Below are 47,931 nucleotides of genomic sequence, written 5' to 3' on the forward strand. Positions count from 1 at the left end.
TATCAGGTCGTTCAAACACTCATGCTTGGCGGTGGTGAAAGTAGCCGTGAACGTCATACATCAAGAGGCAAGTTACTGCCAAGAGATCGCATTGAGACACTGCTTGACCCTAACACTGCTTTTCTCGAAATCGGACAACTGGCTGCCTATCAAGTTTATGATGATTATGTGCCTTGCGCCGGCGTTATTGCAGGGATTGGTCAGGTCTCTGGCATAAGCTGTATGATTGTAGCAAATGACGCTACCGTAAAAGGCGGTACGTATTATCCGTTAACAGTAAAAAAGCATCTTCGTGCGCAAACCATTGCCGCTGAAAACCACCTACCCTGTATCTATCTAGTAGATTCGGGTGGTGCTAACTTACCCCGCCAAGATGAGGTATTTCCTGATAAAGAGCATTTTGGGCGCATCTTTTTTAATCAAGCTAATATGTCTGCTCAAAACATTCCACAAATTGCCGTGGTCATGGGTTCATGTACTGCCGGTGGCGCATACGTGCCAGCCATGGCAGACGAGTCAATTATTGTCAAAGAGCAAGGCACTATCTTTTTAGGTGGCCCTCCCCTAGTGCAGGCCGCTACCGGTGAAATTGTCACGGCCGAAGAGCTAGGCGGTGGCGATGTGCATTGCCGAACGTCTGGCGTAGTCGATCATCTTGCCAAAGATGATGCTCACGCGCTGCAAATCGCGAAAGACGCGATCGCACGCCTAAACCGCCCGTCTGTCCAAGCCGTAGTTCGCAAAGCCAGCAAAGCGCCGCTTTACGATGAAGATGAAATATATGGCATCATTCCAAAAGATACCAAACAGCCATACGATGTGCGCGAAGTCATTGCCAGAGTAGTAGACGGCAGTGAGTTTGACGAGTTCAAAAAACTCTATGGCGAAACATTAGTCTGTGGATTTGCCCATATCGACGGCTATCCGGTGGGGATTTTAGCTAACAATGGCATCCTTTTTTCAGAGTCTGCACAAAAAGGCGCGCACTTCATAGAGTTATGCTGTCAGCGTAAAATTCCCCTCGTCTTCTTACAAAACATTACTGGCTTTATGGTAGGCAAGCAATATGAGGCTGGTGGTATTGCAAAACATGGCGCAAAAATGGTCACCGCGGTGGCCTGTGCGAAAGTGCCGAAGATCACTTTATTAATTGGTGGCAGCTTTGGTGCCGGCAACTATGGTATGTGTGGACGTGCTTACGACCCACGTTTTTTGTTTATGTGGCCTAACGCCAGAATCTCAGTAATGGGCGGCGAACAAGCCGCAGGTGTGCTCGCACAGGTCAAGAAATCGCAGACTGAGCGTGCGGGCGAGACATTCACTGAAGCACAAGCCCAGGCGATTAAACAACCTGTGATTGATACCTACGAAAAGCAGGGTCATCCATATTTTGCTTCAGCACGCTTATGGGATGACGGAGTCATCGATCCGGCAGATACGCGTAAAGTATTAGCCTTAGCACTCGCAGCGTCCTTAAATAAACCCATCGAAGACACGCAGTTTGGCGTGTTTAGAATGTAATCAGGGTATCATTATGCAAAACATAGAATTAGAAATTGACGTAAAAGGCGTGGCCCGTGTGACATTAAATAGGCCTGATATTCATAACGCCTTTGATGAGCATGTGATCCAATCGCTCATTGATGTATTCGAACAAGTCGACAGCGATAACCGCGTTCGCGTGATGATCTTACAAGCTCGAGGCAAATCATTCAGCGCCGGGGCAGATTTAAACTGGATGCAAAAAATGGCCAGCTATGCCTATGAAGAAAATAAGCGCGACGCTGACCAGTTAGCAAAAATGCTGAATAAACTTTATACCCTTAGCAAGCCTACCATAGCTAGAGTGCAAGGCGCTGCTTTTGGCGGTGCAGTAGGTTTAGTAGCATGTTGTGATATTGCGGTTGGCTCCAAATTAAGCAAGTTCTGCTTAAGCGAAGTTAAACTCGGGTTAATTCCCGCCACAATATCGCCTTATGTGATTGGCGCAGTGGGTTTACGTGAAGCAAAGCGTCTGTTTATGACAGCAGAAGTGATCTCCTCTCAGCGAGCTAGACGCTTAGGCTTGATTAACGAAGCGGTTAGCGAGGAAGACCTAGACATTACCATTGATGAAATTATAAATAACATACTCAAAAATGGCCCCTTAGCCGTAAGCCAATCTAAAGCCTTGGCTACCGTTGTAGCGGGACGGCCTATCGACACCGACTTAATTGATTTTACAAGTGACGTCATTGCCAAAATACGCGTATCTAAAGAGGGGCAAGAAGGCCTAAGCGCTTTTTTAGATAAACGCAAAGCCAATTGGATAGCGCAAGATGATAAATAAAATTCTTATCGCCAATAGAGGCGAAATTGCATGCAGAGTGATGCGCACTGCGAAACGCTTAGGTATCTCTACAGTGGCTGTATATTCTGAGGTTGACGCCAACGCACAACATGTATTGATGGCTGATGAAGCGGTTTTAATTGGTCCTGCTGCCGCTAGTGAAAGCTATTTAAAAGCAGAGCTTATTTTAGACGTCGCACTCAATTTAAATGTTGATGCAATCCATCCTGGATATGGGTTTTTATCTGAGAATGCGGGGTTCTCTGAGGCATGTGCTAAAAACGATATCGTGTTTATCGGGCCAGGACCTGATGCCATTCGTGCAATGGGTTCAAAATCAGCCGCCAAATCTATCATGGAAAAAGCCGATGTACCTCTGGTACCCGGCTATCATGGCGACAATCAAGATGCCGATTTTTTGCATCAAGAAGCTAAGAAAATGGGCTATCCAGTATTGCTTAAAGCGGCTGCAGGTGGTGGCGGCAAGGGCATGCGCCAAGTGTGGAAGGACAGCGATTTTCATAGCGCTTTAGAAGCGGCCAAACGTGAATCACAGTCTAGCTTTGGCGATCAGCACATGCTTATCGAGAAATATTTAACTGAACCGCGGCATGTTGAAATACAGGTCTTTTGTGATAATCATGGGAATGGTGTGTATTTGTTTGAACGCGACTGCAGTGTGCAAAGGCGCCATCAAAAAATCATTGAAGAAGCACCTGCCCCGAATATGTCTGCTGACATTCGTCAGCAAATGGGCGATGCCGCATTAAAGGCAGCCAAAGCGATTGGTTATTCAGGCGCGGGAACCGTAGAGTTTTTACTCGATAGTGATGGTAGTTTTTACTTCATGGAAATGAATACCCGCCTGCAGGTTGAACATCCTGTTACTGAAATGATCACCGGTGAAGACTTAGTCGAATGGCAAATTCATGTTGCTAACGACCTTCCCCTTCCCAAAACTCAAGCGCAATTGACACTTACCGGCCATGCTTTTGAGGCGCGGATCTATGCAGAAGATCCCGATAACGACTTTCTGCCACAAACCGGTTTACTGCGTTACTTAAAACCGCCTGTTGGCCCAGACATTCGCGTAGACACCGGCGTTGAGCAAGGCGACGAGGTTTCTATTTATTACGATCCAATGATTGCGAAATTGATTGTGCACGGCAAAGACCGTCAACAAGCGCTAGCAAAGTTGACATCAGCTTTGCATGATTATCATATAGTGGGAGTCAACACCAATATCGATTATTTGCTGCGCGTGGCACAAAGCGATGCATTCATACTCGCAGATTTGACCACCGACTTTGTAGAGCGTCACAGTGATGCCTTAGAAAGCGATAAAGAAACACTCGAACCCCATCTGCAGGCATTAACAGCTTTTGTCATTTTACAAGCGCAAGCCCAGCGTGGCATCGGCGCATTTTCAGACTTTTCAGGATTCAGGCTGAATCATCGTGAACAAAAAAGTATTCACTTCACAGCTGCTGAGCATACTTATGACATTGCCGCAACTCGAGTGGACCAAAACACTTGGTCTATGCACGTCGAGGATGATGCACTGCTGGTCACCGGACTAATCAATGCAAAAATAGACGCTTACGGGCTTACTCAAATTCATACAAGTATTCAGGTAGGCATTTTGCAGATGCAAATCACCGCAGTACTATTGGGTAATCAATTGAGTATTTACACCGCTCACAAGCAGATAAAAGTGATTCTTCCAGTAGCCGAATTTGATGACGAAGACCACGGCAGCTCCGCAGGCGGAATTGTTGCCCCTATGAACGGCACATTAGTCAATATGCTTACCAAGCCCGGCGATATCGTTAGTAAAGGTGACACCATCGCAATTGTTGAGGCAATGAAAATGGAACATGCACTAAAAGCACCATTTAACGCTAAAGTAGTTGAGTGTTATTTTGCTGCAGGTGACCGTGTAGATGGCGGTGCGATATTGCTAGATCTAGAAAAGCTAGAGGAATAAAGGAGCACTTGTTTATGAGCCTAGTTTTAGATGTGCCAAATTCAGTCAGCATCGTTGAGGTTGGCCCAAGAGATGGTCTACAAAATGAAAAAACACCGCTAACGGTTGAAGATAAAGTCACTTTAGTCAATGCACTCTCAGATACCGGCCTTCAGCGAATAGAGGCCGGCAGTTTTGTGTCGCCAAAGTGGGTACCGCAGATGGCTAACTCAAGTCAGGTACTTGCAAGCATCAGGCGTAAAGACGGCGTAATATACAGTGCCCTTACTCCCAACCTGCGTGGCTTTGAAGACGCTGTTGCCGCAGGAGCCAACGAAGTAGCCGTGTTTGGGGCGGCTTCTGAATCGTTTTCGCAGAAGAACATTAACTGCAGCATTGAGCAAAGCATCGAGCGTTTTACACCGGTAATAGAGGCCGCAAAACTGGCTGGGATGCCGGTGCGAGGCTACGTATCGTGCGTGTTAGGTTGCCCATATGAAGGTGCGATTTCGCCACAGGCGGTTTTAGAGGTGAGCAAAACATTGCTCTCGCTTGGCTGTTACGAAGTGTCTCTGGGCGATACGATTGGTGTTGGCACTCCCAAAAAAACCTCTCAATTATTGTCACTTTTACTCAGTCAGTTACCAATGAATAATCTAGCATTACACATGCACGATACCTATGGGCAGGCTTTGGCTAATGTGTTGATTGGCCTGCAGCACGGCATCTCAAACTTTGACGCATCGGTAGCAGGTTTAGGTGGATGTCCCTATGCAAAAGGTGCTTCAGGTAACTTAGCGACTGAAGATTTACTGTATATGTTGTCAAACATGGACATCGAAACGGGTGTTGACCTGAGTAAGCTTATCAAGGTTGGGCATAACATTAGCGTTAAGCTAGACCGTCAAAATGGCGCTAAGGCCGGTATTGCCTTATCTAGTTAATACCAATACGCCTTTACAATAGCAAAGCAAGAGCCAGCTTATGCAAAGTTTAATCGCTTTATTTTTCTGCAGTTAAAAACAAACTGCCTATTAGGCCTAAACATAAGGCAGCTGACATAAGCAGTAAACTAAGCTCGCTCGAATACGCATTTATAAGCGCGTATAACCCGCCCAAGGCAATAATGCTCAAACCAACAAGTGTGTTAGATGTCGCAATGAATTCAGTACGATGCTGCTGCTCAGCGATATCAACACTATATATTTTACGGCCGGTTCTTACGCCCTGATGGCCAACACTTAATACAAAAAATAAAACAATAATAAACCAAGCGTTATTGCTAATATCAGGATAGCTAGTTGGCAACAGCAATAATGCGCATGCAGCGCAAATCGCTACGATGCTGCCTGCTCGCATGCAGTTTAATGCGCTTACATCTGATACCCATCCCCAAATATAGGAAGACACAAAATTTGCGAAGCTTTGCGCAATAATCAAATAAGCTAAGATGTTCAGCATATCGCCTTGATAGCTCAACACAAATATAGGCGCAAGCAACGCGGTATGAGCAAACAAGGACCTTACCGCTACAAATTTTGCGAGCGGCATATCAAAATACAGCCCCTTGGAAACTGGGCTCTGTTGGGTATCTACATAGGTTTTTAATGGCCGCATTAACCACATACACATAAGCTTAGTGGTCAGCGCAATTGCCGCGACGATTATGAGTTTATCGCTAGGCACGTGTTGTGAGCCAAACAGCGCAACGAGTGCCACCGCAATACTAATTGCGCTTGAAACAGTAGATGCACTGCCCAGAAGCTTGCCACGACTGCCTTTTTCTATATGCTGCCCTTGAATATCTTTAGTAGTTAAGGAGGAAAGTGCTCGAGAAAAGCTCATTAACAGTAAGGCTAATAAGACTCCATATCCGGCTATTGCGCCTTCAAAGCTTAAACCGATTATCATCATCACAACACCGGCAATAAATTGGACCAGCATGCTTATCTGCCAAGCAATATCTCTTCGTGCAGTACGGCGAAGTAAGTACGCAAACAGCATTTGCGGTAGCAACGAACCCGACTCTCTTATCGGCACTAGTAATTGCGCCATCCATGCAGGCGCACCTGCACTAGAAAGTAACGTAGGCAGCGTAGTCTTTGCCGACAGCAAGGTATCGCTAAGCTTGTTTCCTACCAATATGAGCCCTAATCGGGAGCTTTTTTTCATTTGGACACTGTCAAAATGCTTCTATTAAAGTACATTGATTCGCGTTAGGATCTCCGAAATTAGAATGATGTAGCGTTAGCCTTATTTGTAACGCACACAGCGCAAAAAGGATCGATATGATCGAATTTACCGATTATATGGCAGACCCCACCATTGAAAAGGGCGTAATCAGTATTGGTTTAATTATCGCTGTAGGGCTTATTAAATCCGTACTTCGCTCAGTGATACTCAAACGTAGTAGAAAGAAAAAATCTGGGTATCGTTCTAAAGTAAATACCATGCGTAATACCCTAAACATCAGTTTAGTGTTTATCTTAATCGTACTGTGGGCAAGTGAGATTCAATCGTTCGCGTTTTCGATTGCAGCGTTTATGTTCGCCATTGTGTTTGCTACCAAAGAGTATTTGCAATGCTACTTAGGTTATTTTTATTACGTGAGCGCGCGCCCATTTCGAATAGGCGACTGGATTCAAATTAACGAAGGGGTTGGTGAAGTGATTGCCGCTGACTGGACTAAAATCACTTTGCTTGAGGTCGACCAGCATACCAACAGCTATACCGGCAAACATTTATTCATTCCTAATCACCAAATTTTACTTAAACCCGTGCGCAATCTTAACTTTTTAAGACGATATACCCTCAGTAGCTTTACCATTACCTGTGAGCCGACTATCGATGTATTCCCTATTGTAGAAACGCTTAAAGCCGACGCCTTGGATTATTGCAGGGAATTTATCGACGTAGCCGAACGCTACAAAGGAGTAATCGAAAAACGTTTAGACGTTGAGTTTATTCCTGTAGAGCCACACTTTTCTGTTAATACCAATCAGTTCGCTAAAATTTGTATCTCAGTGGATTTATTTTGTCCCATCGAACAAAGTATTTCACTGAGACAAAAAATTACTCAGCAGTTTTTTAAGCTTTGGCACCAAGAAGTCAGTCATACACCATCATTAGAACGCCGCAGAGTCGAAAGTGTAAGCAACGAGTAGTTTCAGCGCGCTCATTGCATTACTTGCTTATGCCAAACTTTCCCGATAAATCGAATTATCATGTTACTTTTTTAATCATTTAAGGGTAATCTTATTACTTACGCTATTTGAAACATGTCATATTAAATAGACAAAGGAAATATTATGTCTCGTATCAGTAATCGTTATATCAGTAATTTAACCCGCGATACCTATGCACTAGTGCTTGCAGGCGGCAGAGGCTCGCGTTTATTCGAGTTAACAGAATGGAGAGCGAAGCCGGCTTTATATTTTGGCGGCAAATTCCGAATTATTGATTTTCCTTTATCTAACTGCGTCAATTCAGGTATCCGTAACGTCGGCGTCTTAACTCAATATAAATCACACTCATTGATCAGACATTTGGTTCGCGGTTGGGGGCACTTTAAGAAAGAATTAGGCGAGTCGATTGAGGTGCTACCCGCATCACAGCGCTTTTCAGAAGATTGGTATCAGGGTACTGCCGATGCGGTATATCAAAACATCGATATCATTCGCGATGAATTACCTAAATATGTCATGATTTTATCGGGCGACCATATCTATCAAATGGATTACGGCCCAATGCTCGCGCAACATGTTGAATCTGGCGCACAGATGACGGTGAGCTGCATATCCGTGCCGATTGAACAAGCTCGCAACGCGTTTGGCGTTATTTCGGTCGACGATCAAAATAAAGTCTGTGATTTTATCGAAAAACCCGAAAATCCAACGCCTTTGGCAAATGAACCTTCACACTGCTTAGCCTCTATGGGTAACTATGTGTTTGATACTGAGTTTTTATTTGAACAACTTGAGAAAGATGGTGCTAACCCCGACTCAGATCATGATTTTGGCAAGGATATTATTCCGAGTATTATCGATAATTACAAAGTGTTTGCTTTCGATTTTCGAAAAAGTGCTAAAAATGATTCTTATTGGCGTGACGTGGGAACCCTTGATAGCTATTGGGAGGCCAACATGGAATTGGTTGCACCCATCCCCGAGCTAAACCTATACGACAAAAACTGGCCAATTTGGACCTACCAAGAACAACTGCCGCCGGCTAAATTTGTTTGGGAACAAGAAGACCGACGCGGAGAGGCTTTGAATTCAGTCGTATCTGGCGGCTGTATTATCTCGGGGGCTACCTTACGCCGCTCAATTTGCTTCTCAAACGTGCGTGTAAAATCCTATAGTGTGATGGAAGAAACCGTTGCTTTGCCTGGGGTTGAAGTAGGTCAAAAATGTCATATCCGTAAGGCTATCCTTGATCGCGGTTGCCACATTCCAGACAACATGGAAATCGGTATAGACCATGATAAAGACCGCGCACGCGGGTTTAGAGTTTCTGAAGGCGGCGTAGTATTGGTCACCAGAGAAATGCTCAACGCTCTGGAAGACTCAACAAGCTAGCTTAGAGTTGCCACTTATTGATGGTAGTTGAAATCGCTTCAGCTACCATTTTAGGATGCTCTAGCGGAAACATATGCCCGCCAAGCGGCAGTTCCAAATGTTCCATAGTCGGATTATTTCTTAAGAAAGGCCTTCTTAATCGCGGCACGCACACGTCGGTAAAACGAGACGTAATGAGCGTTGCTGGGCACTTCAACTTTCCATAGTAATCCGAAAGATTGTGCGGGATAGTTAAAAATATATTGGCTTCAATATCACGATCAAATAACAGGTGGCGTTGGTCTCCTCGCAGTGCCGTTACGCTTTTGATGTAGTCTTCAACACAGCGTTTATCCATATCTTTGAATAGCCCTCTCGACGAAAAGTATTTAACCAGGTCTTCATCTTTATGCCAACGCTGCTTTCGCACTTGCGTTATTCTCGCGGGCGTTAGCTTATAAATAAGTCGATTACTTTTTGCAAAACGAAAAATATGTCGAGCGAGCCCAGCAGCAACCGGCGGGTCAAGCATAATTAAGCCATTAAATAAGTCAGGTCGTTTACAGCAGGCAATATACGAAATCACACCACCAAATGAGTGCCCTATTGCAAGCACCTTGCCGCTTCCTTGCTGTTCCACATAATCGATGAGTTCATCGGCCTGATTACCCCAATTATCATTAAGTGGGAATTTAGGATTGTGCGCAAATTTATCCAGCGCGAACAACGATAGCTCCGATTCTAAATACTTAAAAAGTACCTGATAGCTTCCGGCAGGAAAACCGTTGGCATGGGCAAAATGTGCTGTTAGCTTAGTTGTGCTGGAGCACTCAATTAGAGTCGTTGCTTGTTGATCTCTCATTCAGATTGACTCTCATTATTTAAATATTCGGAAGGTGAACAACCATACCAGCGCTTAAATGCGCGGCGAAAATTTGCGGTATCTGAATACCCCAATAGCATTGCGGCCTTGCTCACAGGATAGCCATAGGCCAGCAAATATTCTCTGGCTTTTTTCGCCTGAAATTGTTCTACAATCTCTTTAAAATTGGTGCCTTCTTTAGCCAATTCTCGGTGCAGCGTTCGAGGACTCATGAACAATTTGTCAGCAATCGCTTGCAGTGAGGGAAATTCAGATTCATTTGCGATAATACATTGACGAACGCGGCCTGAAACACTCATGTGTTGACTAAATTTAAGCTTTTCAGCTTCACAAAGCTGCCTAGCCTGCTCAAAGCTCATTGGGTCAACATCTTTGAGAGCAAAATCTGCCCACTTTAAGTCAAACGCCAAGCCGCTAAAGCCGTGATTGTACTCGATACTTGAAGTGGCGAAGAGCTGATATTTTTTATGATATGTGGGTTTATCATAATCAAAAAAAAGTCGATTGATACTAATCTCAGGATGACGCTGCTTTAGGGCTAAAAACAAATTAAACATCGCGAGACTTACCGCTTCAATAACAAAACGATGCATTGCTCCGCTCCAATGCGAGTCATTTGCCAAGACAATAATTTCATTACCTTCTTCAAAGGTGGTTATTTCAATAAACGGCACTCGGGTAATCAGGTATTCCTGAACAAAATCAATAATTTCACGGAGGCTTCGACCATTTAAGATCCCCAAACCAAAGGCACCATGATGAGCGATATGCAGACGCTGACCAACTAGTAGACCAAGGTGTTGTATTTCGGTTTGCGTCAATACATCGTGGATCAAGCCGTCAAATTGCTCTGTGCTGATATTTGAACCCGGCTGCATTAACTTTTGTTTACTTAAATTGTATCTTGCTAACCACTGCTCAAGAGGAACAGCGTGCTCATTAAGCACATTAAACAAGTGTCCAAAATAAAAGCCCGGGAGCTTATTTACCGCCATGAAACGCTCGATGACATTTAAAATAGAGGTGCAGGGTAAGTCAATTAGATAGAATTGGCAACAAATGACCCCTCATTGTCAATTTTAGCTATCACGTAATATTTACGCCAATGGCATTGTGAACTCATCAAAACAAGGAGTTGATGTGATGTTTCATTATTTAAAGTTTTTTCACTATTTTCTAACCATATTAATTGGCTGCGTTTTTATGCTTTTCGGCGGTCATTTTATTTGGCTAGGGTTTTTACTGTTTATAGGTATTTATGTTTTAGGCGATGCTTTTTTAGGTGATGACTTGTCTACTCCAGAGTTAAAAAATACAGTTTTTTTGGATGTGATGCTTTACAGTGCATTGCCCCTATCGGTAGTCATGTTGACCATCGCAATGTGGTTAGTTACCCCCTACGACTGGTCATTTATGGCAAGTATTTCAAAGATCCTTGGCTATGACTTAGTCGCGGCTAAACAGTCCACGACGCTTTGGCAATTGCTGATCAGTGCGGTGTTTTGCGGGCTTTTACTAACAGGCGCCGCCACCGTAGTAGGTCATGAGCTAGTGCACCGCTTGCGCAGTAAAGTTGCGGTATGCACCGGGCGCTGGCTGATGGCCCTGAGTTTTGACGCTAACTTTTCAATTGAGCATGTGTTTCATCATCACGCTAAAGTCGCCACTGAAGAAGATTCAGTGACTGCCCCGCGTGGCAGAAATGTATACTCCCACGTAGCTCGAGCGATCATAGGCACAAACTTGTCTGCTTGGAAAATTGAACGCAAGCGCCTTGCACGCAAGCACCAATCAATCTTTAGTGTTCACAATCAGTTTCTTCGCGGTGTAGTAATGACCCTCGTTTGGCTGGTATTGGCCGCAGCTGTAGCGAGCTGGCAGGGAGCACTTTTGTTTATCGCAATTGGCCTTAGCGCAAAGATCATACTCGAAATCGTTAACTACTTAGAGCACTATGGTTTAGTGCGTGACCCAAAGCAACCGGTTAAACCAAAGCATTCTTGGAATTCAAACCGCAAGGTGAGCTGTTGGTCGATGTTCAATCTGCCCCGTCATAGTCACCATCATGCTCAGGGTGCCGTTCCCTTTGAAAAATTGCAGCCCATGGAGGAAGCACCCTTGATGATCAGTGGTTACCTTTCAACTATTGGTTTGACCTTGATACCACCACTTTGGTTTAAACTAATGGAGCCAAAGCTAGCGCATTGGGATGCTCACTTTGCCAATGAAAACGAGCGGGAAATATTAAGGCGGCAAGCTCAGCAAAGGCCCGACGACTTCATTCGTTCGCTCATATACTAAGCCTGTTACCAATTCATCCAAACATTAACCCAAGCAGAGCTAAGCCTCTGCTTGGGCCTTTTCAGCTATATCCCAGTCTTTTCTGATAGTAGTCGACGCCCAATAAAACGTGATGATCGATAGCACATATGGCACCGTCAGCAGGGTCATTGAGAAACGCAACGCCTCACCAGAGCCCATTGACTCTGTGTACTCGTTGCTGATAATCCCAACAAAGGTCGGGCCGCCACCTAAGGCAATAATGTTTAATACAAAAAAGAACAGCGCGGTCGACATTGCTCTAGCATTCACCGGCGCAAGGGTTTGCGCAATTGCAAAGCATGGCCCTAGATACATACCACTACCAAATAGCAATACGGTCATAAACGCCATCGACATATAAGGACTGCCAACGTGAAGAGACATCACAAAACAAGGCACGCCAACAATCATTGCAATGGTAGGTAACCAAGCATAACCGCGACGATCTATTTTACCCCATCGGTCAGCTATTACGCCGCCTATCCAAACGCCACCAGCATAAGCCGTACCATTGATGATACCAAAGGTAATCAGCAGAGTTTGGATGCCCATATCAGGATGAATACGCACGTAGAAGTCGATGATCCAAGCAGATATAGCGTAGTTGCCAAAAGAACCGAATGAGATACCAAGACACATGCCCCACCAGGTAGGAATGCGCAATAAAGTACTAATAGCGGTAAGCAGCTTCATTTGTGCAGGGCCTGATTTAACCACGGTCCGCGCGGGCTCTTTAATGGTCAGTTTCATTATTATTGCCAGCACAATGCCCGGTATACCTACCGCAATCATAACGATTCGCCAGTTTGTTTCGCCACCTGACGAAAAGAACGCTGCAGCAAAGTAAGCCGCCATGATGCCAAAAGGAATGCCTAATGAATAAATAGCCAGTGCTTTTGCGCGTTCACTGGGTGAAAACAGGTCTGATATCATCGAATGCGATGGCGGGCTGCCGCCGGCCTCACCAATGCCGACACCCACTCGCGCAATAGCCAGTTGGGTAAAGTTAGCGGCATAACCAGATATTGCCGTAAAACCACTCCATACGGTCAAGCTGATAGCGACGATATTTACCCTGCTATAGCGGTCGGCTAACCAGGCAATGGGTATTCCAACAATCGTATATAACAATGCGAAAGCAAAGCCCTTAAGCAAACCTAGCTGAAAATCATCTAAACCTAAATCGGCTTTGATAAATGGAGATAAAATACCAATAATTTGTCGGTCGACGAAATTAAATGCGTAAACTAAAGTGAGAATAAACAGCACATAGTTTCGGTATCCGTTGGAAGGTCGTTCTTCTATTTTTGTTGTTGCGACGCTCTCTGACATTTATCACTCTCCCTTGAGTTGTACCTCACGATATACGAAAACATGAATAATGTTCTAATTTTTGTAAATTATTTGTAAACATTGATCCTACCTATACATCCAAATAAGGTTGAACTACTTGAGTTATAAGCTCGTAAGCATATATTAACAACTACTCCGACCACTAAAAATTAGGCGAAATATGAGTTTTGATTCGTTAATGGCAATCGCTAGTGCCCAAAGACAGCAACCCGATGCACCGATCACTATCCCCAAAGACTGGTCTCAAGGGCGCACAGTGTTCGGTGGTTTGTCTGCTGCAATGCTATATGCCGCAGCTAAACCCTATGTTGATGAGGACCGACTCATACGCTCGATGTCTACTAATTTTGTGGGGCCACTATTGTTTGATATGCCATTCACGATCCATGTGGAGATTGTGCGCGAAGGCAAAAACGTCTCGCAAATATTGACTAGAGCAATTCAAGACGGCAAAAACTGTGTGCTTTCACAACTATGCTTTGCTAAAGCTCGAAGTTCTAAAACCTTTGTTGAAAACAATGACCAACATAATATGGACCTGCCAGAAAAAGCTAAATTCATTCCTAATATCCCCAAAGTAACGCCTAAGTTTTTACGACACTTTGATCTTTCGATTGAATCTGGCGGCTTACCTTTTACTGGTAAAAAAGAAAGTAATTATTACGGCTGGATGCGCTTTAAAAAGCCAACAGAGAGCATGAATGAAGGACATATCATCGCGATGGTTGATGCTTGGCCGCCTACCCTAATTCAACAGCTCAGATGGCCTGCCCCTGCTAGCACTGTCAGTTGGAATATGGAATTCATTTACCCGCATCGTGCATTGACGCCAACCGACTGGTTTGCTTATAAAGAAGATACTCGCCAAGCGGCTGATGGATATGGCCATACTGAAGCGACTATTTGGGATGCGCACGGCAAAGTTATCGCGCTATCTCGACAAACAACTGCGGTCTTTGATTAACAAAAAAGCCGAAATGTATAGTCTCGGCTGCATTGATTGAAGATGTGATATTGAGGTAGGTTGTCGCGATTTTGCTTCTTGACTAAGCGGCTTGACTAACACTTTTACTAAACAGTTTTAAGGTTTCGTCGCATTCTTTTCTTACTGTATCAAATAAGCCGACTAGCTGCTCTGCGTGCAAATCTAGGCATTGATATAAAAAGCTCGGCACATGCTTGTCTATTCGATAATAGTCTGGGTAGGCCATTACTAAAGACAGTTCGTACGCTAACTGCATGATTTGTGATTCCATGGTCACCGACGGACCATCATCATGATGCTGCATGGCTACCGTTGATACAATCGAATCGGGTAACATCCATCGCTGCAGCAATGAAGCTGAAATTTCTGCGTAACTAAAGCCCAATACATCTTGCTGGCTTTGCTTTGGCTTGACCGTTGCGCCAAAACGGTTACAGTCTCGAACGGTGTTTGGGTTAACTCGTAATACCGCCAGCTCACCCACATTGTGCAGTAGACCACTGGTAACGACCCTATGAATATCTCGCTCACCACACAGCTTAGCAATATGTTTTCCCATAAACGCGCAGACTAAGCTTTGTTTCCAATAATCGTCGACGTTGATGTAGCGTGCTTGATCTTTGCCTAAAGCATTTGCCACGCTAAACACTAAGGCATAGTCGTAGACTGCTCTCACACCTATTACCTGAATCGCTTTCTCTACGCTTTCGATTTTGCGAGAAAAGCGATAAATCGAACTGTTCGACAATTTTAGTATTTGAGCCGCGAGGCCTGGGTCAAGCATTACCGTACTCGCGATATCCTGGACATTAGCTTTGCCTGAATCTGACATTCGCTTGATCATCGATGCAGTCTCAGGTATTGCGTATAGTTCGGCAGCTTTTTGAGAGTATTCAATTGCGTTCATAAAAGGCCTGTCTGCTCCGTTATCTACAATACTAAGTTTGTTTGTCATATCTTTTGCTCTTGCTCAAATTGCAATAAGGCATCCTTAAATTCACTTGCGCTTAAGCGATTGCCTGCCTGCGCTTGATGAACTACAGATACCATCCATTTATTTGCCGGTGCAGTCATGTCTAATACTTTCGCCTGACTCACCACTTTTCCATTGATAAAATCAATCTCGGTTTGTTTATTTTGATCGAGGTCCCACCACATAGAGGTCTTGACTTTAGGATCAACCGCAAGCATTTTTTGCGCAACCAACTTAAATAGCCTGTCTGGTAGCTTTAATACTTTTGGTATCCATGTATTCGGCAAATTTGCAATTTTCGGTAGCTTTATTTTCTGTTTGTCGGTGATAGCCAGCAATTCCTCCATCAGTTTTGCGATAAATTTTCGGTATACCGCCGTTTCTAACATTTCTTTTACCGGAATATCTGCCATAGCATTGACAGCATTGCCCAGATTCAACTGCAGTTTTGCCCACTGCAAAGCGCTCATGTGGTAGCTAATATTCACAGGTAAAATGTCTGTATTGAGTTGTCGAGCTAACCATTTAGTGGCGCTATCGAGAGCCGGGATGACTTCTAAGATTAAATCTCCTTGAGAGCCACGATGAAATACACCGTGTTCATCATTTACCACGTTAAAGGGCACCATCGCTCGGATAACGTGATTGTGGACAAAAGCTTTTGCGATACTTTGGTGGGTACTGACGCCATTTTGGCAACAAATAATAATGGTGTTTTTGTCGACCAAAGGCCGCAGATCGTCTATTACGTCATTGAGCACAGTGCATTTAACCGTTAGCCAAATAACATCTGCGATTACTGACTCGCCTATATCTTCAATGGTTAAACATTGCGGCGTTGGAGACACTTTTACGCGATTGCCGGTGTAGTCTGAAATCACAAAATTGGTCTGGATTTGCTGCATAAAGCGTCGTCGACCAACAAGCGTTACGTCTTGCTTAGCCTGAACCAACGCACCCCCGATATAGCACCCTACTAGCCCGGCACCAAAAACAAGGTGATGGGCATGCTTATTTGTACTTACCTGTGATATCTTTGCGGTCAATATGGCCTCCAAAAGGGGTCAAACAAAACAACGGTAAACCTTACACTCTGTTCTATGACACAAGTGAGCGATATGCAAGTGAATGATAAAAATAACCACACAATACTTTTTATCGGATTTGTATGGCCTGAGATCACGTCTACCGCTGCCAGCCAAAATATCATAAGCTACTTAAAGGTATTCGTTGCTGCTGGATTTAACGTTCATTTTGCAAGCGCAGCGCAGTTGTCACCACTATCAACAGATATCAGCGCACTGAATGTCAGTACCCATCAAATTCTATTAAATAGCGACTGCTTTGACGATTTAGTGACTGCACTAGAACCCAATGTTGTTGTATTTGACCGTTTTTTAAGTGAAGAGCAATTTGGATGGCGCGTCATTAAGTCAGCGCCAAAGGCCTTAAGAATACTAGATTGTGAAGATTTACATTTTTTAAGGCATGCAAGGCATCAACTATACAAAAGCACTGGATATCAACCCTTAAACGCTGAATACCTTATTCCTGATGCCACAGCAAAGCCCAAACACAGCGCGATATTCTACAGCGACACTACCAGCAGAGAAATGGCCTGTATTTATCGCTGCGATTTAGTACTGACGCTTTCTGCGTTTGAGAAAGACCTATTAATATCTCGGTTTAATGTACCTGAAACAAATGTCCTGCATCTACCGTATTTGCTTGAAACTGAAGACCCTGTTGTTAGCATTCCAAAGCAAGAGGTCCGCAAAGACTTTATTAGTATCGGAAATTTTCGCCATGCTCCAAATATCGACGCGGTCAATGTCCTAGTGCAACATATTTGGCCTGCTATTTTTAGAGCATTACCTGACACAAACTGCCATATCTATGGTTCATATCTACCACCCAAAATTAAGGCGCTGCATAATCCTAAAAAAGGACTGCATGTACATGGCCACATACCCGATCATTTTGCGGTATTAAAACAGGCAAAAGTACTGCTCGCTCCAATCCAATTTGGGGCAGGTGTAAAAGGCAAAATCGTCGACGCACTCAGATGCGGTTTACCCAGCGTTACTACCCCCATCGGTACTGAAGGCATTGAATTCAGTGACTGGCCTGGTCTACAGGCCACTGATCGCGATGCTTTCATTCAAGGAGCCATAGACAGCTACTTGGCCAGTCCTGACACACTCCTGCAAATGCAACGCAACATGCGACAAATCTTAAAGGAAAACTTTGACACCGAGACCAATCGTCAGCGTTTAATAACTGCTGTTGAGACCGGTATCGCCAATGTTGGGGTAAATCGAGCGGCTAACTTTTTGCAGCAATTAGTGAGTTATCATAGCTTACAAACCCATCAATACATGAGCCAATGGATAGCAGCAAAAAATGCGCGCCAGCAAGATAATTAAAAAATTAATTGTCTATGTTACGTTTTAGCGAATGTTTGCCATCATTTTATGACGGGTCGTAGAGCACTCTCATTTTCATCACGACTGACCTGACGCCATCTTTTCTTCCAGTGCTAAAATAATCAGATAATCCTAGGCTGTTCAAATATTCAAGATAATCGAAGCGTGCTGCGTGTTGTTTGCTTTGAGATTCAAGCAGGTGATTGTGCTTTAACAGCAAGACTGCAAGTATGCCGCGGATAACCTTACTGTCTGAATATGACCTAAGCTCCCCAGAATGCTCTGCTTTATGTAACCAGACGTTTGCTTCACAGCCCTGCACAGCGTTACTAGGGACTCTATTGCTTGGCTCTAGTAATGGAAGCGCTTTACTGAGCAATAATAGCTGTCTGTGCTTTTCAGACCAGTTCTTGGCATGTTTGATGTTTACTTCCCAGTGATAATCCGAAGTGAGCTTATGTTCTTTGTTTGTTTGGCGAGTATGATTTGACAGCGCAACTTGTTCAATGTCAGTTAAATGAGTTTGTCTCAAGGCATTCTGTAAAGCCTCTATAAAGCGATTGATATCATTATAGTCGTTGTAACATCCGATTGAGATCCGCAGACAGGCGTCTATGCCTAGCGCGTTGAAAAGCGGCATGGCGCAATGTTGGCCAAATCTTAATGCGATTCCCTGCGAGTATAGCTGCATCGCAATACTGTGGTTGTCTTTTGTCGCGCAACAAAAACTCAGCAACCCAATACTGCTTTGTTGATTTCCTAGTATGGTGAGCTCTGGAAACTTAGCGAGTTCATTAAGCATGTATTGATATAGTTCATGCTCATGGCTTTGAATGCCCTTAAAGTTACGGTTAAGAAATCGACAGGCTTCTTGCAAACCCAATGCGCCGCTTATATTAGGCGTACCGGCTTCAAATTTTAGCGGGGGTGGCTGAGTTGAATAATCAGTAAAGCTAACATTTGTAACCATTTCGCCACCCAGTTTACTTGGGTCTAAAGCCTCTAGCAGATGACGCTTCCCCCAACAAATACCGATACCCGTGGGGGCATACATTTTATGACCACTGAACACGTAAAAATCGCAGCCTAGGCTTTGCACGTCAACAGGCAAATGGGCAAGCGCTTGCGTGCCGTCGATCACGCTAATCGCCCGCATAGTCGTAGCATGCTCGCAAAGTGTTTGAATCGGATAAATATTGCCCAGCACGTTCGACACATGAGCGCAGGCAAATATGGCAACATCATCTGTAAAAGCATTCAGCCAACTTTGCAATGTGCTTTTCGAAAATACGCCATTTACTTCCAGTGGCAATACTTTAATTACAAGGTTTAGTCGTTTTGCGAGGGCTTGCCAAGGTAGTATGTTCGCGTGATGTTCACTCTCACTTAGTAAGATCGTATTGCCGCGCAGCATATTCGGATGCAGGCCTTGAGCGATCATATTTACACTTTCAGTTGCGCCGCTGGTAAACACTACTTCATCACTACTATTGGCATGGATAAATTGTGCAATTTCACTTCGGGCATCTTCAAATTCTGTAGTTGCCTGAGTCGCTAAGGCATAACCACCACGATGCACACTGGCATTTTTCAAGCGCGAAAAGTCATCTACGCGCTGACTCACCGCATCTAGTTTTTGTGTGGTAGCTGCACTATCGAGATATACAGCGCAGTGCGCTTGCTTAAAAAAGCTAAATTGCGTTCTGTATGACATGTTTATTCAAATGTAAGTTATGAGGCCGTCGACAAGTAGAAAGTATACCCTTTCTGCTCACATCATCACATTAGTTGACAAGCTAAAGCACAAATTTGTGTGAATAATTACCATGAGTAAAACACGATTTGCTACACTACTGACTTTTCTAGTAGCTGTTGACATTATGTTCAAGCAAATAAATATTCCGCGTCTATTTGAATTGAAAACCTTATAGACATGCGGTGTTGGCAAAACAGTTACTCATTTACAAGGATTACAGCTTGACCGAATTACAGATCCTCAGTCTGTGCATTTACCTAGGCATTCTAGGCTTTATTGTTAGCAAAACAGATTTCAAACAGTTGTTAAAAGACCGCCCTTTTCAGCACAAGCTGTTTGGTGCTATCACCTGTGTATTCGTACTTTGGTTATTTAGAGTCAGTATTTATGATGGCTTAGTGATGCACTTCCTTTGGCTCACTGCACTGACCTTGGTGTTGGGCCTGCGCTGGTCAGTTATCGCTGCAAGCGTTGTTTTATTAGGCAGCACCATTATTGGACAAGACACATGGTCTATGTTCGGCGTAAATGGCTTGCTAGGCCTTCTGCTGCCTATTGGCGTTACGTATTTAATATACATGATCTCGTTTCATCGAATCTCTCGCCACATGTTTGTCTATATATTTTTGTGTGCGTTTTTCCCAGGCGCTATTAGTATGGCCTTAAAAATGCTGAGCATGAGCGGCTACTTCTACCTCGATGGTTTTTACGCTTGGAATGTAATTGAATACAATTATGCTCAAATGACGCTACTAATGGTGTTCCCTGAAGCCTTTTTTAACGGCATGACCATAACCTGTTTAATTGTGTACAAGCCTGATCTGGTTTATACCTTTGAAGACAAGTTCTACATTGACGGAAAGTAATGCAAAAATTACAGCTTATAAGCAAGGTCATTAATCAGCGCGGTTTGGCAGTGTGAATTACCTTGCACACATTCAGCTTGCCCACGCTAGTCAAACTAGTCTGCTTGGTAATTTTTTAGGTGACTTTGTTAAAGGAAGTAATCTAAGGCATTTAGATGAGCATATTTATCGTGGCGTATCTTTACACCGTTCAATTGATAGTTTTACCGACAGTCACCCTATCGTTAGAGGCTTGCGTGAGCACTTTCCATCTCATTTACGCCGAATGTCGGGTGTCATGCTCGACGTCTATTTTGATCATCTCTTGTGTTGTCATTGGGGCTTATACTCAAAACAACATCTTCATTCAGTGACCGATGAGTTTTACGCAGAATTAGAGCAGTCTTCGTTGACCATCCCTGGGCGCTATGATGCAGTTAAAGAGGGATTGTTACAGCACCGTTGGCTAGGGGACTATCAGCAATCTACAGCCTGTCTGAGGGCATTTATCAATATCGAAAAACGACTGCGCCATAGGGTGATTTTTGCGCAGCAAGGCTATCAGTTTGTAGTAGAGCATCATGCACACATCGAAGAGGCATTTTTTGGCTTTTATCCACAGCTTTTGACCTTGGTGAAAAGCCAAAACCGGGGCTAGAAGACCGGCACAGTATTTTTAAAGACCGAACAGTAAGCGGCTAAAATCAATCAAAACTCGCTAAATGGGCTTTTAGTCGACAGCTACACGCTAGTTGTCATCAACAAGAATATCAAAAATATCCGCTAATTCAGTTTTACCAGCACGAATTTCATCTTTGCTTAAGCCCGATAGTTCATGTGGGAACACCAACCAATCGGTGCTTTCATGGATAAAATAATCAGGGATCAGCGCCGTTTTATTATTTGTTGGTTTATACCAAGGCGTCGCGATCCTGATATCTTTTGGGGCATTTAAACGCATTAATGCCTGTACCTGTTCAATCAGCGCAGCTACTGAGCGGCCTGAATCAAAAACGTCGTCTACAATCAAAAGTTTATCGTTGGCATTGGCGTTTTCAATGAGATAGTGTAACCCGTGAACCTTAATTTCTTTAGCCTGCTGATTAATACCGTAATATGAAGATGTACGAACCGCAATGTGGTCAGTTGGCGCATTTTTAAATTCAAAAAATTCTTGAACCGCAATGCCAATAGGCGCTCCGCCACGCCAGATACCAACAATGAAATCGGGGCGAAAACCATCTTTATAGGCAAGCGCTGCCACCCTAAATGAGTCACGTAGTAAGTCTGCACTGCTGATATATACTTTATTCACGAGTTTATTGTTACCTATATTAAGTGATTTACTTCACTGACATTTTTAAGCGCATAGCGATTGAATGTATCAAGTTTGACGCCTTTTTTTCTGGCAAGTATATCGTTTATTCACTGCGCAAGCTATTTGCAGGATGGATAGAGGCAGCTTTGAATGCAGGATAGAGCGAGACTATCGCACATAGCAGCATGCTGCACGCTGCTATAAACGCGATTTGCTGCCACTGAATATCTATCGGTAAGCCCTGCCCGTTTTCCCCAAATGCCAAACCGGTGTCAAACCAGCCTAAAATAGTATTCAGTTGCCAAGCACACAGCAATCCTAACAACACGCCACTAATCGCGCCCTTAAGACCGTTAAATATACCGTTAAACAAAAATATTTTCATAATGTCTGCGCGCAGTAGACCCTGTGTTTGCAATATTGCGATATCTGAGCGCTTCTCTGCCACCACCATAACTAGGGCTGAAATCACATTAAACGCCGCCACAGCGATGACCAACATGAGCATTAGTACCATCATGTTTTTTTCCATTTTGACGGCATCAAATAGTGCTCCTTGTCGCTCACGCCAGGTGCGAAATTGAAAGCCATTTTGAGCCAAATAGTCTGCTACGGGCGCAAATGCAAAGGCATCTTTGAGATATAATCGGGTATCTGCAATGTCACTGGTTTTTTGCCGATGCAGTCGCGCCGCATCATCGATATGCATTAAAATTACCTTATCATCCATCTCAGAATTTACACTGAACAGGCCTGCCACTGTGACTAAACGCTGACTGGGAACCCTTCCCAAGGGGGTATATACGCTAGACTCTGTGGATATTACGCGTAACCTTTGGCCGGTTCGGACATTGAGCTGTGCTGCCAAAATTTGACTAATGATGACATTAAAGCTACCCGGTCTTAATGCTAAGTAATCACCCTGTATCATTCGTTCTGCAATGATTGAATAAGACTGCGCCGATGGGGCATCGATACCCTGTAAAATTAAGCCTTTCAATTGGCTGCGAGATTGCACTATAACTTCACGCTCAACATAGGCTACTCGAGCGTGTATTTGTTGACCAATTTCGTCGCTTAGCGCAATTGGAGGTGGCTGCTCAACAATGACGTGGGGCAAAATGCCTAAAATACGATTCTTAAGCTGCCCTTCTAATCCATTCATGACCGAAAGCACTATAATTAAAGCGGCAATACCCAACATAATGCCAACCACTGAAAAGCGATTGATAAATGCAACAAAGCTTCGGTTAGCGGCTGAACGTGAGTAGCGCCATGCAATAAAATGAGAAACAGACATAAATAATGATAAAATCCTTGAATTGCGCTAAGTTTACTATCAATTACGATGCTTTGTGTGAGAAAATTTCGGCGCAAAAGTGAATAATAAATAACAAACTGAGAACGAACTTGAATAACCTAACCGAAAAGCTTGATCAGTTTAATGAATTTTTTCTAATCGCTCATCCGCTTAAAGTCAATTTGCAAGAGGCTACCGAAGCAGATGCCACTCAGTCTCTGGCACAGTTTGAGCAATCGATGCCCTATGCCTTTAGAATTTCATCGCAAATGTCTGAAATAGAGTCAAAAGCCCTACGCCCTTTCAGAAGCATGGGTGAAAAATTTGATGACTTGGTCGAGTATCTGCAGCTTCAAGCGAAGAAAATGGATTTGATGATGTCGTACATTTTGCAGCAGCAGGATGAGGCTGAATATCGTCAAACCGCGACTAAATTTGGTGGCGGTGGCGTGATTATAAAGCTTAAGCACGAGGTTAACTTGGGCGCATATGCCACCATTAAGCTATTTTTAGAAAACGAAGCGGCGGCTATTTACTGCATTGCCCAAGCCGTTCAATGCGAAGCACTTGAAGACGGTTTTAACGTAAGTTATGCCTACACGCGCATTCGTGAAGAAGACCAAGAACTGTTAGTGCGCGCCAGCCTGCATCTGCAAACTGCGCAATTGCGTAAAAACCAAACTGAGTGATAGCTTCGACTTTACGATCTGAAATAACGCCGAGTTAACTTAAATCCTAAACAAAACAATGACTCTTAGTCGCTGGCAGTCAGTGACAGAGCAACTCTTTTGTTAATGCTGTACGAGAGCCTATTGATACATGTCTTTATTTGAACCGCGCTTAGCGATTAAGAAAAACACGTCTAATATTATTGACCATATTCGCTGGTCGCAACTCACTGGCGCCAGCAAAAGCCTAGCGCTTGCAAAGGCTGCGGCTTCTCATGACGGCCCCCTAGTGGTGATCACGCAAGATACGTCTCACGCATTAATGCTCGAAAAAGAAATACGCTTTTTTAGCGGCAAAACTCATGTTGATGTGCATTTGTTCCCTGATTGGGAAACACTGCCTTATGATGCCTTTTCACCGCATCAAGATATTGTTTCAAAACGTTTAGAGACCCTCTACTTACTCAGTAAAAAGCAAGCCGGTGTGTTTTTAATACCGATTAACACCTTTCTGCAGCGTCAAGCGCCTGTGGAATATGTTGGACAGCACCTGCTTTATCTAAACAAAGGGCAAAAGCTCGACCCGGCAGAATTTAGACGCACACTAGAAAAAGCCGGATATTTGCATGTTAGTCAGGTGATGTCACACAGCGAGTTTTGTGTTCGTGGCAGTATTATCGATCTTTATCCTATGGGTAGCGACCACCCCTTTCGCATTGATTTGTTCGATGACGAAATAGATTCTATTCGCGACTTTGATCCCTCTTCACAGCGAAGCTTAGACAGCATTGACGAAATACGTATGCTTCCGGCTAGAGAATTTCCAACCGATAAAGAAGCCATAAGCTTATTTCGCAATCAATATCTCGACATGTTCCCAAATGCCAACAATGCCGACCATGAGTCGGTGTTCTATCAGGTATGTCGAGGCACTATGCCTGGCGGCGTAGAGTATTATCTGCCACTGTTTTTTGAACAAACCGCGACCATATTTGACTATCTCCATGAAGACAGTCTGTTCGTGTTCGATGAAGCCCTACAAAGCGCTTCTGACAAATTTTGGCGAGACTTGCATAACCGTCACGAGCAATACCAATTTAACCTTGCGCGCCCGCTACTTGCTCCCGAAAAACTTTATCAGCCAACCGGTGAGATGCTCAGCGTCCTTAAAACTTGGCCGAGCATGCAGTTTTCGAGTAAAACCGGCAGCCCAAGTAAAGGATTTGCTAACTTTAAGTGTGAGCCAATAGACAATATTGGTATCGACATGACGGCCACTAATCCGTATACGGCAATCCAAGCTGAAGTCAAAAAAGCACAGTCGTCAAAAACGCCCGTGCTGTTTGTGGCTGAATCTACTGGGCACAAAGAGGCGCTGCTCGATATTCTGGCCAAAGCGAAAATTCGGCCCGAAGCACATGCTAAGTTTGCACAAACTGAGTTAAATAAAAGCCCTATTTCGATAGTAATTGGCTCTGTTGAAGACAGTTTTATATGCAAAGATAAAGCCTCACCACTGCTGGTGGTTACCGAAAAGCAACTGCTTGGCCATAAAGTTGCGCGTCGTAAACAGAGCAAGCGCTCTGCGCAGGTAGACGAAAGCGCCATCATCAGAAATTTAGCCGAGCTCTCTGAAGGTTCTCCGGTGGTGCATTTTGAGCACGGTGTAGGCAGGTTCATTGGCTTACAAACCTTAGATGCAGGCGGTATCACCACAGAATATTTGTGCATTGCGTACGCAAAACAAGCAAAATTATACGTTCCGGTTTCTTCCTTACACCTTATTAGCCGATATAGCGGCGGCGATGCTGATCATGCTCCACTGCATAATTTAGGCAACGATACGTGGACTAAAGCGAAGAAAAAGGCCGCCGAGCGCGTTAGAGACGTCGCCGCACAGTTACTGGATATTTACGCGAAACGCGCCGCAAAACCTGGCTTTGCTTACCCAATTGATTGGCAAGAATATCGTACATTTTCTGACAGTTTTCCTTATACTGAGACCGACGATCAGGCACGCGCCATAAACGCTGTGCTGCAAGATATGGGCTCGCCAAACGCCATGGACCGCTTAGTGTGCGGCGATGTGGGCTTTGGTAAAACCGAGGTTGCTATGCGTGCGGCGTATATAGCCGCAGCAAATGGTAAACAGGTGGCAATTTTAGTGCCGACTACTTTACTCGCGCAGCAGCATTATGAGAACTTTAAAAACCGATTTTCACAGTTTCCATTCACTATTGAGGTGATGTCGCGCTTTGTCAGCGCAAAAGAGCAAAAACTCACCGCTGAGCGCATTTCTCTGGGGCAAGCCGATATCATAGTGGGCACCCATAAACTATTGCAAGACGACATACAGTTTAAAGATTTAGGCCTAGTGATTATTGACGAAGAACATCGCTTTGGTGTGCGTCAAAAAGAGAAGTTTAAAGCCCTGCGAGCCGACGTCGATATTTTAACTTTGACCGCTACGCCGATCCCCAGAACACTTAATATGGCGCTTAGCGGCATGCGCGATTTGTCCATTATCGCTACGCCTCCAGCAAAAAGATTGGCGGTAAAAACCTTTGTGCTCAAGCGTCACGACGATATTATTCGCGAGGCAATTATGCGCGAAATTTTACGCGGTGGTCAGGTGTATTTCTTACACAACGAAGTTAAGACCATCGAAAAAACCGCTCGCGAAATTGAAGACATTGTTCCAGAAGCGCGTATTGCCATTGGTCACGGGCAAATGCGCGAGCGCGAGTTAGAAAGCGTGATGAACGACTTTTATCATCAGCGCTATAACGTTTTAGTATGCTCGACGATTATCGAAACAGGTATAGATGTGGCCACTGCAAATACCATCATTATGGATCGCGCCGATCACTTAGGCTTAGCACAGCTGCACCAATTGCGTGGCCGCGTTGGACGCTCCCATCACCAGGCCTATGCTTATTTGCTAACGCCTCATCCCAAACGCATGACCAAGGACTCTGTTAAACGCTTAGAAGCCATTGCGTCACTAGAAGACCTTGGCGCAGGTTTTGCGCTCGCTACGCATGACTTAGAAATAAGAGGCGCCGGTGAATTACTGGGTGATGACCAATCTGGGCAAATTAATGCGATTGGCTTCTCGTTGTATATGGAAATGCTTGAAAAGGCAGTAGAAGCCCTTAAAGAAGGCAGAGAGCCTAGTTTGAGCGATGCATTAGGACGACAAACCGAAATTGAGCTTCGGATCGCGGCGTTGATCCCCGATGATTACATTGGCGATGTGAACGTTCGTCTGTCGCTTTATAAAAAGCTCGCCAGTTGCAAAAACCAAGACGATATAGACGAATATCAAATCGAATTAATTGACCGTTTTGGCTTATTACCTGAGCCCACAAAGAATCTAGTTGCCATCGCGATGATGAAATTGATTGCAAATCAAATAGGGATTAGCAAAATTGAATTCACCGAAATTGGCGGCTCATTTGAATTTACTCAAGACACAAAAATTGATCCCGGTTACTTAATTCAATTGATTCAAACTAAACCGACTCAATATCGCTTTGATGGCCCGCAAAAACTGCGTGTAATCAAAAAAACTTCCGCTAACAAGGAACGTATAGAATTGGTACACTCAATGCTGGAAAGATTGTTAAAGGAATGTCATGGCTGAGTTTTCTACTAGGCACCTGCTAAAGTCATCAATATTGTTTGTGACTGTCGCACTATCGTGTGTGCCTTCAACGTTTGCGCAAGAAAGTGATTCGGACTGGTGGTTCGATATCGAGTTTATCGCTTTTAAGCGGGATTTGCTGCCTGGTCACCCTGAAGATTTCGCACAAACCGACTACGTCTTTTCTGACGACTCGCCCTTTGATCTATTTACGATAGACTTATTCAAACGCACAAATCCAACGTTTCGCTTGGCAAATGCCCTGCCCGACTGCGACCCAAACAAGCGCAGCGTCACCCTAGCAGACTTAACAATAAGCTCATTTGATGTTGAGGGCTTACTACAAGAATTTGAGCGCGACAGGCAAGCGCTAACAGAAACCTTAAGCGGTCAGGATACATCTGTAGATAATGTGCTGTTTGATATCTCACATCTACAGTTTGTTGAACAGCAACAATATTGGCTGACGCAAGAACCTCCGCACTTGCCGGTCCTGACCTGCACTAGCGAACTGGCGTATGATGATTTTGATCAAGTGCCCCAGCAATTCTTCGCAAATTCACCCTATCTCATCGGGCATCACAGTGTCTTGGCAAATGAACAATTGCCTCTCAGTGAGTATGCAAAACGAGTATTTGCTCAACGAGACATCACCCCGATTATTTACACCGCTTGGCGTCAACCTGTAATATTCGGCGAAGACAATGCATCGTTTTATCGTATTTTTGCCGGCAAACGCTTGGACCCTTCAGCCAAGGTAAAGGACGATACACTCGAAAATACCGAAGCCGACGCGGTGCTTAAAACTCCGATTGACGACACCAGCACAGAAGATTTGCCAGAAACAGCACGAATGGCCTTTGTGCTAAAGCAGTTAAACTTAATCGAAAGTGCGCTCAAATCTGAACAAGACGTCACTTGGGAAGTCCCAGATGATGCAGCAGATAAAGAGCAAACAGATACGGCCGAAATTACCGCGCAATGGGAATTAGATGGCCTATTTAAAGTCTACTTAGATTATGTGAATCGCGTACCTTATTTACATGTCGATAGCGAATTTAAACACGCTCGTCTTGACTTAGATGCCAGCGGCACACCCATCCTCAACAGCTACCCCTCAAAGCAGCGTAGACGCATTATTAGTAAGCAAATACACTACTTTGACCACCCTGCCTTTGGCATTACAGTGCGTCTTGAACGCTATCAGCCACCTGTTGATAGTGCGCAAAACGTGGGCAATCAACAAAATTAGTCCTCATTCGAGGCTCAAGGTAAATGATGAAAATATACACAAAACAAGGTGATAGTGGCCAAACTCAAGTTTACGCCAAAGAAGTACTCAGACTGGATAAAGATGACGCACTGCTAGAGTGCTACGGCACATTAGACGAGCTAAATGCATGGATTGGGGTGATTCAGGCAAAATTAAAAACATCAACACCCGCAAATTTTGTGGCTTTACAAGGGTTTAGCAGTGAACTGCAGAATATCCAGCAGCACTTATTTGCGATTGGTTTTGCAATATCCGATCAGGCTAAACTTTCAGACGATATGATAAACGCATTGGAGCTATCTATTGACGCCATGCAAATGGAAGTCATGCCACAAACTAAATTCATCCTACCGGGTGGGCATCCAGTTGCAGCCGATGTGCATGTAGCCCGAACCGTAGCACGGCGCGCTGAGCGACGTTTAGTAAGCCTATCGAAAGTACACGACGTGCACCCATTGGCTTTATCATTTGTGAACAGGCTATCAGATTATTTATTTGTATTTTCGAGACTAGTCAATCATATCACTGAACATCCTGACATCGAGGTCTAATCTAAAAGTGGCGTTTTTATGCGCTAGTCATCTTTTGTTACAAATTATCCAAAAGGCTTCAAACAGTCACTACAACCTTGCATTATGGGCCTTTCAAAGACCTTAGCAGAAAGTGGAAGTCTGTGAACCATTCACGTCGTCTTTCATTTGTTTTTTGTAGACTTTAGACTAAGCCTGACAGTCTGGAAGGTTTTTTACGTAGTCAGTTTAGTACGCAGTTGGCGCGATACGTAGACGGCTCAATTCTAAAATTGAAACATCCAGCACGCATCTCAATATCAAGACACAAGGAAACACAATATGCCTTTAAAGCGAGCCTCACTAGCCGCAATCCTCTGCGCTGCAAGTTTTGTCTTCATTACCGCTCAAGCCGACTCTGCCATTCAACAAACAAAAGGCGATTTTCAAGATAAGTTTCGTCAACTCGAGGAGGTACTGCCAACACCCAATGTGTACCGCAATGCTGCTGGTGAGCCTGGCCATATGTATTGGCAACAAAAAGTCGACTACGTCATTGATGTTAAACTTGATGAAGATAAACGCCGCTTAAGTGCTTCACAAAAGATTGGCTATACCAATAACTCTCCCGACACACTAAAGTATTTATGGATTCAGTTAGACCAAAATAAATTTCGTGACGACTCAATGTCGGCGCTAACCACTACCTTTGGTGGCATTGGCAACCGTGGGCCAGCCACACAAGGAGCGAACGCAGACAGCCCTGCGCGCTTGAGTTTAGGCGCTTTACGACGCCAACAATTTGTTGACGATACCGAGCTTGGTTATGATTTACAGAAGGTTGCAGATGGCAAAGGCAATGCACTGAAATATACGGTCGTTGGCACCTTGATGCGAGTCGATTTATCTGCACCTCTAAAACCAAAATCTACCACTGAACTGAACATTGATTTTGCCTTTAACATTGTGGAAGAAGATGCGGTTTCAGCTCGCGCAGGCTACGAGCACTTTGCAGACGATGCTCGCGAAGGCGGCAACGATATATTTCTACTGGCTCAGTGGTTTCCGCGCTTGGCCGCTTACACCGATTATGAAGCTTGGACCAACAAAGAGTTTATTGGCCGTGGCGAGTTTACCCTAGAATTTGGTGACTATGATGTCAGTATTACCGTGCCAGCCGACCATATCGTCTCGTCGACCGGCGAATTAGCTAACCCCAGAGATGTGCTCACAAGCGAGCAACGCAAGCGTTTAAAACAAGCTGAAACAGCAGAACGCCCAGTATTTATCGTTACCCCAGATGAGGCCTTAGAAAACGAAAAAGAAGGTAGCTCAGATACTAAAACTTGGCGTTTTAAAGCGGACAAAGTGAGAGACTTCGCATGGGCGAGTTCACGCAAATTTATGTGGGATGCTAAAGGTTATAATCAAGGTGGTGACGAACAGCCACTAGTGATGGCAATGTCATTTTATCCAAAAGAAGGTGGTGACTTGTGGAAGAAATACAGCACCGAGTCTGTGATCCATACCATGGAAGTTTATAGCCGCTTCTCTTTTGACTACCCTTATCCAGTTGCTCAATCAGTGAATGGCCCAGTGGGCGGAATGGAATACCCCATGATCACCTTCAATGGCCCGCGCACCAAGCTACAAGATGATGGTGAGCGCACCTACTCTTTAGCTGAAAAACGCTTTTTAATCGGTGTAGTTATTCATGAAGTGGGGCATATCTACTTCCCCATGATTGTAAACTCTGATGAACGCCAGTGGACATGGATGGATGAAGGACTTAACAGCTTCTTAGACGGCGTTGCGGGTCGTGAATGGGATCCAACCATTCCATGGGGAGTTGAACCACGAGATATTACAGACTACATGAAGTCGAGCACACAAGTTCCGATTATGACTCAGTCTGATTCAGTATTACGCTTAGGGCCTAATGCTTACACCAAACCAGCAGCAGCGCTTAATATTCTGCGCGAGACCATTCTCGGCCGTGATCTATTCGATTTTGCGTTTAAAGAGTACGCGCAACGTTGGAAATACAAACGCCCTACCCCAGCTGATTTTTTCCGCACAATGGAAGAAGCCTCAGGGGTGGACTTAGATTGGTTTTGGCGCGGGTGGTTTTACTCAACCGATCACGTCGATATTTCATTAGATAGTGTCTACGCCTTGCGTTTAGATACTGAAGATCCAGATATCGATTTTTCGCGCCAACGCGAAGCTGAAATGGATAAACCATTGTCTCTTACCGATGAACGAAATAAAGCAGAAGGTATCGAGTTATGGGTAGACCGTAACAAAGACATACGTGATTTCTATGATGACAACGACCAATTTACCGTCACCAATAAAGAACGAAACAAATATCAGTCATTTTTGAAAAACCTAGACCCATGGGAAAAACGTGTATTTGAACGCGCAGTAAAAGAAGATAAAAATTACTACGTACTCGACTTCTCAAATAAAGGTGGTTTAGTCATGCCCATTATTCTTGAGCTAAGCTTTGAAGATGGCAGCACGGATAATATGTATATTCCAGCTGAAATTTGGCGTCGTACTCCCAAGGCCGTGTCTAAATTAATTATCACGGAAAAAGATAAGGTACTTACATCTGTGACCGTGGATCCTCGCTGGGAAACAGCCGACGTCGATGTTGAGAACAATCATTACCCTCGTCGTATTATTCCATCGCGTATAGAAGCATATAAGTCTGAGCGCAGCGAGTCTGGAGTGCGACGTGACCTTATGCAAGACATAAAAACTGAGCTTAAGTCTGACGGCGAAGCAGAAGAAAACGAGAGTGAGCAAGAATAGGATCTAGTATGAAAATGCCTAGGCTAGTTCAATCCATTAGCGCAACACAGGCGACATTTTTGTCGTCTGTATTTGCCCCCATGTCCAAGCAGATTGCAGCGCTGAAATTATTCGGCACTTTGTTAATAAGCAGTTTTTTTCTTGTCAGTGTGAGTATGAGCGTTTTGACCAGCACTGGAGTGCATGCGCACCAGCAAAAGATGGCTATCACCACTGTATATTTTAACGCTCGCACAAATAATATTGAAGTTATGCACCGATTCGACTTGCACGACGCCGAGCATGCCGTTAAAGAGATTTTTGATGGCAACGCCGATATTATTCAAAGTGAGAAAACACAGTCAGATTTTGCGAACTATGTTACTCAACGCTTTGCAATATACAGTGCAGACAAAACAGAGCTAGCGCTTACCTTAGTGGGAACCGAGCTTGAAGGTAAACACTTTTGGGTATACCAAGAAACACCTGCCCCCGAAAACTTAAGTGGCATGTATATTCAACACAATGCATTGAGAGACATCTGGCACACACAAACTAACACTATCAATATTGAAGGTATGGGAGATATTAAAACACTCACCTTTACCGACAATACAGAGTTGTTAAGTGTGAGTTTTAAGTAATGAGCACGCTGCTAAATGGCAGCATGATTTTGAACATAAAAAATATTAGAAAACCTGCACGCTAGCGTGGATAAATCGCTGCGTCACCTTTTGCCGGTGGGCTATCAATAATAAATTCACGCATAATATAAAGTCGTAGAAAGCGCACAATAAGTTGCATAATTTAGCAAAAGAATTTGAGCATCGGTCAAATGGTTTTAAACAAGATAAGTCGCTATTTGGGGAAAAGTAGTTGCAATGTGTGCTTCGGGTTTATATTGGGAGGCCCCTTCCTTCGACGGCTTTACGAAGGGGGGCGGGGTTAATAAGTGGGGAGTCAGGTGGCAATGGGTCGATGGGTTGTCTTGGGGTTACTTAGACCAAATCAAAACGGTCGGCATTCATGACTTTTACCCAGGCTTTTATAAAATCTTCTACAAATCTCACTTTACTATCGTCTTGTGCATACATTTCTGCATAAGAACGCAAGATAGAGTTGGAGCCAAAGACTAAATCCACTCTGGAGGCTGTCCATTTAGTGTCGCCGCTGCTGCGCTCCACAATGTTATATGAATTGCGTCCCGTGGGCTCCCAGCTATAGCGCATGTCGGTTAAGTTGACAAAAAAGTCGTTAGTTAACACGCCTACTTTGTCGGTAAATACACCGTGTGCAGAGTCGCCATAGTTAGTGCCTAATACGCGCATTCCACCAACTAACACTGTCATTTCAGGCGCGGTTAGGCCAAGCAACTGTGTTTTATCCAACATTAGCTCTTCTGGTTGAACGCTAAAGTGCTGCTTAAGATAGTTGCGATAAGCATCATGCACCGGCTCTAATACATCAAAAGATGCGGCATCGGTTTGTTCGTCACTAGCATCACCTCTACCTGGGGTAAATGGCACTTTAACCTGCACGCCTGCTGCCTTTGCTGCCTGTTCAATGGCCGCGCTGCCGCCCAGTACAATTAAATCAGCAATACTAACTTCTTTGTTAAAGTCTGATTTTAGCTGCGCTAGCACGCTCAGAACTTTTTGTAAGCGCTCAGGCTCATTGCCCTGCCAGTCTCTCTGTGGTGCTAAACGAATGCGTGCACCGTTGGCTCCACCCCTAAAATCTGAACCGCGAAAAGTACGTGCACTATCCCAAGCCGTGCTAATTAATTCAGACTTAGAAAGGCCACTTGCTAATATATTGGCTTTTAGTGCCTCAATGTCATTATCGTTTAAGGTACTACTTGAAGCCGGTACTGGGTCTTGCCATATCAATTCTTCACTAGGTGCATCAGCGCCTAAATATCGGCTTTTTGGCCCCAAATCACGATGCGTTAATTTAAACCAAGCGCGGGCAAACACTTCAGAGAAATACGCTGGGTCTTTATAAAAACGTTCCGAAATTTTGCGATACTCAGGGTCCATCTTCATTGCCATATCAGCGTCGGTCATAATTGGATTGAGTCGAATACTAGGGTCTTCAACATCCACCGGCTTATCTTCTTCTTTAATGTCGATGGGCTCCCATTGCCAAGCGCCTGCCGGGCTCTTTTTCAATTCCCAATCATAAGTAAATAGCAAATAAAAATAGCCGTTATCCCACTGCGTTGGATTAGTTGTCCATGCACCTTCAATACCGCTAGTGACGGTATCACGACCCATGCCTCTGCTCTTGTGATTATTCCAACCTAAGCCTTGCTCTTGCAGATCTGCAGCCTCCGGCTCCGGCCCTAAGTTTTCGGCTCGACCATTACCATGACATTTGCCAACCGTGTGTCCGCCAGCGGTTAAGGCAACGGTCTCTTCATCATTCATTGCCATGCGGGCAAATGTCACGCGCACATCGTGAGCGGTTTTAAGCGGGTCGGGCTTGCCATCAACCCCTTCTGGATTGACATAAATTAAACCCATCATTACCGCTGCTAAGGGGTTTTCTAGATCTCGCTCACCTGAATAGCGACTTTTTTCATTATCAGAAGGTGCTAACCATTCTTGCTCTGAGCCCCAATAGATATCTATTTCAGGGTGCCAAATATCTGCGCGACCGCCTGCAAATCCAAAGGTCTTTAAGCCCATTGACTCATACGCCATATTGCCGGCTAAGATGATTAAATCTGCCCAAGAGAGCTTGTTGCCGTATTTTTGTTTGATAGGCCATAGTAAGCGCCTTGCTTTGTCTAAATTTGCGTTGTCAGGCCAGCTGTTAATAGGTGCAAAACGCTGATTACCCGTGCCAGCGCCACCGCGGCCATCGGCGATACGATAGGTACCGGCGCTATGCCAAGCCATGCGGATCATCAAGGCGCCATAATGCCCCCAATCAGCAGGCCACCAGTCTTGACTGGTGATCATTAGTGTTTTGAGGTCGGCTTTTACCGCTTCAAGGTCGAGTGTTTTGAAGGCTTCGGCATAGTTAAAGTCTTTGCCTAGTGGGTTCGATTTGCTGTCGTGCTGGTGCAATATGTCAAGATTAAGTGATTTTGGCCACCACGTTTTTTCAGTAAAAGTGGCAGAGGTAGCACCGCCGTGCATGACTGGACAGGTAGCGCCTTGGGTATTTTGCTCGGTATTCATAAAAAAGATTCCTTATATATTTCTTAGACTTCTAACTGACAATGAAGCAAAGGTGATAATCTATTTACGATAATAGAGCTTAATGGGCGAAACGGACAGCGAGTTTTAGCGATGCAATTAATCGTTTTTTAAGATTAGAGAAGAAAATTTTAAACGTATTTTTGTTATAATGTTGAGCAATTAAGGAGAAGTGCAATAAAGCACTCCACCATAGATATAAATCGATTAATCTTTACTCGGACTAAAATCCGCAGCACTCACAGGGCTGTTTTCAACAAAAAAACGTTTGAGCGCTTGGGCATCGGTTTCTTCGGTCATCACAAAACCCATGCGCTCAGTTAAAGCTGGGTAGCCGTCGCCGCCAGTGGCATTGAAGCTATTTATACTCATACGATAGCTTTGATTTTTATCAATGGCTTTACCATCAATATACACTTTAGCGAGTGCGCCATTTTCACGTTCAAAGCGCAATTTATGATATTGCAGATAGGCGCCTGAATCGGCTGAGAAGGCGGTGATCACGTCTAAGTATTCCCACAGGTCTTGACCCTGCCAATCCATATAGGCCAAGGTATTTTTGAAAGGGTGGACTTGTAAAATATCTTTGTAGCTTACGTCTCCTGCGGCAATGCTATCGCGCACACCGCCGCCACTAATGACACCAAAATCGGCTCCGACCACGTTCATTTGCGCTTGAATGATCACTCGCGCCAAGTTGGTTTGTTGATAACGTACTTTGTTGCGATCGCCCTCTAGTTTTGCATCTACAAAGCCTAAAGTGCCTTCAATTTGTGCCGCTCCTTTAGCTTGAAAAGGCGCTAAAAACGCTTTGAGCTCTGGGTCAGGTGTTATATAGGTGCTTGCTAACTCAGTTGTTAGTGTACCGTCAGATTGTGGCTTATCAATGTATAAATTAACGGGTAACAGCTGATAATCCAACAGCGTTAATTGACCGTCTGCAAACTTAAACTCGGCTTTACCCACATACTTTCCCCATTCGTGAGCCTGCATTATCCACGTCCCATTTTGTTGGTCGGGAGTACAGGGCATACCGGCGGTAAATTTGTCATCATTGACGTTTTCATCGGCCATGCAAACAGGCTCTTGGGAGTGCCCGCCTATGATCATATCTAGCGTGTTGTTCGGTAATGAGCGCGCAAGGGTAACATCCCCTGGCGCATTGCTACCGTGTGTGGCATCCACATAATGACCCATGTGCGTAACGGCAATGGTCAGGTCAGGTTGATACTGCTGCTCGAGTCTTTGCGTTAATGAAGCCGTGATCTGCACGGGCTCTTTAAACACTAAACCGTCAATGTATTGCGGGTTGCCTATTTTCGCTGTGTCGGTGGTGGTGAGGCCAATTACAGCTATAGTTAAGCCTTGCTGCTCAAATATCGCATATTCTTGAAAGACATTTTTACCGCTGTCTTTAAAGAAAATGTTGGCAGATAAAAATGGAAAATTTGACCACGACTGCTGTAAATCTAACACGCTTAAGGGATTATCAAATTCATGATTACCAAGAGCCATGGCGTCGTATTCAATTAATGACATGCCCTTAAAGTCGGGCTCTGCATATTGCAAATCAGACTCTGGCACACCGGTGTTTATGTCACCGCCCGATAACAAAAGAACCGCATGGCCCTGCGCTCTTGCTTGATTGCGTAGCTCATCAACAAGCGTTTTGCGCGCCGCCATGCCATATTCGCCTTTTTCGTTATGCCAAAAGCGTCCGTGATTATCGTTGGTGTGTAAAATGGTTACATAGCGAACCTGTGGCTGCGCATCGACTTCGCTTGATGTCTCAATACTACTGCATGCGATTATGCTAAAAAGGCTGGCGAATAAGATAATGGGAACGAAGAAGCGCGGATTGGGGCTCATATATAAAAGTTCATACATACAGGAATTACAATGATTATATACAAAAACTGGCGCTAGTTCAGCGTAAAAAGATGTTAAGCCTGACTATATGAGCTAATGATTTCCTCACAAGGGCAGTATTGGAAATTGCTCTTCATCTGTAGGCTGAGGGAGCTATAGTTGATTCAATATGACCTGCTTTGTTTATAATATCTGTCGAAGTGGCGCAGTGAACGATAGCCATGACTCTCCTTATTTGATTTGGGTTTCTTGCTCGCAGCAGGCGAAGTGGCATGGGTTAGCGTAACACGCTAATATGCGTAACCAAACGCAATCTCTAGCAGTCAAGATGAAAGTAGCAAAGCACAGAAACTTCATTGTCATTATTGTCTGAATAAGTGCCATTAATGACAAAAACCAATCTGATGTCGTTTATCGCTTACTGAAAATATATAATAAATACAATTATTTAGCTTTTAAACGTTTTGGTACGGATATTGAAGTAGACAAATAATAAGATGTCCTATTTTTATGTATGAGGATAAGACTTAGGAGAATGAGATGAATCCGCAAACAGAACAAATAGATACTTTTAACTTCACGCAATTCTTTGCCAACATTTTGGTGCTTGTAGGCCTTGCATTGTTGCCTTATGTGGTAAACGTTTTGTTCTTAATTTTTTAATAAGTGCTTAGATTAATAGAGGAATTCAATATGTTATCAATGATATTTAGCGATCCGGTTGTGTGGGGTTCACTGTTGGGCATTTTAATAATGATAATTATGGCAGGATATTATACCTATCTATTTATACACAATAGCGCTGAACAAACTTCAGAAAAGTAATAGCATAGCCGTGATCTCTACCCATAAATGTGTTTAGACGCTTATGCTATAGCGAAGATGTTGTAAACATTTACTAAGATATGGGCTCGTCAAAATGGGTGATGTGACGATTCTCATACTCCCTTCAATTGTAACAATTGAAGGGAGTATGAGAATCGCGATGTTGTTCGCCACCTTACAATGTTTATAGCATTTAGCACCTAGTCAATTCACCTGCTTAGTGGGTGGCATATAATAAACCCAAACCAAACACAAAAAAACCAAAACGCTTTAAGGTCTCACTTAACTTTTCAGCTCTTTTTATTTCAGGTATTAAATCAGCTCCTGCGATATACAAAAAATTACCGGCTCCTAACGCCACCAATAATACTAAATTAATTGTGTCACCAAGGAAATATGCTATCAAGGCACCTAAAGGAAAAGTCAGCGCGGAGCAAAAATTTAGTAACAGCGCTCGATATTTGCTATATCCAGAGTGCACTAAAGCGCCAAAATCTCCCATTTCTTGTGGCACTTCGTGCAAAGCCGCAGCCAACCATGCGGCAATACCTGCTTTGATATCTATTACAAATATGGCGCCAATGGCTAATCCACCAATCAGATTATGCGCGCCGTCAGCCACCAACAGCAAAGGCCCCATTGGCCGCACATGCTCTGAAGGCAGCCGATGACAATGATGCCACTCCATCAGCTGATCTAATGCGAAAAAAGCCGTAAATCCAATAACTACCCAAAGCAACACCGAAAAGTCAGGCACATTTGAAGCAAGGGCTTTGGGCAACATATGAAAAAATGCTCCCCCCATGAGTGCACCCGCCGCAAAAGCCACTAGCGGCTGTAATAAACTCTTCAGTAGCTTCTCAGGTAAAAGCGCAAATAATCCGCCGATAAAAGCAATAGAGCTCATCAACAAACCAAACACTAAAATAACAAAAAAAGTGCTATCCACTCGTCAAGCCTCAGTTAAAAGTCATCTGTAGGGTCAACCTTATATCCATTCCGGGGTTGAGTGCATAGGCTTTATAAGTATTGAGAAAATCTCTGTAAGGCTCATCAAACATGTTTAGAACAGCAAGGTTAACGCGAAGCTCTTGTTGATCATTTAGTGGGATAAAACCTCCTGCCGATATGTTAGCAAGCCAATAACTGTCCGTTGAAGCACTACCAAAATTAGGATTTCGGTCAAACTGTTGGAATGGCTCACCTAAAGCGGCGTCTTTTGCATCAGCATATTTACCTTCAAATCGGACATACGGCTCACTTAGCCCTAACAAGCTATTGGGCTGCCATGTTAACTCTCCTAATACCTCGTTAGCTGGCGTTAGAGGCAAGTCTTCACCCGTCAGAGTATTTTCGGTAGCAATCATATCGGCAATCAATCTAACTGACCAATAGTCATTTAACGAATATTCCCCTTCGAACTCGATGCCTTGTAATCTAGCATCGGTTTGTTCATTGCGAAATATAGGCAATCCATTAGTTGCTTGCTCAAAGGTATCTTCAAGGTAAATAAAGTCATCTATTTGATTGTGATATATCGTAACAGAGGCGCTGGCGTTAGGTTTACGCCACCGAATAGCGAAATCTGTATTGATTGACTCCTCTGGCGCTAAATCTGAGTTGCCTAGTTGTACAGCGGCAACACCGCCGTGAATGCCCTGCGCAAACAGCTCAAACAGCGTTGGTGCTCTAAACCCGCTCCCAATGTTAGCCGCTAGCGTCCATTGCCTATTCAGCTGATAAGATCCCCCAACAGAGCCGCTTAATACGTCATAGTTGTTGCTAACGCGCCCGGTAAATGTAGCAGGTGCAGCTGTTTTTTGAGCGTCACCGGTAACTTCAATATAGTCATAACGCATACCTGCTTGTAATAATAAATTGCCAAAACGGCGTTCTTCAAAGGCAAAAATGCCCAACGACTCTTGCTCACCGCCTGGCGATAAAACCTCTAAGCCACGAGACACTTGCTCGCGAGTTTTCACTTCAAAGCCAATTGTGCCGCCATCAAATACCAACCAATCATCATGGCGAGCATCTATGCGAAAAGCGTATTGGTCAAATTCAAGCTCCACGGTTCCATCAAAGCCATCGCTGAGAGTATTTCCTACCGAGCTTGCCTGCCTACTATTATTTTGCCAAGAAAGTGTTGGCTTTATTAACCATTTAGTGTCGTTAATGCTGATGCCGTGCTCAACAGACAACTGCACTTCATCATTTTGTAACCATACCCCTAAGCCCTTGCCAGCAGGAGGATTAGGTTGTAGATAATTTTGTTCATTATCCCATCTGTTGTAGCGCAAGCTGACTTTGGTATCCTCTTCAAACAACCAAGCCACTGCCACTTGTCCGTTGACTTGATTAAAGTCAGTGAATGGAAGCTCCCCCGTAAATGCTGGATCCGAAGCTATGCCAGTTTCAAACGCAGTAGGTTCATCTGGTGTGCTTATCTCTTGCCCTTCTCGGGCAGTAAACCCTGCCGCAATTCCCCAATTCTCACCAAAGCTACTTCCTTTGAAGCTCATGCCTCCTTGTTCATTATTACTTGCGTAGTCCAACCTCAAATCCATCTCGGTATCTATGTGTTGGTTGTAACTAAACCCTACATCTAAGCCAATAACATCTATCACGCCACCTATAGCATCGGAGCCGTACATTAAACTAGAAGCCCCTCGTACAATTTCGATTCTAGAGCTTAAAAAAGGGTCGACATTAGGCTGATGACGAATGCCATATTGTTGATGATCCACAGCCATGCCATTAGACAATATACGAATACGATTTCCTGTTAAACCACGTATCACCGGCACCCCGGCATTATTGCCAGTATCCAATACACGCACTCCAGCAAGATGAGAGAGGGTTTGACCAAGACTCGCGCCTTCTCTGAGCTGCTTTTGTAAGCCTTCTAGCACGTCGATTTTAGCTCCTTGGATATTTTTATCGCCAGGAGTAGGAGTGCTAGCGGTGACGATGATCACCTCGACATCTTGCTCATCATCAGCTTGGTTTGCGTGAACAACGCCACTCACACCGAGCAAGCAAATAAATAATCCTAAGCATGACCAAGGTCGAGTATTTTGTATGTGTATTTTTTTTATCATGTTACTTGTCTATTGAAAAAGCTCCAATACAGTTAATGTTACACTATAACATTGCAATAGAATTGACATGAGTCAAACTTTTACACATTTTTAGTGTGTTTGAATACCATCACATAGACATAAAAGTGAAGGTCTCAAAAAATGAAATCATCAAGCCTTTCTAATGTAAAGCCAATACTCATGTCTAATAATCAACATCGAAGGTCATTGTGGTTATCCACAATGTTGTTTTTCGCTTTTTTAAGATAGCCTTGTACATGAATGAATTATCTGGTGAGGCATCTAAGATGGAAATACAACGACATGGTTTATCCATTGGTATTGAACGGATTAATAACAATCTTTACCTTTTTATCAAAGTGATTGGCAAACTAACCCATGATGACTATCAAACCATTACGCCTATGTTAAATGGTGCGCTTGAGGGTATTAACACGCCAGAAGTCAATGTACTGTTTGACGCTATTGAACTGGAAGGCTGGGAGCTTAGAGCCGCTTGGGATGACCTCAAGTTAGCCTTAAGCCATGGCAAAAAATTTAAAAAGATCGCAATACTCGGTGGGAAAAAATATCTCAAATACGCATCTTCCATTGGTACCTGGTTTACGAGTGGCGAGATAAAAAATTTTGATGATGCAACCAATGCTTACCAATGGCTAAGTGACCAATAATAGTGCGCCAAGGTATATCGCTTTTTAAATCAATGAGGTTAAATCATGATTCGCTTTGAACAAACAAAGGATGCGATTAATCACATCCACTCTTTTCACGTCGCTTTGAGCCAATACTATTTGACCTTAAGTAAGCATCATGACGATGAACGAGTTCGTCTTTGTTTACATTACCTATCCGAGCAGGAACTCAAGTTTGCTGAAGAAATGTCAAATTATAAGTCGCAAGCAAGTGTCGCAATATTAAATACTTGGTTTCAATATACCAATGACGATAGCATATTACAGATACCCACAAGCAGCGAGGCTGATAGCAACTTAAGCTTAAATGACATTATTTCGCTCGCGACACAATTTTCAGAAGAGCTAATGACCTTATACACCGACCTGCATGCACAAGCTAATGTGAATGAGCTGCAGTCGATGTTTGAACACCTCAAAAGCGCCCAGTTACAAAAGAACAAACAACTGTCGGTAAATCTAGACCGAATGATGGACATTTAGGTCAAGTGAGCTGACTAATTTATTTTGGTAACAGAATTCGTTGTCTAGAGATTGTGAAAGCAAGCTCTTCGTTGGCGGGTATTGCAAGCACTTCAACTTTACCTTTCACGGTATGATTGCGAGATTCGTTATCGCGATTTACTTTCATATCGAGGCCAACATTTAGCCAAGTCAAACACTCACAAATTTTATCGCGCACAAGGGCTGAGTTTGCACCAATTAATATTGATAATATGGGATCAAAAGAGGTTTATTGCTCGCCAGAAGGGCCGGCATTAAGCGGGAATTGCATCATCGCCTGCCACTGCTGTCTTGCTTGCTGCAGGGCTATATCAGGCGCTATGCCCTGTTGCGAGAGCTGTGCAGCCGAGCTTTGAATCAACGCGTCACGTTTATCGACCAAGTCCTTAGATTGCTTTTGAAGGCTTTCAAAGGCGGGATACCGTGAGTAGACTTCGTCAACATCTCCAAAACCAAAAAATGCCTCTTCGAACTCCCGTTGATAGTTCGTTTTCATGCCCTGAAAATTCAAATACATCAGCCCCTGCTCGCCTGATAGAAGCTTGAGCTCAGACGCCAGCAAATTTACTTGCTCTGCAGCCTCCAATAAACGCTCCTGCCAGTCAGCAATGGCTTGTTGATCATCTTGCTTTGCAGCACTCGCTAACGCTTCTTTTACATCGTTGGCATTTAGCAGTTCAGTCAGACTTAATAAAGGTTCAGCTTGAGGAGGGGCTTGCACGTTTTCGGGTTGAGATGGTTCTGAACATGCACTTAACAAAAAACAAAAAACGCCCATAAACAATAAGCGCCTGATAAAATTTGTATTCGAGTAGGAATGAATACTGAACAGCGGACTATTTTTCAACGGGAACGTTTTCAACTCGGCTTTTTAGCTTCTGACCGGGTCTAAAGGTAACCACTCTACGGGCTTTGATAGGAATATCTTCGCCGGTTTTTGGATTACGCCCTGGTCGCTCATTTTTGGTCCGTAAATCAAAATTACCAAAGCCGGACAACTTAACCTGCTCACCCGCTTCTAGACACTCTTTAATCTCTTCAAAGAAGAGTTCAACGAGATCTTTTGCGTCTTTCTTGTTAATGCCTAACTTTTCGAACAAATGTTCAGCCATATCAGCTTTGGTTAATGCCATTTGATTAGTCTCTTAATGTTGCACTAAAGTGATCCTGTAAATGTCTAATTACTATATCGACAGACTTTTGAATATCTGAATCTTCCAGTGTCTTTTCAGTGCTTTGTAGCCAAATTGAAATTGCTAAGCTCTTGTATCCAAGTTCAATACCTTGACCTTGGTATACGTCAAACAAGTTTATGCCAACTAAATCAGATATTCCAATTTTTTCAATACTTTTTAGTAGTTTACCTGTTTCAAGCGTCTCATTTACCGTAACGGCAACGTCTCTGCGGTTGATTGGGTATTTTGAAATAGTGCTGGCTGCAGGCAATTTTCGACCTGAAATAGCCGACAATTGGATTTCAAACGCAAAAACTTGGCCGTTAAATCCAAGTTTTTTGGCAAACTGTGGATGCACTGCTCCCACAATCCCGACGCTTTTTTCCTGATAAATGATGTTTGCACACTGCCCAGGGTGATACGCATGTTGCTGAGTTTGCACAAACTCAAAGTCAGCTTCACTCCCGGTAAATGCAATTAACTGCTCACAGACTGCTTTTGCATCAAAAAAATCTAGCGATGCATTGGTAATTGACCAATGCTCATCATGAGTATTGCCGCTTAACACACCACCTATCATCTGAATTTGCTGAACACCGGTTTTTTCATTGGCATCTGGCGTAAAGATTAAACCTGCTTCAAACAGTTTGATATTTGTTTGCTGACGCTTTTGATTATAAGACAACGCGCCTAACAGACCCGGTAACAAACTTACCCGCATTACCGACATCTCTGCAGATATTGGGTGCTCAAGCGCTAAACCTTCTAACTCTGGATACAATAACGCTTGTTTTTTCGGGTCAACAAACGAATAGGTAATCGCCTCTTGAAAGCCCTGTTGTAACAACGACTGCTTTAAAATATTTAAAGCAATATCTTTTTCAGGGTGGGCATTTATGTTTAATCGCGCTAGCGGTGCAGTATTTTCGATATTGTTATATCCATAAATACGCGCGACTTCTTCAATTAAGTCTTCTTCAATAGCGATATCGAAGCGATACGAGGGCGCTTGCACGGTATAAGCACCTTCACTGACTTGAACCTGCATACCCAAACGTTCTAGCATATCTTTGACTCTTGTAGCATCGATATCTTTACCTAATACGCGAGTAATACGCCCATGACGAAGGGTTATCTTATTGCGCACGGGCAGATCTGCGGGAGATACCGCTTCGACGATTGGACCGGCCTTACCGCCAACAATTTCAAGCAGCAACGCAGTCGCTCGATGCATGGCTGTAAACTGTAGTTCGGGATCAACACCACGCTCGTAGCGATGAGAAGCATCAGTATGTAAACTGTATTGACGTGACTTACCTAAAATGTCGTCAGGATTAAAAAATGCGGCTTCTAAAAAGATATTTTTACTTTGCGCGGTAACACCTGAGTGCAGACCGCCAAAAATACCGGCTAAGGCGAGCGCCTTGCTCTGGTCGGCGATCACGAGGGTGTCGGCATTAATATTAATGTTCGTGCCGTCTAACAATGTTATTGGCTCATCCTGCTCGGCAAAGCGCACAACAATATCACCGTCTAATGCGTCGTTGTCGAAGGCATGCATCGGATGGCCAAGCTCCAAGAGCACGTAGTTTGTCACATCAACAACAGGGTCAATACTGCGCACGCCGCTGCGTCTGAGTTTCTCTTTTAGCCAAAGCGGAGAATCAGCGCTCATATCTACGCCTTCTATGACCCTGCCTAAATACCGCGGACAAGCCTGCGTAGCTTTTATCGAAATACCACGACTGTTTTCGATACTCGCTTCAATGGGCGTAATATTAGGGCTATTGAGGTCAAGTTGATTGAGCACGCCCAACTCTCTTGCCACACCCCTCATACCCAAACAATCTGCACGGTTTGGCGTTAAATCGATTTCAATGGAGCTATCGTCGAGCTGCAAGTACTCTCTTAAATCTTGTGCAATCGGTGCATCAACTGGCAACTCTAGAATACCGGAATGATCTTCACCCATACCTAGCTCAGAAAAACTGCAAAGCATACCAAACGAAGGCTGACCACGTAACTTCGCTTTTTTGATTTTAAAGTCACCGGGCAACACTGCGCCTACTTTCGCTACTGCGACTTTAATACCCTTACGGCAATTTGGCGCGCCGCAGACGATATCAAGAAGCTCATCATCACCGATGTTAACTTTGGTAACCTGCAATTTATCGGCATCCGGATGCGGGCCGCATTCAACCACCTCACCTACCACAACGCCACTGAAAGCCGCTGCAACTGGCTCAACGCCATCTACCTCAAGACCGGCCATGCTTAGCTGTTCACACAGCGCGTTTGTATCTAAAGCTGGGTTAACCCATTCTCTTAACCAAGATTCACTGAATTTCATGTTCGACTCTAATTAATTAAATTGCTTGAGGAAACGAAGATCGTTTTCGAAGAAGGCGCGCAAATCGTTTACGCCGTAACGCAGCATCGTCAGACGCTCAACGCCCATACCAAAGGCAAATCCGGTGTAGACTTCAGGGTCGATATTGACTGCTCGCAGCACATTTGGGTGCACCATGCCGCAGCCAAGCACTTCAAGCCACTGGCCGTTTTTACCCATCACATCAACTTCAGCCGAAGGTTCGGTAAACGGGAAGTACGAAGGGCGAAAGCGAACTTTGAGGTCTTCTTCAAAAAAATGGTGCAAGAAGTCGTGCAGCACACCTTTAAGCTCGGCAAAACTGACATCGGTATCAACCATTAAACCCTCGACTTGATGAAACATCGGTGTGTGTGTCTGGTCATAGTCATTGCGGTATACACGCCCGGGCGAGATAATTCTTAGTGGTGGTTTTTGCGCTTCCATAGTGCGAATTTGCACACCAGAAGTTTGTGTGCGCAGCATCACATCTGGATTAAAATAAAAGGTATCGTGATCGGCTCTAGCAGGATGGTTCTTTGGAATATTCAGCGCATCGAAATTATGGAAACCGTCTTCTACTTCTGGTCCAGTTTTGACTGAAAAGCCGATATCAGCAAAATACGCTTCAATACGTTCGATAGTGCGACTGACTGGATGCAGGTTTCCTTTTTCAACAGCTCGACCAGGTAAAGTAACATCAACCGCCTCTTGAGCTAACTTGGCATTCATCTCAGCTGCTTTTAAGGCTTGGATTTTACCATTAATAATGCCCTGTACCTGCTGCTTTGCCTCGTTGATCTTCTGGCCCGCGGCTGGACGTTCTTCAGCAGACAGAGCGCCAAGGCCCTTCATTAAGTCGGTAACCTTTCCTTTTTTGCCCATAAAGGCAACGCGAATAGCGTCAAGCTCTGCGGGGGTATTGGCCCCATCTACTGCATCTTGGGCTTCGCGAATAATTGCTGCTAACTCCATCCTATCCTCTTTTTTGCGCGTATCGAAGTGCATCTAAATATGTAAGCAAGTAAGCCGCGCATTTTACACGTTTTTTACCCCTTTTAGATAGGTCTTAGCCAAATTTATATGATTTTAAAGGGATTTTATTGAAATTAGCTAAAACCAATTTACAAATAACTTGTCTTACAAGGCACCAAAGCGCACAAACAACATGGTAAGGAGAGCGTGATTTAAGTCTTTATCAACCCACTAAATCTGACAGTGGTGTTGCTATATGCTTGTTCTCATCAAATCACCTGAGTACAGGAGTAAATATTCTGTGCTGAAAACAGCGTAATTGATTTAAAAGACAAGCAAAGTACTGTATAAACGCGTCAATGAAAACACCAAAACAACTACAACCTCTATTAGACGATGGACTCATCGATGAAGTGCTTTACCAACTGATGAGTGGCAAAGAAGCCACCGTCTACGTGGTGACTAGCCAAGGTAAAGTGTGCTGCGCAAAAGTTTATAAAGATGCTATGAAGCGTAGCTTTAAAAAGGCCGCTCAATATCAAGAAGGTCGCAAGGTAAAAAATAGCCGACGAGCCAGAGCGATTGAAAAAGGCTCTAGCTTTGGTCGCAAACAGCAAGAAGACGCCTGGCAAAATACCGAAGTTGACGCCCTTTTCACGTTGGCAGCAGCCGGTGTTAGGGTGCCGCAGCCTTACGGTTGTTATGACGGTGTGTTGCTTATGGAGCTTATAACCGACGATGAAGGCAATGTCGCGCCGCGCCTGAACGATGTGTCGATGTCACAAGAGCAAGCTCTTGAGGACCACGCGCAAATGATGCATTACGTGAAACTCATGCTTTGTGCTGGCCTCGTTCATGGTGATTTATCTGAATTTAACGTGTTAGTAGACGACTACGGCCCAGTAGTGATCGACCTGCCCCAAGTGGTCAACGCCGCGGCAAACAATAATGCCTTTAGTATGCTGCAACGAGACGTACGCAACATCACTGACTATTACGGTGAATTTGCACCAGAGCTGCTGCAAACTTTATATGCAGAAGAAATGTGGGCGCTATATGAAGAAGGCAAACTCAAGCCCGACACAGAGCTATCAGGTTATTATGAGTTAGACGACAGCGAAGCCGATGTGGATACCGTACTCGAAGAAATAAAAGCCGCCTTCGCAGAAGAGCAAGAGCGACTTGAGCGCATTCGTGAATAATGGGGTCAGGGTTAATTAATTTCTAAATAATGCGTTTCGGCTTGACCAGCGCAGAGGAGAAAGAATAATGGGGTCAGAGTCTGAAGGATCCCCACGAATATTTAGTC

The 47,931-nt window shown here is 44.1% G+C and carries 40 protein-coding genes (1 of these 40 only partly in view); 22 read left to right on the forward strand and 18 right to left on the reverse strand.

The genetic code is table 11. The features are described from left to right. The 4 genes in view from AB9H30_RS03085 to AB9H30_RS03100 are tightly spaced (at most 14 nt apart) and all read left to right on the forward strand, a layout consistent with a single transcriptional unit that may run on beyond the window. Positions 1-1,521, forward strand: partial view of a carboxyl transferase domain-containing protein gene (locus AB9H30_RS03085; RefSeq protein WP_371193150.1) — the 3' portion only. It extends 87 nt beyond the left edge of the window; only the last 1,521 of its 1,608 coding nucleotides appear in the window; its start codon lies beyond the left edge, outside the window; its stop codon occupies positions 1,519-1,521. 13 nt (positions 1,522-1,534) lie between these two features. Next, positions 1,535-2,329: an enoyl-CoA hydratase/isomerase family protein gene (locus AB9H30_RS03090; protein ID WP_371193151.1), complete on the forward strand. Its 795-nt coding sequence runs from the start codon at positions 1,535-1,537 to the stop codon at positions 2,327-2,329. After that, positions 2,319-4,316: an acetyl-CoA carboxylase biotin carboxylase subunit gene (locus AB9H30_RS03095; RefSeq protein ID WP_371193152.1), complete on the forward strand. Its 1,998-nt coding sequence runs from the start codon at positions 2,319-2,321 to the stop codon at positions 4,314-4,316. Before AB9H30_RS03090 ends, AB9H30_RS03095 begins: the two co-directional genes overlap by 11 nt. 14 nt (positions 4,317-4,330) lie before the next feature. Then, positions 4,331-5,239 carry a hydroxymethylglutaryl-CoA lyase gene (locus AB9H30_RS03100; protein ID WP_371193153.1) on the forward strand — a complete coding sequence of 303 codons (909 nt, stop codon included), beginning with the start codon at positions 4,331-4,333 and terminating at the stop codon, positions 5,237-5,239. A gap of 58 nt (positions 5,240-5,297) precedes the next feature. Here AB9H30_RS03100 and AB9H30_RS03105 read toward each other — a convergent pair whose 3' ends face one another. Further along, positions 5,298-6,467: an MFS transporter gene (locus AB9H30_RS03105; protein WP_371193154.1), complete on the reverse strand. Its 1,170-nt coding sequence runs from the start codon at positions 6,465-6,467 to the stop codon at positions 5,298-5,300. 116 nt (positions 6,468-6,583) lie between these two features. Here AB9H30_RS03105 and AB9H30_RS03110 point away from each other — a divergent pair, with 116 nt between their 5' ends. Further along, positions 6,584-7,459 (forward strand): mechanosensitive ion channel family protein, encoded by an 876-nt coding sequence (locus AB9H30_RS03110; RefSeq protein ID WP_371193155.1) that lies wholly within the window; start codon positions 6,584-6,586, stop codon positions 7,457-7,459. 144 nt (positions 7,460-7,603) lie between these two features. Continuing rightward, positions 7,604-8,872, forward strand: a complete 1,269-nt coding sequence (glgC, locus tag AB9H30_RS03115; protein WP_371193156.1) for a glucose-1-phosphate adenylyltransferase — start codon at positions 7,604-7,606, stop codon at positions 8,870-8,872. Between the two features lies 1 nt (position 8,873). Here glgC and AB9H30_RS03120 read toward each other — a convergent pair whose 3' ends face one another. Beyond that, positions 8,874-9,713, reverse strand: a complete 840-nt coding sequence (locus tag AB9H30_RS03120; RefSeq protein ID WP_371193157.1) for an alpha/beta fold hydrolase — start codon at positions 9,711-9,713, stop codon at positions 8,874-8,876. Further along, a complete protein-coding gene (locus AB9H30_RS03125; RefSeq protein ID WP_371193158.1) occupies positions 9,710-10,729 on the reverse strand; it encodes a helix-turn-helix domain-containing protein in 1,020 nt (339 codons plus the stop codon). Before AB9H30_RS03125 ends, AB9H30_RS03120 begins: the two co-directional genes overlap by 4 nt. A 148-nt stretch (positions 10,730-10,877) precedes the next feature. Here AB9H30_RS03125 and AB9H30_RS03130 point away from each other — a divergent pair, with 148 nt between their 5' ends. Next, on the forward strand, positions 10,878-12,035 hold the full coding sequence (locus AB9H30_RS03130; protein ID WP_371193202.1) for an alkane 1-monooxygenase: 1,158 nt from the start codon (positions 10,878-10,880) through the stop codon (positions 12,033-12,035). A 39-nt stretch (positions 12,036-12,074) separates the two neighbouring features. On the opposite strand, the gene AB9H30_RS03135 is transcribed toward AB9H30_RS03130, so the two are convergent. Then, positions 12,075-13,388: a spinster family MFS transporter gene (locus AB9H30_RS03135; RefSeq protein ID WP_371193159.1), complete on the reverse strand. Its 1,314-nt coding sequence runs from the start codon at positions 13,386-13,388 to the stop codon at positions 12,075-12,077. 181 nt (positions 13,389-13,569) lie between these two features. Between AB9H30_RS03135 and AB9H30_RS03140 the strand changes: the two genes are divergently transcribed. Further along, positions 13,570-14,373, forward strand: a complete 804-nt coding sequence (locus AB9H30_RS03140; RefSeq protein ID WP_371193160.1) for an acyl-CoA thioesterase — start codon at positions 13,570-13,572, stop codon at positions 14,371-14,373. An 82-nt stretch (positions 14,374-14,455) separates the two neighbouring features. Here AB9H30_RS03140 and AB9H30_RS03145 read toward each other — a convergent pair whose 3' ends face one another. Together AB9H30_RS03145 and AB9H30_RS03150 are read right to left on the reverse strand one after the other, a co-directional pair. Further along, positions 14,456-15,349: an HDOD domain-containing protein gene (locus tag AB9H30_RS03145; RefSeq protein ID WP_371193161.1), complete on the reverse strand. Its 894-nt coding sequence runs from the start codon at positions 15,347-15,349 to the stop codon at positions 14,456-14,458. Then, the gene (locus AB9H30_RS03150; protein ID WP_371193162.1) at positions 15,346-16,413 is read right to left on the reverse strand and encodes a 2-dehydropantoate 2-reductase; all 1,068 of its coding nucleotides are present in this window, start codon (positions 16,411-16,413) and stop codon (positions 15,346-15,348) included. The genes AB9H30_RS03145 and AB9H30_RS03150 overlap by 4 nt, the downstream gene beginning before the upstream one ends. Positions 16,414-16,485: 72 nt before the next feature. On the opposite strand from AB9H30_RS03150, the gene AB9H30_RS03155 reads away from it, so the two are divergent. Beyond that, positions 16,486-17,793 carry a glycosyltransferase gene (locus AB9H30_RS03155; protein ID WP_371193163.1) on the forward strand — a complete coding sequence of 436 codons (1,308 nt, stop codon included), beginning with the start codon at positions 16,486-16,488 and terminating at the stop codon, positions 17,791-17,793. 46 nt (positions 17,794-17,839) lie between these two features. Here the strand turns inward: AB9H30_RS03155 and AB9H30_RS03160 are convergent, their stop codons facing one another. Next, positions 17,840-19,507: an aminotransferase class V-fold PLP-dependent enzyme gene (locus AB9H30_RS03160; protein ID WP_371193164.1), complete on the reverse strand. Its 1,668-nt coding sequence runs from the start codon at positions 19,505-19,507 to the stop codon at positions 17,840-17,842. A gap of 263 nt (positions 19,508-19,770) precedes the next feature. Between AB9H30_RS03160 and AB9H30_RS03165 the strand changes: the two genes are divergently transcribed. Together AB9H30_RS03165 and AB9H30_RS03170 are read left to right on the forward strand one after the other, a co-directional pair. Continuing rightward, a complete protein-coding gene (locus tag AB9H30_RS03165) occupies positions 19,771-20,415 on the forward strand; it encodes an energy-coupling factor ABC transporter permease (RefSeq protein WP_371193165.1) in 645 nt (214 codons plus the stop codon). A 52-nt stretch (positions 20,416-20,467) separates the two neighbouring features. Next, the gene (locus AB9H30_RS03170) at positions 20,468-21,052 is read left to right on the forward strand and encodes an ACP phosphodiesterase (RefSeq protein ID WP_371193166.1); all 585 of its coding nucleotides are present in this window, start codon (positions 20,468-20,470) and stop codon (positions 21,050-21,052) included. Between the two features lie 90 nt (positions 21,053-21,142). On the opposite strand, the gene AB9H30_RS03175 is transcribed toward AB9H30_RS03170, so the two are convergent. Together AB9H30_RS03175 and AB9H30_RS03180 are read right to left on the reverse strand one after the other, a co-directional pair. Next, on the reverse strand, positions 21,143-21,709 hold the full coding sequence (locus AB9H30_RS03175; RefSeq protein WP_371193167.1) for a phosphoribosyltransferase: 567 nt from the start codon (positions 21,707-21,709) through the stop codon (positions 21,143-21,145). 106 nt (positions 21,710-21,815) lie between these two features. Further along, entirely contained in the window at positions 21,816-23,012 is a 1,197-nt protein-coding gene (locus AB9H30_RS03180) for a lipoprotein-releasing ABC transporter permease subunit (RefSeq protein WP_371193168.1), read from the reverse strand. A 110-nt stretch (positions 23,013-23,122) separates the two neighbouring features. Between AB9H30_RS03180 and AB9H30_RS03185 the strand changes: the two genes are divergently transcribed. The 6 genes from AB9H30_RS03185 to AB9H30_RS03210 all read left to right on the forward strand — a co-directional run bounded on the left by AB9H30_RS03185 (position 23,123) and on the right by AB9H30_RS03210 (position 32,551). After that, positions 23,123-23,701, forward strand: a complete 579-nt coding sequence (locus AB9H30_RS03185) for a PilZ domain-containing protein (RefSeq protein ID WP_371193169.1) — start codon at positions 23,123-23,125, stop codon at positions 23,699-23,701. Between the two features lie 130 nt (positions 23,702-23,831). Next, positions 23,832-27,326: a transcription-repair coupling factor gene (gene mfd, locus AB9H30_RS03190; protein WP_371193170.1), complete on the forward strand. Its 3,495-nt coding sequence runs from the start codon at positions 23,832-23,834 to the stop codon at positions 27,324-27,326. Further along, on the forward strand, positions 27,319-28,578 hold the full coding sequence (locus AB9H30_RS03195) for a CsiV family protein (RefSeq protein ID WP_371193171.1): 1,260 nt from the start codon (positions 27,319-27,321) through the stop codon (positions 28,576-28,578). Before mfd ends, AB9H30_RS03195 begins: the two co-directional genes overlap by 8 nt. Positions 28,579-28,601: 23 nt before the next feature. Then, on the forward strand, positions 28,602-29,150 hold the full coding sequence (locus AB9H30_RS03200) for a cob(I)yrinic acid a,c-diamide adenosyltransferase (protein ID WP_371193172.1): 549 nt from the start codon (positions 28,602-28,604) through the stop codon (positions 29,148-29,150). A 300-nt stretch (positions 29,151-29,450) separates the two neighbouring features. After that, complete coding sequence (locus AB9H30_RS03205) at positions 29,451-31,928, forward strand: M1 family metallopeptidase (protein WP_371193173.1); 2,478 nt, start codon at positions 29,451-29,453, stop codon at positions 31,926-31,928. 8 nt (positions 31,929-31,936) lie between these two features. Beyond that, positions 31,937-32,551, forward strand: coding sequence for a DUF6702 family protein (locus AB9H30_RS03210; protein WP_371193174.1), 615 nt, complete (start codon positions 31,937-31,939; stop codon positions 32,549-32,551). 354 nt (positions 32,552-32,905) lie between these two features. On the opposite strand, the gene katG is transcribed toward AB9H30_RS03210, so the two are convergent. Next, positions 32,906-35,095, reverse strand: a complete 2,190-nt coding sequence (gene katG / locus AB9H30_RS03215) for a catalase/peroxidase HPI (RefSeq protein ID WP_371193175.1) — start codon at positions 35,093-35,095, stop codon at positions 32,906-32,908. 225 nt (positions 35,096-35,320) lie between these two features. After that, a complete protein-coding gene (gene ushA, locus AB9H30_RS03220) occupies positions 35,321-36,982 on the reverse strand; it encodes a bifunctional UDP-sugar hydrolase/5'-nucleotidase UshA (RefSeq protein WP_371193176.1) in 1,662 nt (553 codons plus the stop codon). 540 nt (positions 36,983-37,522) lie between these two features. Between ushA and AB9H30_RS03225 the strand changes: the two genes are divergently transcribed. Together AB9H30_RS03225 and AB9H30_RS03230 are read left to right on the forward strand one after the other, a co-directional pair. Beyond that, entirely contained in the window at positions 37,523-37,645 is a 123-nt protein-coding gene (locus AB9H30_RS03225) for a hypothetical protein (protein WP_371193177.1), read from the forward strand. A 39-nt stretch (positions 37,646-37,684) separates the two neighbouring features. Next, positions 37,685-37,807 (forward strand): DUF3149 domain-containing protein, encoded by a 123-nt coding sequence (locus AB9H30_RS03230; protein ID WP_371193203.1) that lies wholly within the window; start codon positions 37,685-37,687, stop codon positions 37,805-37,807. A 217-nt stretch (positions 37,808-38,024) separates the two neighbouring features. Here the strand turns inward: AB9H30_RS03230 and AB9H30_RS03235 are convergent, their stop codons facing one another. Next, positions 38,025-38,756, reverse strand: coding sequence for a ZIP family metal transporter (locus AB9H30_RS03235; protein ID WP_371193178.1), 732 nt, complete (start codon positions 38,754-38,756; stop codon positions 38,025-38,027). Between the two features lie 10 nt (positions 38,757-38,766). Then, positions 38,767-40,908 carry a TonB-dependent receptor gene (locus tag AB9H30_RS03240; protein WP_371193179.1) on the reverse strand — a complete coding sequence of 714 codons (2,142 nt, stop codon included), beginning with the start codon at positions 40,906-40,908 and terminating at the stop codon, positions 38,767-38,769. A 257-nt stretch (positions 40,909-41,165) separates the two neighbouring features. On the opposite strand from AB9H30_RS03240, the gene AB9H30_RS03245 reads away from it, so the two are divergent. After that, positions 41,166-41,579: an STAS/SEC14 domain-containing protein gene (locus AB9H30_RS03245; RefSeq protein WP_371193180.1), complete on the forward strand. Its 414-nt coding sequence runs from the start codon at positions 41,166-41,168 to the stop codon at positions 41,577-41,579. A 45-nt stretch (positions 41,580-41,624) separates the two neighbouring features. Further along, on the forward strand, positions 41,625-42,083 hold the full coding sequence (locus AB9H30_RS03250) for a hypothetical protein (RefSeq protein WP_371193181.1): 459 nt from the start codon (positions 41,625-41,627) through the stop codon (positions 42,081-42,083). Between the two features lie 19 nt (positions 42,084-42,102). Here AB9H30_RS03250 and AB9H30_RS03255 read toward each other — a convergent pair whose 3' ends face one another. From AB9H30_RS03255 to pheS, 5 genes are all read right to left on the reverse strand, one after another. Further along, positions 42,103-42,231 (reverse strand): hypothetical protein, encoded by a 129-nt coding sequence (locus tag AB9H30_RS03255; RefSeq protein ID WP_371193182.1) that lies wholly within the window; start codon positions 42,229-42,231, stop codon positions 42,103-42,105. A gap of 102 nt (positions 42,232-42,333) precedes the next feature. Then, on the reverse strand, positions 42,334-42,882 hold the full coding sequence (locus AB9H30_RS03260; protein WP_371193184.1) for a hypothetical protein: 549 nt from the start codon (positions 42,880-42,882) through the stop codon (positions 42,334-42,336). A gap of 58 nt (positions 42,883-42,940) precedes the next feature. Next, positions 42,941-43,237, reverse strand: a complete 297-nt coding sequence (locus AB9H30_RS03265; RefSeq protein WP_371193186.1) for an integration host factor subunit alpha — start codon at positions 43,235-43,237, stop codon at positions 42,941-42,943. A gap of 4 nt (positions 43,238-43,241) precedes the next feature. Continuing rightward, the gene (gene pheT, locus AB9H30_RS03270) at positions 43,242-45,629 is read right to left on the reverse strand and encodes a phenylalanine--tRNA ligase subunit beta (RefSeq protein ID WP_371193188.1); all 2,388 of its coding nucleotides are present in this window, start codon (positions 45,627-45,629) and stop codon (positions 43,242-43,244) included. Between the two features lie 12 nt (positions 45,630-45,641). Further along, positions 45,642-46,622, reverse strand: coding sequence for a phenylalanine--tRNA ligase subunit alpha (gene pheS, locus AB9H30_RS03275; RefSeq protein WP_371193189.1), 981 nt, complete (start codon positions 46,620-46,622; stop codon positions 45,642-45,644). Positions 46,623-46,981: 359 nt separating this feature from the next. Here pheS and AB9H30_RS03280 point away from each other — a divergent pair, with 359 nt between their 5' ends. Beyond that, positions 46,982-47,824: a PA4780 family RIO1-like protein kinase gene (locus tag AB9H30_RS03280; protein WP_371193190.1), complete on the forward strand. Its 843-nt coding sequence runs from the start codon at positions 46,982-46,984 to the stop codon at positions 47,822-47,824. Positions 47,825-47,931: the final 107 nt, after the last annotated feature.

This window comes from Glaciecola sp. SC05, from assembly GCF_041380235.1.
Classification (GTDB): Bacteria; Pseudomonadota; Gammaproteobacteria; order Enterobacterales; family Alteromonadaceae; genus Glaciecola.

Bases quoted from the DNA above. Each gene is read 5' to 3' on its own strand.
- AB9H30_RS03090 (WP_371193151.1), top strand. From the start codon at position 1,535: ATGCAAAACATAGAATTAGAAATTGACGTAAAAGGCGTGGCCCGTGTG.
- AB9H30_RS03095 (WP_371193152.1), top strand. From the start codon at position 2,319: ATGATAAATAAAATTCTTATCGCCAATAGAGGCGAAATTGCATGCAGA.
- AB9H30_RS03100 (WP_371193153.1), top strand. From the start codon at position 4,331: ATGAGCCTAGTTTTAGATGTGCCAAATTCAGTCAGCATCGTTGAGGTT.
- AB9H30_RS03105 (WP_371193154.1), bottom strand. From the start codon at position 6,467: ATGAAAAAAAGCTCCCGATTAGGGCTCATATTGGTAGGAAACAAGCTT.
- AB9H30_RS03110 (WP_371193155.1), top strand. From the start codon at position 6,584: ATGATCGAATTTACCGATTATATGGCAGACCCCACCATTGAAAAGGGC.
- glgC (WP_371193156.1), top strand. From the start codon at position 7,604: ATGTCTCGTATCAGTAATCGTTATATCAGTAATTTAACCCGCGATACC.
- AB9H30_RS03120 (WP_371193157.1), bottom strand. From the start codon at position 9,713: ATGAGAGATCAACAAGCAACGACTCTAATTGAGTGCTCCAGCACAACT.
- AB9H30_RS03125 (WP_371193158.1), bottom strand. From the start codon at position 10,729: ATGGCGGTAAATAAGCTCCCGGGCTTTTATTTTGGACACTTGTTTAAT.
- AB9H30_RS03130 (WP_371193202.1), top strand. From the start codon at position 10,878: ATGTTTCATTATTTAAAGTTTTTTCACTATTTTCTAACCATATTAATT.
- AB9H30_RS03135 (WP_371193159.1), bottom strand. From the start codon at position 13,388: ATGTCAGAGAGCGTCGCAACAACAAAAATAGAAGAACGACCTTCCAAC.
- AB9H30_RS03140 (WP_371193160.1), top strand. From the start codon at position 13,570: ATGAGTTTTGATTCGTTAATGGCAATCGCTAGTGCCCAAAGACAGCAA.
- AB9H30_RS03145 (WP_371193161.1), bottom strand. From the start codon at position 15,349: ATGACAAACAAACTTAGTATTGTAGATAACGGAGCAGACAGGCCTTTT.
- AB9H30_RS03155 (WP_371193163.1), top strand. From the start codon at position 16,486: ATGCAAGTGAATGATAAAAATAACCACACAATACTTTTTATCGGATTT.
- AB9H30_RS03160 (WP_371193164.1), bottom strand. From the start codon at position 19,507: ATGTCATACAGAACGCAATTTAGCTTTTTTAAGCAAGCGCACTGCGCT.
- AB9H30_RS03180 (WP_371193168.1), bottom strand. From the start codon at position 23,012: ATGTCTGTTTCTCATTTTATTGCATGGCGCTACTCACGTTCAGCCGCT.
- mfd (WP_371193170.1), top strand. From the start codon at position 23,832: ATGTCTTTATTTGAACCGCGCTTAGCGATTAAGAAAAACACGTCTAAT.
- AB9H30_RS03195 (WP_371193171.1), top strand. From the start codon at position 27,319: ATGGCTGAGTTTTCTACTAGGCACCTGCTAAAGTCATCAATATTGTTT.
- AB9H30_RS03200 (WP_371193172.1), top strand. From the start codon at position 28,602: ATGATGAAAATATACACAAAACAAGGTGATAGTGGCCAAACTCAAGTT.
- AB9H30_RS03205 (WP_371193173.1), top strand. From the start codon at position 29,451: ATGCCTTTAAAGCGAGCCTCACTAGCCGCAATCCTCTGCGCTGCAAGT.
- AB9H30_RS03210 (WP_371193174.1), top strand. From the start codon at position 31,937: ATGAAAATGCCTAGGCTAGTTCAATCCATTAGCGCAACACAGGCGACA.
- katG (WP_371193175.1), bottom strand. From the start codon at position 35,095: ATGAATACCGAGCAAAATACCCAAGGCGCTACCTGTCCAGTCATGCAC.
- ushA (WP_371193176.1), bottom strand. From the start codon at position 36,982: ATGAGCCCCAATCCGCGCTTCTTCGTTCCCATTATCTTATTCGCCAGC.
- AB9H30_RS03225 (WP_371193177.1), top strand. From the start codon at position 37,523: ATGAATCCGCAAACAGAACAAATAGATACTTTTAACTTCACGCAATTC.
- AB9H30_RS03230 (WP_371193203.1), top strand. From the start codon at position 37,685: ATGATATTTAGCGATCCGGTTGTGTGGGGTTCACTGTTGGGCATTTTA.
- AB9H30_RS03240 (WP_371193179.1), bottom strand. From the start codon at position 40,908: ATGATAAAAAAAATACACATACAAAATACTCGACCTTGGTCATGCTTA.
- AB9H30_RS03245 (WP_371193180.1), top strand. From the start codon at position 41,166: ATGAATGAATTATCTGGTGAGGCATCTAAGATGGAAATACAACGACAT.
- AB9H30_RS03250 (WP_371193181.1), top strand. From the start codon at position 41,625: ATGATTCGCTTTGAACAAACAAAGGATGCGATTAATCACATCCACTCT.
- AB9H30_RS03255 (WP_371193182.1), bottom strand. From the start codon at position 42,231: ATGAAAGTAAATCGCGATAACGAATCTCGCAATCATACCGTGAAAGGT.
- AB9H30_RS03260 (WP_371193184.1), bottom strand. From the start codon at position 42,882: ATGGGCGTTTTTTGTTTTTTGTTAAGTGCATGTTCAGAACCATCTCAA.
- AB9H30_RS03265 (WP_371193186.1), bottom strand. From the start codon at position 43,237: ATGGCATTAACCAAAGCTGATATGGCTGAACATTTGTTCGAAAAGTTA.
- pheT (WP_371193188.1), bottom strand. From the start codon at position 45,629: ATGAAATTCAGTGAATCTTGGTTAAGAGAATGGGTTAACCCAGCTTTA.
- pheS (WP_371193189.1), bottom strand. From the start codon at position 46,622: ATGGAGTTAGCAGCAATTATTCGCGAAGCCCAAGATGCAGTAGATGGG.
- AB9H30_RS03280 (WP_371193190.1), top strand. From the start codon at position 46,982: ATGAAAACACCAAAACAACTACAACCTCTATTAGACGATGGACTCATC.